The organism is Citrobacter sp. Cb004 (assembly GCF_030337065.1).
Classification (GTDB): domain Bacteria; phylum Pseudomonadota; class Gammaproteobacteria; order Enterobacterales; family Enterobacteriaceae; genus Citrobacter; species Citrobacter braakii.
In genome coordinates this window covers 288,357-346,027 of the sequence record NZ_JAOWCH010000066.1, presented here as the reverse complement: position 1 = coordinate 346,027, position 57,671 = coordinate 288,357, and the positions used below count along the sequence as shown (strand labels likewise).

Genomic DNA, 57,671 nt, shown 5'->3' with positions numbered 1-57,671 from the left:
TTTGCGGCGCGTCACCGAGGGAAATACTAACGAAGCCCTGGCGCGTCTGGTGATCCGCACCTCTTCACAATGCCGCGACTGGATGCGCCAACACGGCGTTAATTTTCAACCTCCTCTCTCCGGTGCTTTACACGTAGCGCGAACCAACGCCTTTTTTATGGGGGGCGGGAAAGCCCTCGTGAATGCCTATTATCGCAGCGCAGAAAAGTTAGGCGTGCAAATCCGCTATAACACACCAGTGCAGGCGCTTGAACTGCATAATGGTGAGTTTGTGGCAGCGCTGGCAGGCGAAGAGCGCATAACCGCTAAGTCCTGCGTGCTTGCCGCTGGCGGATTTGAGTCAAACCGCGAATGGCTGCGCGAAGCCTGGGGAGAGAACGCCCGCGGCGAGTGGCCTGCGGATAACTTCCTGATTCGCGGCACGCGCTTTAATCAGGGCGTACTGCTTAAATTTATGATGGATGCCGGGGCGGACATCATCGGCGAACCCTCCCAGTCACACTGCGTAGCCATTGATGCCAGAGCGCCATTATATGACGGCGGGATTTGCACCCGCGTGGACTGCGTTTCACTCGGCATAGTAGTCAACCGTGACGCAGAACGTTTTTATGATGAAGGCGAAGATTTCTGGCCCAAACGCTACGCCATCTGGGGACGCCTGGTCGCCCAACAGCCAGGGCAGATTGGCTATTCCATTATCGACAGTAAAGCCATCGGCCACTTTATGCCACCGGTATTCCCCGGCGCACAGGCGAATACGCTGGCGGAGTTGGCGCATCAGTTGGGGCTGGATACCGAACGCTTTACCCACACCGTGACGGCGTACAACAACGCCTGCCAGCCAGGTCAGTTCGACCATACCATCCTGGACAACTGCGCGACGAAGAAGTTAACCCCCGCGAAAACACACTGGGCGCGACCGCTGGACCAGCCACCTTACTACGGCTATGCCCTGCGGCCAGGAATCACCTTCACCTATCTTGGGTTAAAAGTGAACGACCGCGCTGCCGTACACTTTGCCGGGCAGCCAAGCCGCAACCTGTTCGTCGCCGGAGAGATGATGGCGGGCAACGTGTTGGGCAAGGGTTACACCGCTGGCGTGGGCATGTCGATCGGGACAACCTTTGGCCGCATTGCCGGAAAAGAAGCCGCGCTGGCAGCACGTAAGGAGGCACGTCATGAAGCAGCTTGAGAAACTGATCATCGAAGCACAAATTATCACCGAGCCGGAAGCGGAAGTTGAACGAGTGATGCAGGTCTGTAACGCCTGCCGCTATTGTGAAGGTTTTTGCGCCGTGTTCCCGGCAATGACTCAGCGCCTGGAATTCGGTAAAGCGGATATCAATTATCTGGCTAACTTGTGCCATAACTGCGGCGCCTGCCTGCACGCGTGTCAGTATGCCCCACCTCATGAATTTGCCATTAACGTACCGAAGGCGATGGCGGAAGTGCGGCTCGAAACCTATCAGCACTACGCGCAACCCGCCGCCTTTGGCGCGCTTTATCGTCGCGCAGGCATCACTGTGACGCTGGCGCTGGTTTTCGGTCTGATCCTGTTTTTACTCCTCGCCATGAGTTTAAAGGGCTCGTTATTCCATCCTCCGCTGGCCGGGGATTTTTATCAGATTTTCCCGCATAACCTGCTCGCATGGATGTTTGGTTCGGTATTTATTCTGGCGATAGGTCTGCTGATGGCGGGTGTTCTCCGCTTCTGGCGCGAAATCTCTCCGGGTGTACCGCGTTCCGCTGAAATTGCTGAAGCCTCGCACAATGCGCTGACGCTGAAGTATCTCGATGGTGGGCATGGCAAAGGTTGTAACGAAGCAGATGATGCCTTCACCCTGATGCGCCGCCGTTTCCATCACTTCACCTTCTACGGTTTTATGCTCTGCTTTGCCGCCACCGTGGTGGCAACGGGCTATCACTACTTTGCAGGTATAGAAGCGCCCTATCCGTTCTTCAGCGTTCCGGTAATGTTGGGCACGTTGGGCGGCATTGGCCTGACTGTCGGCCCGGCTGGCTTGCTATGGCTCAATTTTAAGCGCTCACCGCTGCATGGCGACGCTCGGCAAAAACCGATGGATCGCGGTTTTATTTTGCTGCTGCTCCTGACCAGTCTGACCGGTTTAGCGCTGCTGGCGGGAAGAGACACCTCCTGGATGGCTATTTTGCTCGCCATTCACCTCGGCGTGGTCATGGCGCTCTTTCTGACCATTCCTTATGGAAAATTTGCCCACGGATTTTACCGCTGCGCAGCCTTACTCAAGTGGGCGATTGAGAAACGGCGCGGCAAACAGGCGGGGGTCGCAGGCGACTAACCCGCAAACTCTTACCTCTATGAATATTATGATAAGACAGTGGAGCAAACCCAATGACACAACAACCATCGCGCGCCGGAACTTTCGGCGCAATACTGCGGGTAACCAGCGGTAATTTCCTCGAACAGTTTGACTTTTTTCTGTTCGGTTTTTACGCCACCTATATCGCAAAGACCTTCTTTCCTGCAGAGAGTGAATTTGCCGGGCTAATGTTAACTTTCGCCGTGTTTGGTTCAGGTTTCTTAATGCGGCCTGTTGGCGCAATTGTGCTGGGTGCTTACATCGACAGAATTGGTCGCCGTAAAGGACTGATGGTGACGCTGGCGATTATGGGCTGCGGTACCCTGCTGATTGCCCTGGTACCTGGTTATCACAGTATTGGTCTGCTGGCCCCTGTCCTGGTATTACTCGGCCGATTATTACAGGGCTTTTCTGCAGGGGTGGAGCTGGGCGGCGTCTCGGTTTATCTTTCTGAAATCGCCACCCCTGGCAATAAAGGCTTCTACACCAGTTGGCAGTCCGCCAGTCAACAGGTCGCCATTGTGGTGGCAGCTCTGATTGGTTACGGCCTGAACGCCACCCTGGGACACGATGAGATTTCTGAATGGGGCTGGCGTATTCCATTCTTTATTGGTTGCATGATTATTCCTTTGATCTTCGTGCTCCGCCGCTCGCTTCAGGAAACAGACGCCTTTTTACAACGTACGCACCGTCCCGACACCAGGGAAATTTTTACTACCATCATCAAAAACTGGCGTCTCATCGCTGCGGGTACGCTGCTGGTGGCGATGACCACAACGACGTTCTACTTTATTACCGTCTACACACCGACCTACGGTAGGGCTGTACTTCACCTGAGCGCTCGCGACAGCCTGATCGTCACCATGCTGGTCGGTATTTCTAATTTTATCTGGCTGCCGATTGGCGGGGCGATTTCTGACCGAATTGGTCGTCGTCCGGTGTTGATGGGGATTACCATCCTTGCACTGATCACCACCTGGCCGGTTATGCACTGGCTCACCGCCGCGCCAGATTTCACGCGCATGACGATGGTCCTGCTTTGGTTCTCGTTCTTTTTTGGTATGTACAACGGGGCAATGGTCGCCGCACTCACCGAGGTGATGCCTGTCTATGTGCGTACGGTGGGCTTTTCACTGGCATTCAGTCTTGCCACGGCGATTTTTGGCGGCCTTACGCCAGTCATCTCCACAGCGCTGGTCCAGCTAACCGGGGATAAAAGCTCACCAGGGTGGTGGCTGATGTGTGCGGCACTTTGCGGGCTCGCCGCCACGGCAATGCTGTTTGTCCGGCTGAGTCGTAATTATCAACCGGTGGAATATAAACCCTGAAATGCAAACGGGCGGAAAACTCTCCGCCCGTTGTCTGTTTCATTTTTCGATTTACTGCGCAGTATTCTTGCTACGAATTTCCTGCCAGACCTTGTCGCAATCAGCATTAACGGACTGACCATTACCCGTGCGCGTGGCCTGGATGCATTGCTGATAATCCAGTACGCGTACGCTTTCTTCATTGGCAAACTGCTGATGCTGCTTTTCTTTCTTCAGCACATTCAACACGCTTTGGCAGGCTTCGATTTTCTCCGGCGATCCTTGCGCGGTAGTAATACAGGCGCTGTAGGCTTCTTTCAGACGACTGTCTTCTTTTGGTGCCGGGGATTGCGCGCAAGCCACCAGCCCGGATGCCATAACAGCGATGAGTATCAGTTTTTTCATAGCACTTTCCTCAACGATGCGGCAGGCGCCCGGCCTGCCGCTGTTGGCATTAGAAGATGGTGAACGGAGCAATAACGATGAATTTCACGTCGCGCTCATCCTGGAAGATGTTGCCGTAACCACCGCCCCAGCTCGGAATGTCTGAATGGTTGTCGTACTGGGTGAAGTGCAGTTTAAACATGGTGCCCTTCGCACGCCCCTCTTGCAGGGTATAGACCGCATCCAGGCTGTAAGAAGATTCTTCGATAGTCCGGTTTTTATCGTAATACGCATCAGGATTGATCTGCCAGGTTGATGGCTTGGCATCCCATGCGTAAACGTAGGACGCGCCCACTGCCCAGCCCGGCAAATTCCAGTTCTTCAGGTCATACATTGCGCCGAAGAAGACAGCCTTTTCGCCGTTGGCGTTGAAGTCGGAACGGTTATCCCACCAGATATCCAGGCGACCGTTTGATGAGGCGTAGGTCGGGGTCATACGCTGCAGGAAGTACCCCTGCTGCCCGTCCGCTTTAACCCAGGTCCCTTCCAGACGCAGGTCAACCACTTCCGCCACTTTGTAGCCAAAGGTCAGCGCCTGCAGCCAGGCCGTACCGTCATAAATATCGTTCACGGTGCGATCATCAACTTTGTCGCGCGCGCCGTAGAACTGGTAGCTGGTGGTAAACGGGTTACCGCCTAAATCGAATTTATAGCTGGCTTTTGCGAAGTACTGATCGACGTAGCCTTCAGACTGACCAAATGCGGCTTCCAGCAACAGGTTATTTTTGAAGTCATATTTCGCGCCGATTGAGTGCAGATAATCTACGCTGGTCTTTTTATCAGCCTGATAGAATTTATCGACTTCAGTGTGCCATGGTGCTTTATATTCGTTGGCCCACATATAGGAGAAGCTCAGTGCACCAGCATCACCATAGTCGAAGTTGGCTCCGGCTTCAGCACCCTGATAGGTACCTGGCATAAAGCTCCAGTGCGGAGCCAACAGAGTCTGTCCGGTTGGTTGAATGTAACCAGCGCGCGCCCAGGTTGGGCCGAATTTAAATTTGGCTGCTGCTTTATAAAGGCTAATTCCGCTCTTATCGCCGGAGTAATCTTCATCATAGCCTTTGTTTTTTGACGAGAATGCAATTTCGTTTGGATGACCGCTTTCGCTACTTTCGTTCATTTCAATAGCGGTAAATGCTGCGATATCAATCCCAAACATATCAGCCGCATAACCGGACTGGAAGTCGAGGTTAGCGTTCCAGGTGGAGTGAGAAAGGTTGGTTTTGTATTTGTCGTGATCGGTCACATCTTTACGGTCACGCTCACGCTGCCAGTAATAGATGCCGCCGGTTAAGGTTGAGTCATCAATAAACCCTTCGGCGTGTACCTGGGGAGCGACAACGAAACCCGACATTGCTGTGATACCGGCGATAGCCAGCGCCAGCGTACTACGTTTGCCACTAAACGTACGCATATGTTAATCCTCTTTGACGTATAACCCTTCGTTTTTCAAGCTGCATCGGTGTTGGCTTTACTCGGCCTTTGGCCTCGCCCCTTCGGGGACAGCGCACGCGCTGCGTCTCCGCCTTGATGCAACTCGAAATCCATTGGGTATAAAATGCTGCCGACAAAAGCGGACAGCGAAAAAACAAAAATTAAAAAAGTAGCGCTGAGAAAACCTCAGTGACTACAATGAATAGACTATTTTTCGCGACGCGAATTATCAATCTCTTTCTGTAACGAGTATGTAATAGTATGAGCAACCGCACATATTTTCTTGTTTTCTGTTACATTTTGCTTTGGGAGTAAAAAAAGTCACAAAAACAAGAAAAAACACTTTATATACATATAGATATCTTCAATTTTATTATTATATATATAATTCAACCCTTAATAATTGTCTTTGCATTCGCAAAACAAATTAATTCTCGAACGTCATTAATTCGCTCTGCAAACAGAACGTTCGAGCTCCTGAATTCACTCTCCGTCGTTGATGTGACCGTCCTCGGATTTTCCACACAAATACACTCACTTTATAAGGTTTTTATTGACAGCTACCGAGTGTCCCATTATTCAAAGATGCAGGTTATACGTATAAGTTGATAAATAAATGACAAAACGCATCACACAGAAAGACGTCGCGGCCCTGGCTGGCGTTTCACAGGCGGTGGTATCCGTGGTACTCACCAAAGGAAATCACACCTACCCACAGGAGACAGTGATCCGGGTTGAGCAAGCGGCTAATCAGCTGGGATATATACCGAACCGTTTTGCACAAGCGCTGAAAACCAATAAAACCATGTCGATCGCCTGCATCGTGCCGGATATCGCCAACCCTTTTTATGCCTCGCTCGTCCGTGGCGTTCAGTCGGTTACGGATAGGTATCACTACGATGCGATCGTGGCCAGCACCGATGGATTACGGGAAAGAGAGCTGCATTTTTTGCGCTGGTCAGCGCAGGGGCGGGTCGACGCCGTGGTGGGGATATTTTTTAACGTCGGGATGAAAGATTTTGCCCCGTATCTTCAGGCAGGGATCCCGATTGCACGTATTGAAGCCAGAATGAAAAAAAACGGCCCGCTACCGCTGCATAATGTTTATATCGACAACACCGCTGCCGCGCGCAGTGCCGTCGAATATCTGCTGGCACAGGGGCACCGAAATATCACGATGATCGCCAGCGCTGGCGGTCCTGAGCCTGCCAGAGTGGAAGGATATCGCCAGGCGATGACCCAGGCTGGCCGCCTTCCGCGCATCAAAATTCTGCCAGGTTTTAACGAACAGAGCGGCTATCAGATCGCGATGCAGCTGATTAATGACGGCACGCTCCCGGATGCGATTTTCGCCGCCAACGATTTAATGGCTATCGGCGTGATGCGTGCCGCAAGGGAGAAAGGCATCACTATCCCGGAGCAGCTTGCGGTGATGGGTTTCGATGATATTCCCGCCGCCGGGCTGGTGACCCCTTCCCTGACCACTATCGCCCAGTACCCGGAGCAGCTTGGGCAAAAAGCGGCCGCCCTCCTCCTGGCGCAAACTGATATCACCGCACCGCTCCAGGGCAGCACCACAGAAATGCCCTGGGGCCTGGTTAAAAGAGAATCCGCCTGAACGGCTGATAAAACACCACACAAGGATCAAACAGATGGATTTGCCTTCAGATTATGAGTCGCGCGTTTATGCAGGGGTGTTAGGGAAATTAATCGGCGTCTACCTTGGCCGCCCTTTCGAAGGGTGGACCTACGAAAAAATTATGCAGGAGCTGGGGCCGATCCAGTATTACGTCCACGAAAAATTTAACCGTCCGCTGGTTGTCACCGACGATGATGTCGCCGGAACCTTCACCTTTATCCGCGCACTGGAAGATTATGCCCTGCCGCCGGATCTGAGCGCGGAACAGATGGGTCACTGCTGGCTTAATTACATCATTGATAAGCGCACCATTCTCTGGTGGGGCGGCAACGGTAATTCGACGGAACACACCGCCTGGCTGAATCTCAAAAAAGGCATTCCGGCTCCGCTAAGCGGAGCCATTGCGACCAACGGGAAAACGATTGCCGAACAGATTGGCGCACAAATCTTTATTGATAGCTGGGCGCTTGTCGCACCGGGACAACCCCGTCTGGCGGCACAACTTGCCAAAAATGCCGCCAGCGTGAGCCATGACGGTGAAGCGGTGTATGCCGCCATGCTCTGGGCGGCGATGGAGTCACAGGCCTTTATTTGCCAGGAGATCGAACAGCTTATTGACGTTGGACTATCCGTGATCCCGGCAGAGTCGCAAATAGCCCAGCTGGTTGGCGATATCCGTCGCTGGCGACGGGAAGATAACGACTGGCAGACGACCCGCCAGCGAATCGACGACAACTATGGCTATCACAAATATCCCAGCAATTGTCACATCATCCCTAATCATGCGCTGATGATTATGGCGATCCTTTACGCGCCGGACGACTTCCAGCAGGCCCAGTGCATTGTCAATACGTCAGGATGGGACACTGACTGCAATGCGGGGAATGTCGGCTGTCTGTCCGGCATTATGCTGGGACTCCAGGGTATTGACGCAGGCCCGGACTGGCGCGGGCCGCTGGCGGACAGAATGCTGATCTCCTCAGCCGACGGGGGGTTCTCCATAAACAACGCCGTGCGGATCACCGATTACCTGGTCAGGCTGGGACACCAGATTGCCGGTCTGCCGCGCCCTGAAGCCAAAAAATCCGGCGCGCAGTACCATTTCTCACTACCGGGCAGCGTGCAGGGTTTCCGCTGGCTTAATGAAGAAAATGCGGCCGCGGTTGAGGTTAAGAATGAGGCGCACCTGGGGCGGCAGATGTTGAGTCTGCACTATCGCCATCTTGCGCCCGGACTTCATGCCAGCGTGACCACGCAAACCTTTACCCCGCCTGAAATCGTGGAAATGCGCAGCTACGATTTAATGGCTACCCCACTTATCTACCCAGGCCAGCGTCTTCAGGCCACCCTGATTGCGCCACCAGATAACACATCCGCGTTAAACGTGCGGCTCTGCTACCGGGTTTATGATGACAACAATCAGCTGACGCCCCAGTACGGCGACGCGCAGAGCATAGCCCCGGGTGAATCGCTAACGCTGGCGTTGGATCTCCCGGACTGCCAGGGCCAACCGATCGGCGAGATTGGCGTAACAATCAGCACCGATGCCCGCGTTGCCCGCGGTCGCCTGCTCATCGACAGTATGCGCTGGGACGGCGCACCTGAGCTGACCTTGCGTAAACCCACAGGGGAAAATAATTTCTGGTGGCGGGCCTGGGTAAACGGCGTGGATCTCTTTTCACGCCACTATCCCACCAGCTTTCGCATCTCCAAAGAGTACGACGAGGGATTGATTATTCACGGAACGCGGCAGTGGGATAACTACCGCGTTCAGAGTGACATTACGCTGCATTCAGGGGAGTACGGCGGTCTGGCTTTTCGGGTGCAGGGGATGAGGCGCTATTACGCCGCACGCATCCTGCGCGACGGAAAATTACAGATCGTCCGCGTGCGCGACACCAGCACCAAAGTTCTGGCAGAAGCGGCTTTGTCCGACGTGTACGAGCGCCCTGTGTCGTTCGATATCAGCGTCAACGGGCAGATTATTTCCGCGACCGTTGACGGTAAAACGCTGCGCGTGGAGGACGCTGAACGCGAAGCCTTGATGGATGGCGGGATCGGTTTACTGATTTGTGCGGGTGCGCTGTCGACGGACGCTATCCATATCAGCGCCAGTTGCTAATCAACGGAAATGGACGACAACAAAGGATTAAAAATGAACATACCAAAAACAATGCTGGCGCTGGTAACAGCCGTTTTGCTTTCAGGCTGTGAGGATAAACCGCAGCAGGTGACCATCGAATTTATGCACTCCGCCGTTGAGCAGGAGCGCCAGACCGTCATTGCCGGGATCATCAACCGCTTTCAGCAAGAGAATCCGGATATTATTGTGAAGCAGGTTCCCGTCGAAGAGGATGCCTATAATACCAAAATCATTACCCTTGCCCGCTCAGGATCACTGCCGGAGGTCGTCGAGGTCAGCCATGACTATGCCAAAGTCATGGATAAAGAGCAGCTTATCGACCACAAAGCGGTGAAAACGCTGATCGACAAGCAAGGTGAAAGCGCCTTCTACGGCGGCGTGCTGCGCATTGTTCGAACCGAAGACGGAACAGCCTATACCGGCGTGCCGATCAGCGCCTGGCTACAGGGAGTCTGGTATCGGAAATCGGTACTGGCTAAAGCGGGAATCGACGAACCCAAAAACTGGACACAGCTGCTGGAGGCGGCGCGCAGGCTGACCGACAGCGCCGGTAAAAAATATGGCATCGCGCTGCCGACGGCTGAAAGCGTCATGAGCGAACAAACCTTCTCCCAGTTCGCACTTTCAAACGGTGCCAATGTGTTCAACGCAAACGGCGACATCACGGTTAACTCAGCGGAAATGCAGGCCTCGCTGAACTATTATCGCGAACTGGCCCGCTACACCATGCCCGGCTCGAACAACGTAACAGAGATCAAAGACGCCTTTATGAACGGCACCGCGCCGATGGCGGTCTATTCGACCTACATCCTGCCAGCGATTTATCAGGATGGTTCACTGGCGGATTTAGGCTTTGTCGTGCCGAGCGAAAAATCACCTGCCGTATTTGGCGTTATCACATCATTAACGCTCACAGCCGGTCAGACTGAGGCAGAAACGAAAGCCGCCGAAAAATTTGTCAGCTTTATGGGACAGGCGCAGAACGCGGCTGACTGGGTATTGATGTCGCCGGGGGCGATGCTGCCGGTGACGAAGGCCGCCGCGCAAAACGTCAGTTGGAAGGACAACCCTGCCGTCAAAGTCTTTGGAACTCTCCCTGAACAGCTGATTGCCCAGTACCCGAATATGCAGGTCTTTGGATCGGTCGGCGAGAAGAACTTTACGCGGATGGGGGATATTACCGGCTCCATGATCCTCAGTGAAATGGTCAATCAGGCGACGGTGGGTAAGCAGGAGACATCAGTGGTGCTGGAACGCAGCCAGCAGCGGGTTCAGGCGTTAATGCAGCATAAGTAAAACAGAAAAATCCGCCTCAAACGTCGCGTTGGCGGCGTTTGAGGCAGTGTGGCAGGAATTACTCGCCGACTTTAGCCCACGTATCACGCAGACCTACAGTGCGGTTAAATACCAGCTTGTCAGCCGTTGCATAGCGGCTGTCCAGGCAGAAGTAGCCTTCACGCTCAAACTGGAACGCTTTACCTGCAATCGCAGCCTGCAGTGACGGCTCACCGTAGCCCTGCTTAATGACCAGCGATTCCGGGTTGATAACGGACAGGAAGTCTTCCGCCGCTCCTGGGTTTGGCACGCTAAACAGACGATCGTACAAACGGATTTCAATCGGCAGCGCATGGGACGCGCTCACCCAGTGAATAACACCTTTTACTTTACGACCATCAGCCGGATCTTTGCTCAGGGTGTCGGCATCGTAGGTGCAGAAAATGGTGGTGATATTCCCTTCTGCATCTTTCTCTACACGTTCAGCCTTGATCACGTAAGCATTACGCAGACGTACTTCTTTGCCCATCACCAGACGCTTGTACTGCTTGTTCGCTTCTTCGCGGAAGTCTGCGCGATCGATCCAAATTTCACCGCTAAACGGCACTTCACGGCTGCCCATTTCCGGTTTGTTCGGATGGTTAGGCATGGTAACCAGCTCGCTTTCGCCCTGCGGATAGTTTTCGATAACCAGTTTCACCGGATCGATAACTGCCATCGCGCGCGGGGCGTTTTCGTTCAGATCTTCGCGAATGCAGGACTCCAGAGAAGCGATCTCAATGGTGTTATCCTGCTTGGTCACGCCAATGCGTTTGCAGAACTCACGAATAGCGGCAGCGGTATAACCACGACGACGCAGGCCAGAAATCGTCGGCATACGCGGATCGTCCCAGCCTTCAACGTGCTTGTCGGTCACCAGCAGGTTCAGCTTGCGTTTGGACATCACGGTGTATTCCAGATTCAGGCGCGAGAATTCGTACTGGCGCGGGTGAACCGGAATGGTGATGTTGTCCAGCACCCAGTCGTACAAACGACGGTTATCCTGGAACTCCAGCGTACACAGTGAATGCGTAATGCCTTCCAGCGCATCGCTGATGCAGTGGGTAAAATCGTACATCGGGTAGATGCACCACTTGTTGCCGGTCTGGTGGTGTTCGGCGAACTTAATACGGTACAGCACCGGATCGCGCATCACGATAAACGGCGAAGCCATATCGATTTTCGCGCGCAGGCAGGCTTTACCTTCTTCAAAACCACCGGTACGCATTTTTTCGAACAGTGCCAGGTTCTCTTCGACGCTACGATCGCGGAACGGGCTGTTTTTACCTGGCTGCGTCAGAGTGCCGCGGTATTCGCGGATCTCCTCCGCTGACAGTTCATCAACGTACGCCAGGCCTTTATTAATAAGCTCTACCGCATAGGCGTGAAGCTGATCGAAGTAATCCGAAGAGTAGCGAATATCGCCAGTCCAGTGGAAACCTAACCATTCAACGTCGTTTTTAATCGACTCAACGTACTCGATATCTTCTTTAACCGGGTTCGTATCATCAAAACGCAGGTTGCACTGGCCCTGGTAATCTTGCGCAATGCCAAAGTTCAGACAAATGGATTTCGCGTGGCCAATGTGCAGATAGCCATTTGGCTCCGGCGGAAAACGTGTATGGATAGTGGTGTGCTTACCACTGGCCAGATCTTCATCGATGATCTGACGAATAAAGTTACTCGGGCGGGCTTCAGCCTCACTCATCGTGGATTCCTCAAAGCGTAAACAACGTATAACGGAACATGATCTTATAAGCGACGTCAGGAGACAACTATTTGTTGCACAAAAAAGGTGTTTCAACAGGATATATGTGGATATTTGCTGCAAAAAAAAGCGGCGGAGGAATATCCCCCGCCGCTTAAGGCACTTAACTCACTTTACTCAGGAGCAGTTATTTACCTTTAATCTCATACAGTGGTGTTTGACCAGCAACCACATGACCTTCGGCTTTAATGACCAGAGCACCGAAATCATCGCTGTTGCTGCACACAACCGGGCTAATCATGGAACGTGCGTTGGCGTTCAGGAACTCCAGATCCATTTCCAGAATCGGTTGACCTGCAGTCACTTCCGCACCTTCTTCAACCAGACGCTTAAAGCCTTTACCTTCCAGCGCTACTGTATTGATACCCATGTGGACCACGATTTCCGCGCCTTTAACGGTTTCCAGACAGAACGCATGGTTAGTGTTGAAGATTTTCACGATGGTACCGGCAGCCGGAGCAACCACGATTTTATCCGTTGGCTTCACCGCCACACCGTCGCCTACAGCTTTGCTGGCGAAGGCTTCATCAGGTACCTGCTCCAGCGCAACCACGTCACCGGTAATCGGAGAAACTAAAGTTTCAACGGTTACAGCGTTCGCTACAGCTTGCGGTTTAGCAACCGGAGCCGCTGCTGCTGGCGCACTTTCACCAGACGCTGCAGCCACCGGGCCACGCGCAACAACTTTCTTCATTTCGTCGCCGATAGATTCGGCCTTCGCACCCACGATGACCTGGATAGTTTGCTTGTTCAGCTTAACCACTCCAGATGCGCCTAAACGTTTACACATCGCATCATTTACGCGACCGGAGTCGGCAACGGTCAGACGCAGACGAGTGATACAGGCATCAATCGCTTTCAGGTTATCGGTACCGCCAACTGCTGCAATGTAGTTGGTTGCCAGTTGAGCCAGACCTTCTTCAGTGTTGCTGTTCGCTTCTTCAGTAACGATATCGTCTTCTTTATCTTCACGGCCCGGCGTTTTCAGGTTAAACATACGAATAACCGCGCTGAACAACACAAAGTAAATGACGAAGAACACCAGGCCCATCACGACCAGCATCCAGACGTTCTGACTTGCCGCCGGCAGGTTGTACATCAACACGTAGTCGATAGCCCCCGCGGAGAAGGAGAAGCCCGCGTGGATCCCCAGCAGTGTTGCAACGAACAGGCTGATACCCGTTAACAGTGCGTGCAGGAGGTACAGCAATGGCGCCAGGAACATGAACAGGAATTCCAGCGGCTCGGTAACACCGGTCAGGAACGCGGTGATCGCAACGGACAGCAGCATACCGCCAACCATCGGACGACGTGCTTTCGGAGCGGCGAAGTACATTGCCAGCGCCGCACCCGGCAGACCAAACATCATGATCGGGAAGAAGCCAGACATGAACATACCCGCAGTGCCGTCACCCGCGTAGAAGCGGTTGATGTCACCATGGAATACGGTACCTGCAGCGTTAGTGAATTCACCAATCTGGAACCAGGCGATGGTGTTCAGCACCTGATGCAGACCGGTTGGGATCAGCAGACGGTTGATGAAACCAAAGATACCGGAACCCAGCGCGCCAGCGCCTACGATCCACTCACCTCCCGCATGGATGGCGTTCTGCACCGGCGGCCACACGTAGCCGAAGATAGCAGCCAGCACCAGACAGAAGAAGCCAGTGGCGATCGGCACGAAGCGTTTGCCGCCAAAGAAGCTCAGGAAGTCAGGTAGTTTGATACCAGACCAACGGTTATATACCGCACCGCCGACCAGACCAGTGATGATACCTGCCAGCACACCCATGTTGATGGCCGGGTTAATGGTAACCATTGCTTTGGTCAATATGAAATAACCAACCGCACCCGCCAGCGCTGCAGCACCCGCGCTGTCTTTTGACCAGCTGGAAGCCACACCGATAGCGAAAATTAACGCCAGGTTATCAAAGATGGCCCCACCCGCTTGCGCGATGAAGGGTACGTTAAGTAAATCTGGTTGGCCGAATCGCAGCAGCAGTGCCGCGACTGGCAGCACAGCGATGGGGAGCTGTAACGCCCTACCCAGCCGCTGGAAAAAACCTAAAATATTCATTTTATTCCCCCTACGAGACCCCGATTAGGCTTCTTTGAAGCCATATTTTTATTGTGCGACCATTCCTGACAGCAAGATTCTGGAACAACAATATTAACCATTCATCTACATTCAGAGTGTGTGAAAATTTAATTCGCATCGCAAATTAAATGCGTGTTTTTTGTGATTCCAGTCACCAAATATCGTTATTAACCCTCCCTTCCACTGGCTAACTACGAAAACTTATTTTATCATTCAAAAAATCGAAACGGATTGATCCTTACCGATGCAAAACCAGGTTACGCTTAATACTGCACAGAGACTCAATCCGCCAATTGCTTACATTTACTTTTGAGGTGAAGAATGAGACTGATCCCCCTGAATACCGCTGAACAAGTCGGCAAATGGGCTGCTCGCCATATCGTTAACCGTATTAACGCGTTCAAACCAACGGCTGATCGTCCGTTCGTTTTGGGCCTGCCGACTGGCGGTACTCCGCTGACAGCCTACAAAGCATTGGTTGAAATGCACAAAGCGGGCCAGGTAAGCTTCAAGCATGTTGTAACGTTCAATATGGACGAATATGTTGGCCTGCCGAAAGAGCATCCGGAAAGCTACCATAGCTTCATGCATCGCAACTTCTTTGATCACGTTGATATTCCAGCAGAAAACATCAACCTCCTCAATGGTAACGCACCGGATATTGATGCAGAATGCCGTCAGTATGAAGAGAAAATCCGTTCTTACGGTAAAATCCACCTGTTTATGGGCGGCGTAGGCAACGATGGTCACATCGCGTTCAACGAACCAGCCTCTTCTTTGGCTTCCCGTACCCGCATCAAAACGCTGACTCACGACACGCGTGTTGCGAACTCACGCTTCTTTGACGGCGACGTAAGCCAGGTGCCTAAATATGCGCTGACCGTTGGCGTGGGCACCCTGCTGGATGCTGAAGAAGTGATGATCCTGGTACTGGGCCACCAGAAAGCGCAGGCGCTGCAAGCCGCCGTTGAAGGCAACGTTAACCATATGTGGACCATCAGCTGTCTGCAGCTGCATCCGAAAGCCGTTGTGGTCTGCGATGAGCCTTCCACCATGGAACTGAAAGTGAAGACGCTGAAATACTTTAACGAGTTAGAAGCGGAAAATATTAAAGGTCTGTAATTGATGTCTCCGCCCTGTCGATAAGTTGCAGGGCGGCATTTTTTGAAATCGGGGGTCGGAATGTATGCTTTAACCCAGGGCCGGATTTTTACCGGTCACGAAATTCTTGATGACCATGCGATTGTTGTCGCCAATGGCCTGATTGACAGCGTTTGCCCACTGGCTGAGTTACCGTCAGGAATTGAACAGCGCTCACTGAATGGGGCCATTGTTTCCCCCGGTTTTATCGATGTACAGCTAAACGGCTGCGGCGGCGTACAATTTAACGATACGGCAGAAGCCGTGACCGTTGAAACGCTGGAAATCATGCAGAAAGCCAATGAAAAATCTGGCTGCACCAGCTACCTGCCAACGCTTATCACCACCAGCGATGACCTGATGAAACAAGGCGTTCGCGTCATGCGTGAATACCTGGCGAAACACCCGAATCAGGCACTAGGGCTTCATCTGGAAGGCCCGTGGCTGAATTTGGTGAAAAAAGGCACCCATAATCCGGGATTTGTCCGTCAACCGGACGCTGCGCTGGTTGATTTCCTGTGCAATAATGCCGATGTGATCACCAAAGTAACGCTGGCGCCAGAAATGGTCCCGGTAGAGGTCATTACCAAACTGGTGAATGCGGGTATTGTGGTTTCTGCGGGTCACTCAAATGCAACGGTAAAAGAAGCAAAAATCGGGTTCCGCGCAGGCATCACCTTTGCGACGCATCTGTTCAACGCGATGCCGTACATTACCGGTCGCGAACCTGGTCTGGCGGGCGCTATTCTTGATGAAGCCGATATCTACTGCGGTATCATCGCTGATGGCCTCCACGTTGATTACGTTAACATTCGTAATGCCAAACGCCTGAAAGGCGACAAGCTGTGCCTGGTCACCGACGCAACCGCACCAGCAGGTGCAAACATTGAACAGTTCATTTTCGCTGGTAAAACAATATACTACCGTAATGGATTGTGCGTTGATGAGAACGGTACACTGAGCGGCTCATCATTAACCATGATTGAAGGCGTACGCAATCTGGTCGAACATGCGAATATCGCTCTCGACGAAGTCTTACGTATGGCAACGCTCTACCCTGCTCGCGCCATTGGCGTCGACAAACAACTCGGCAGCATCGCGCCAGGCAAAGTAGCCAACCTGACTGCGTTCACGCACGACTTTAAAATTATCAAGACCATCGTTAATGGCAACGAGGTCGTTACTGAGTAAGAGAAAGAATGACACCAGGCGGACAAGCTCAAATAGGTAATGTTGATCTCGTAAAACAGCTTAACAGCGCGGCGGTTTATCGCCTGATTGACCAGCATGGGCCAATCTCGCGAATTCAAATTGCCGAGCAAAGCCAGCTTGCCCCCGCCAGCGTAACGAAAATTACGCGTCAATTGATCGAACGCGGGCTGATCAAAGAAGTCGACCAGCAGGCCTCCACCGGGGGCCGCCGCGCTATCTCTATCGTCACTGAAACCCGCAATTTCCACGCGATTGGCGTTCGCTTAGGCCGCCACGATACTACGCTCACGCTCTATGATATGAGCAGTAAAGTGGTCGCTGAAGAGCATTATCCCCTCCCGGAGCGCACCCAGGAAACGCTCGAGTATGCGCTGCTCAACACCATTGCCACCTTTATTGAGAACTGCCAGCGGAAAATCCGCGAGCTGGTTGCGATTTCCGTCATTCTGCCAGGCCTGGTTGATCCTGAAAGCGGCGTCATCCGCTATATGCCGCACATTCAGGTCGAAAACTGGGGGCTGGTCGAAGCACTCGAAAAACGCTTTAAGGTCACCTGCTTTGTCGGTCACGATATTCGCAGTCTGGCGCTGGCCGAGCACTATTTCGGGGCAAGCCAGGATTGCGAAGACTCCATTTTGGTGCGTGTTCACCGCGGAACCGGGGCGGGAATCATCTCCAATGGCCGAATTTTTATTGGTCGCAATGGCAACGTGGGTGAGATTGGCCATATTCAGGTAGAGCCGCTGGGGGAGCGCTGTCACTGCGGTAATTTCGGCTGTCTGGAAACAATTGCCGCCAATGCCTCTATTGAACACCGCGTGCAGAACTTATTGAAACAGGGTTATCCAAGCCGACTCACGCTGGATGATTGCGGCATTAAAGCCATCTGTAAGGCGGCTAATAAAGGCGATAACCTGGCATCAGAAGTCATTGAGCACGTTGGTCGTCACCTGGGTAAAACCATCGCCATCGCCATCAACCTGTTTAACCCACAAAAAATCGTCATTGCGGGCGAAATTACCGAGGCTGATAAAGTGCTGCTGCCTGCTATAGAAAGCTGTATCAACACGCAGGCGTTGAAAGCGTTTCGCCACAATTTACCGGTGGTTCGTTCCACGCTGGATCACCGTTCAGCCATTGGCGCCTTTGCGCTGGTGAAGCGTGCGATGCTCAACGGTACATTGCTGCAACGTTTGCTGGAAAGCTAATACCAAGCTGCCTCTGCGTTAGCTGCACCTGCTCACCCCAGTCACTTACTTCAGTAAGCTTCCGGGGTTCTCAGACTTGCCGCCTTGATGCAACTCGAATGATTTAGTGTATTTTGTGTATAGTAATGCCTTCTTTTTTTGATGTCGGATTGTCCATGGCCATTAAGAATGTAATTTGTGATATCGACGGCGTGCTGATGCACGACAATGTTGCCGTACCGGGTGCGGCAGAATTTCTGACTGGGATCCTGGAAAAAGGCCTGCCGTTAGTTTTGCTGACTAACTATCCTTCACAGACCGGGCAGGATTTGGCAAACCGCTTCGCCACCGCGGGTGTGAATGTCCCTGATAGCGTCTTTTATACTTCCGCCATGGCTACCGCTGATTTTCTTCGCCGCCAGGAAGGGAAAAAGGCCTACGTGGTAGGTGAAGGTGCGTTAATTCACGAGCTGTATAAAGCCGGGTTTACTATTACTGACGTGAACCCCGATTTTGTGATTGTTGGCGAGACGCGATCCTATAACTGGGACATGATGCATAAAGCGGCATATTTTGTGGCCAACGGCGCGCGTTTCATCGCCACAAACCCGGATACTCACGGACGCGGTTTTTATCCCGCCTGCGGTGCGCTGTGCGCCGGTATCGAAAAAATCTCTGGCCGCAAGCCGTTTTATGTGGGCAAACCCAGCCCGTGGATTATTCGCGCGGCGCTCAACAAAATGCAGGCGCATTCGGAAGAGACCGTTATCGTTGGCGACAACCTGCGTACCGATATTCTGGCGGGCTTCCAGGCAGGTCTCGAAACCATCCTGGTATTGTCTGGCGTTTCGACGCTCGACGACATTGACAGCATGCCGTTCAGACCAAGCTGGATTTACCCGTCCATTGCAGAAATTGATGTGATTTGATGCGTAAGCCGGATAAGACGCCCCCGCGTCATATCCGGCCAGAAGAAATCCTTCCATTTAATAAAACAGCCATAAAATTATCGATTCATTAATAAACCCGTCTATTCTGTAATCTTTTTTCACCAATCCACAATGACCATTGCGTTTTTTATTTTCTGACCCGTAATTCACTTGCGCCCTCTCCAGCTTTGCGGCATTTTCTTTATCAAGCAAACATAAAAAGCATCACGCAACAGGTTAACGGAGAAGGTTATGTGTTCTATTTTTGGCGTATTCGATATTAAAACTGACGCAGTTGAACTGCGTAAAAAAGCCCTGGAATTGTCTCGTCTGATGCGCCATCGCGGCCCGGACTGGTCGGGTATTTACGCCAGTGATAACGCCATTCTGGCGCACGAACGTCTGTCCATCGTCGACGTCAACGCCGGTGCTCAGCCGCTGTACAACGTGAAGAAAACGCATATCCTGGCGGTTAACGGTGAAATTTATAACCATCAGGCGCTGCGCGCTGAATACGGCGATCGCTATCAGTTCCAGACCGGTTCCGACTGCGAAGTTATCCTTGCGCTGTATCAGGAAAAAGGCCCAGAGTTTCTGGATGACCTGCAAGGCATGTTTGCTTTTGCTCTGTACGACAGCGAGCAGGACGCTTATCTGATCGGTCGCGATCATATCGGGATCATCCCGCTGTATATGGGTTACGACGAGCACGGTAACTTCTACGTTGCGTCTGAAATGAAAGCCCTGGTTCCCGTGTGTCGCACGATCAAAGAATTCCCGGCCGGTAGCTATTTATGGAGTAAAGACGGCGAAATTCGTCAGTACTACCAGCGCGACTGGTTTGAATACGATGCGGTAAAAGACAACGTTACCGATAAAAACGAGTTGCGTCAGGCACTGGAAGATGCCGTGAAAAGCCACCTGATGTCAGATGTTCCTTATGGTGTATTGCTGTCCGGCGGTCTGGATTCATCCGTCATTTCCGCAATCACCAAAAAATACGCCGCGCGTCGTGTTGAAGATCAGGAGCGTAGCGAAGCCTGGTGGCCGCAGTTGCACTCCTTCGCAGTAGGCCTGGAAGGCGCACCGGACCTGAAAGCCGCGCAAGAGGTGGCGAACCATCTGGGTACTGTACACCATGAGATCCACTTCACCGTGCAGGAAGGTTTGGATGCTATCCGCGACGTGATTTATCACATCGAAACTTACGATGTTACGACGATTCGCGCCTCGACCCCGATGTACTTAATGTCGCGTAAAATTAAAGCGATGGGCATTAAAATGGTGCTGTCGGGCGAAGGTTCTGACGAAGTATTTGGCGGCTATCTCTATTTCCACAAAGCACCAGATGCAAAAGAGCTGCACGAAGAGACCGTGCGTAAGCTGCAGGCGCTGCATATGTTCGACTGTGCCCGTGCCAACAAAGCTATGTCGGCCTGGGGAGTGGAAGCTCGCGTGCCCTTCCTGGATAAGAAATTCCTTGATGTGGCGATGCGCATCAACCCGCAGGACAAAATGTGCGGCAACGGCAAAATGGAAAAACATGTTCTGCGTGAATGTTTTGAATCCTACCTGCCAGCAAGCGTTGCATGGCGCCAGAAAGAGCAGTTCTCCGATGGCGTCGGTTACAGCTGGATTGATACGCTGAAAGAGGTGGCCGCTGAGCAAGTTTCTGACCAACAACTGGAAACCGCCAGCTTCCGTTTCCCTTACAACACGCCATCATCTAAAGAAGCGTATTTGTACCGTGAGATTTTCGAAGAGCTGTTCCCGGTTGCGAGCGCTGCGGAATGTGTACCTGGCGGGCCGTCTGTTGCCTGTTCTTCTGCCAAAGCAATTGAATGGGATGAGGCGTTTAAAACCATGAACGATCCTTCTGGTCGTGCGGTTGGCGTACATCAGTCCGCTTATAAATAAGTTAATCCTTAGAAAAGGGCCCTGCGGGGCTCTTTTTTATGTCTATTTTCTGTGCAAAAAAACAATTAATAACTAATAATTGCCGAATATTGCGCCATGCTGTTCGCAACCTAACCAAACAGTCACATTCCAGCTATTTTCAATGAAAAAGGGGTTGACGCTTCAAGGCTCAATACGCATAATGCGCCCCGCAACGCCGATAAGGTTACGCGAAAAAAAGATGGCTACGTAGCTCAGCTGGTTAGAGCACATCACTCATAATGATGGGGTCACAGGTTCGAATCCCGTCGTAGCCACCATCTTTTTTGCGGGAGTGGCGAAATTGGTAGACGCACCAGATTTAGGTTCTGGCGCCGCAAGGTGTGCGAGTTCAAGTCTCGCCTCCCGCACCATTCACCCGTAAGCGTTGCACGGATGGGGTATCGCCAAGCGGTAAGGCACCGGTTTTTGATACCGGCATTCCCTGGTTCGAATCCAGGTACCCCAGCCATTTTTTCTTCGATGTAGCGGTTCACCGCAACGGTCATTGGGGTATCGCCAAGCGGTAAGGCACCGGTTTTTGATACCGGCATTCCCTGGTTCGAATCCAGGTACCCCAGCCATCGAAGAATATGATAATATCTGGCTACGTAGCTCAGCTGGTTAGAGCACATCACTCATAATGATGGGGTCACAGGTTCGAATCCCGTCGTAGCCACCATATTAAGGACGTATCGACTCGTTCGGTAAATCCAAAAAATTGTTGGGGTATCGCCAAGCGGTAAGGCTCTGGTTTCTGATACCAGCATTCCGAGGTTCGAATCCTCGTACCCCAGCCAATTTCAAAAAGCCGTCCATTCTGTGGATGCACCCGTTGGGGTATCGCCAAGCGGTAAGGCTCTGGTTTCTGATACCAGCATTCCGAGGTTCGAATCCTCGTACCCCAGCCATATTAAAAAAGCTCGCTTCGGCGAGCTTTTTGCTTTTCTGCATTTATTACCTGATGACGCTATGCTTACCAGGCCTACAACGTTCTCTGTAGGCCTGTCTGAATTACAATCCTAACGCGTACTTGAGTGCCTGGCGTTTCAGCACGCCGGCGCGCTCTGCGGCCATTAGCCCAAGATTACGCATGATACGCAGCGGCTGCAGGTTGTTGCTAAATCCTGCGTAGAACAGATCCATGCCGCTTTGCATGATGAAATTGTCAGTCATGCGACGGTTCTGATAGCGCTTCAGCACCGGCTGGCTTGCCCAGGACTCACCGTAGCTGCGCGCATTCACCAGCACGTCAATCAGCGCATCCACATCACGGAACCCCAAATTAACGCCCTGCCCCGCCAGCGGATGAATGGTATGCGCGGCGTCACCCACCAGCGCCAGTCCTGGCTGCACATATTGCAGCGCGTGACGGCGCGTTAGCGGGAATGCCCCCGCTGCCACAGGCGTAACGTTACCGAGTCGCGATGGGAAATGTTTGGCGATCTCCACCTGCAGTTGCGACATATTCAAACCTTGCAACTGGCGGATACGCGCCGGTGAGTCGTACCACACCAGCGAGGCCCAGTTATCAAACAGCGGTAAAAATGCGCGCGGACCGTCAGGGGTGAATTGCTGCCAGGTGCTGTCTCCCGGCGAATTCTCGCACTGCACGGTTATCAACATACAGGACTGCGCATACTGCCAGGCATGGATACCAATCCCGGCCATTTTCCGCACCTGAGAATTTGCGCCATCGGCGCCGATGACCAGCTTCGCGCTGATTTTTTCGCCACCAGCCAGCTCAAGCTCATGCCGATCGTTATGTTGATGCAGAGAGATCAGCGACGCAGGCACGCGCAGCGTGACTTTGGGGTGAACGTCCAGAGCCTGCCAGAGCGCCTGTTGCAGGACCGTGTTTTCCACCATATAGCCCAGTAAGGGCAGCTTAAGCTCGGCGGCATCAAACATCACATGGGCATTTCCCCATTCCCACGTTTCCAGACGACGGTAAGGATGGCTGCGCATCCCCTGAACCGTATCCCAGACGCCCAGCCCTTTTAGCAACGACACGGAGGCGGAGCTGATGGCCGAAATTCTGACATCTGGCTGTCCGTCAGCCACAAACGGCGCGGGAACGGCATGTTCAATGACCGTTACCGTAAATCCATGCTGCGCCAGTCCTAGCGCCAGCGCGCCGCCGACCATCCCCCCGCCGACAATGGCAATTTCCGTTGGTTGATTTGTCATGGTCAATTATCCTGTTACATGTATTGTGTAAGTTTACAGGATTTTTTACCCCTTGAGGCTGACATCCGTCATACTGGTCACAACCGCGCCAAAGCAGTACACTATGCGCCCTGCATTTCAGCCACAATTTCGCAAGAGCAAGTCGATGACCAAAAAACTCCATATTAAAACCTGGGGCTGTCAGATGAACGAATACGATTCATCGAAGATGGCCGATCTGCTGGATGCCACCCATGGGTATCAACTGACCGACGTGGCCGAAGAAGCGGATGTGCTGCTGCTGAATACCTGCTCTATCCGTGAGAAGGCTCAGGAAAAAGTCTTCCATCAGTTGGGCCGCTGGAAGCTGTTAAAAGAGAAAAACCCCAAGCTGATCATCGGTGTCGGTGGCTGTGTTGCGTCTCAGGAAGGCGACCATATTCGCCAACGCGCGCACTATGTCGATATTATTTTTGGGCCGCAAACCCTGCATCGTCTGCCGGAAATGATTAACAAAGTGCGTGGAAGTACCACCCGTAGCCCGGTGGTTGATATCAGTTTCCCGGAGATCGAAAAATTCGACCGCCTACCGGAACCGCGTGCTGAAGGTCCAAGCGCTTTCGTGTCAATCATGGAAGGTTGTAATAAATATTGTACTTACTGCGTGGTGCCATACACCCGCGGTGAGGAAGTAAGCCGTCCGGCGGACGATATCCTGTTTGAAATCGCCCAGCTTGCGGCGCAAGGCGTGCGTGAAGTGAACCTGCTGGGACAAAACGTGAACGCCTGGCGCGGTGAGAACTACGACGGCACGATCGGATCTTTTGCCGATCTGCTGCGGCTGGTCGCGGCGATCGATGGCATTGACCGTATCCGCTTCACCACCAGCCATCCGATCGAATTCACCGATGATATCATTGAAGTGTATCGTGACACGCCAGAACTGGTGAGCTTCCTGCACCTGCCGGTACAGAGCGGTTCAGATCGCGTACTGAACCTGATGGGACGCACCCATACCGCGCTGGAATATAAAGCGATCATCCGCAAACTGCGCGCAGCGCGTCCGGATATCCAGATTAGCTCCGACTTCATCGTTGGCTTCCCAGGCGAAACCACGCAGGATTTCGAGCAGACCATGAAGTTGATTGCAGACGTCAATTTTGACATGAGCTACAGCTTTATCTTCTCTGCGCGTCCAGGCACCCCTGCCGCCGATATGGTTGACGACGTGCCGGAAGAAGAGAAAAAACAGCGCCTGTATATTCTGCAAGAGCGTATTAACCAGCAAGCTATGGCCTGGAGCCGTCGCATGGTCGGCACGACCCAGCGCATTCTGGTTGAAGGCACATCGCGTAAAAGCATCATGGAACTGTCTGGCCGTACCGAAAATAACCGAGTGGTGAACTTTGAAGGCAACCCGGAGATGGTCGGTAAGTTCGTGGATGTAGAAATTACCGATGTCTGGACGAACTCCCTGCGCGGTAAAGTGGTGCGCACCGAAGACGAAATGGGTCTGCGCATCGCTGAATCCCCTGAGTCGGTTATTGCGCGTACCCGCAAAGAAAACGATCTGGGCGTCGGTATTTATCAGCCTTAATCTTCAATGCCCGATGGCGCTACGCTTATCGGGCTTACTCTTCTGGGCTCGCTGCCCCGGCGGGCCTTGTAATCTACCTCATCATCCCCATATTTATCGCAATGCTTGCGCCTTTCCCCCATGGCGTGAATAATTTCCTTAGATGCCGGTAAATGTTCAGCGTCCGGCAAGACATGCAAAAGAGGAACAGTTTGAACATAGACACTCGTGAAATCACCCTTGAACCCGCAGACAATGCCCGCCTGTTGAGCCTTTGCGGCCCATTTGATGACAACATCAAGCAGCTGGAACGTCGCCTCGGCATCGAAATTAACCGCCGTGATAACCACTTTAAGCTGACCGGTCGCCCAATTTGCGTCACCGCGGCGGCAGATATTTTACGTAGCCTGTACGTCGATACTGCCCCAATGCGCGGTCAGACGCAGGACATTGAGCCTGAACAAATTCATCTGGCAATTAAAGAAGCGCGAGTGCTTGAGCAAAGCGCAGACAGCGTGCCGGAATTTGGCAAAGCGGTGAACATCAAAACCAAGCGCGGGGTAATTAAGCCGCGTACGCCGAACCAGGCACAATATATTGCGAATATCCTCGACCACGACATCACCTTTGGCGTTGGCCCTGCGGGTACGGGTAAAACGTATCTTGCGGTTGCCGCTGCGGTTGATGCGCTTGAGCGTCAGGAGATCCGTCGAATTCTGCTGACCCGCCCGGCAGTGGAAGCGGGCGAAAAACTCGGCTTCCTGCCGGGTGACCTCAGCCAGAAAGTCGATCCCTACTTACGACCGCTGTATGACGCACTGTTCGAAATGCTCGGGTTTGAGAAGGTCGAAAAGCTGATTGAGCGTAACGTCATTGAAGTTGCGCCGCTGGCCTACATGCGTGGTCGTACATTAAACGATGCGTTCATCATTCTTGATGAGAGCCAGAACACCACCATCGAACAGATGAAAATGTTCCTGACCCGTATCGGCTTTAACTCCAAAGCGGTTATCACCGGCGACATCACCCAGATTGACCTGCCGCGAAGCACCAAATCCGGTCTGCGTCATGCCATTGAAGTACTGGCTGAAGTCGACGAAATTAGTTTTAATTTCTTCCATAGCGAAGACGTGGTTCGCCACCCGGTGGTCGCCCGTATCGTCACGGCGTATGAAGCCTGGGAAGAAGCAGAACAGAAACGCAAAGCCGAGCTGGCTGCAGAACGCAAGCGCGAAGCTCAGGAGCAGGAACAAAAATGAGTCAGGTTATTCTCGATTTACAGCTGGCATGTGAAGACGAATCCGGTTTACCAACAGAAAGTCAGTTTCAGGGTTGGCTGGATGCGGTGATCCCCCAGTTTCAGGAAGAGTCTGAAGTTACCATTCGTCTGGTCGATGACGCGGAAAGCCACGAGCTGAACCTGACCTATCGCGGGAAAGATAAATCAACCAACGTACTCTCTTTCCCGTTTGAAGCCCCGCCGGGCATTGAAATGCCGCTGCTGGGCGATTTGATCATCTGCCGTCAGGTAGTCGAGAAAGAAGCGCAGGAACAAGGCAAACCGCTTGAGGCCCACTGGGCGCACATGGTGGTGCACGGTAGCCTGCATTTACTCGGTTACGACCATATCGAAGACGATGAAGCGGAAGAGATGGAATCCCTCGAAACAGAGATTATGCTTGCTCTGGGCTATGAGGATCCGTACATTGCCGAGAAAGAATAAGCATTTCGAAATCTTGTAAGCCTGATAAGGCGCAGCCGCCATCAGGTATTGCGCCTTATCCGGCTTACCTGGTTTGAAGTACGATGAAGAGACATGCCGTCAACAGCTGAATATACGCATGACGAGCTTTGTATTAACTAACATGAGAACCCATACGACGCCATGAGCGACGACAATTCACACAGTAGTGACACCTTAAACAGCAAAAAGGGATTTTTCTCCCTGTTACTGAGCCAACTTTTCCACGGTGAACCAAAAAACCGCGACGAACTGTTGGAGCTGATCCGTGATTCCGGGCAAAACGACCTTATCGATGAAGATACGCGCGATATGCTCGAAGGGGTGATGGATATTGCGGACCAACGCGTGCGCGACATCATGATCCCTCGCTCTCAGATGATTACCCTGAAACGCAACCAGACCCTGGACGAATGTCTCGATGTCATTATCGAGTCTGCCCACTCGCGTTTCCCGGTGATCAGCGAAGACAAAGATCACATTGAAGGGATTCTGATGGCCAAAGATCTGCTGCCGTTTATGCGCAGCGATGCCGAAGCCTTCAGCATGGAGAAAGTGTTACGCCAGGCGGTTGTCGTACCTGAAAGCAAGCGAGTTGACCGCATGCTGAAAGAGTTCCGCTCCCAGCGTTATCATATGGCTATCGTCATCGACGAATTCGGCGGTGTCTCAGGTCTGGTGACCATTGAGGACATCCTTGAACTGATCGTGGGTGAAATTGAAGATGAGTACGACGAAGAAGACGATATCGATTTCCGTCAGCTCAGTCGCCACACCTGGACCATTCGCGCTCTGGCGCCGATCGAAGACTTCAACGACGCTTTCGGTACCCATTTTAGCGACGAAGAAGTAGATACCATCGGCGGGCTGGTCATGCAGGCCTTTGGTCATCTGCCCGCGCGCGGGGAGACTATCGACATTGATGGTTACCAGTTCAAAGTGGCAATGGCCGACAGCCGTCGTATTATTCAGGTTCATGTCAGAATTCCGGACGACTCACCCCAGCCCAAACTGGACGAATAAACCCGAAACTGGATCTAAGACTACATGGCATTTGCCCCATTAATTGAACGCCAGCGCATTCGCCTGCTGCTGGCGTTATTATTCGGTGCCTGCGGGACGCTGGCTTTCTCTCCGTATGACATCTGGCCCGCTGCGATCGTTTCGCTGATGGGCCTGCAGGCTCTTACCTTCAATCGCCGCCCGCTCCAGTCTGCCGCAATCGGCTACTTCTGGGGATTGGGGCTGTTTGGCTCCGGCATCAACTGGGTTTACGTCAGCATCGCGCAGTTTGGCGGTATGCCGGGTCCCATTAATGTGTTCCTCGTGGTTCTGCTTGCCGCATACCTTTCCCTCTACACCGGCCTGTTTGCCGGCGTGTTGGCGCGTCTGTGGCCGAAAACCACCTGGATACGCGTGGCGATTGCCGCGCCGGTCGTCTGGCAAATAACCGAATTCCTGCGCGGCTGGGTACTGACCGGCTTTCCGTGGCTACAGTTCGGCTACAGTCAGATCGACGGTCCGTTAAAAGGGCTGGCTCCGGTAATGGGCGTTGAGGCGATTAACTTCCTGCTGATGGTGGTTAGCGGCCTGCTGGCGCTGGCGCTGGTGACGCGTAACTGGAAGCCGCTGATTGCCGCGCTAGTGCTCTTTGCTCTGCCCTTTCCGCTGCGCTATATCCAGTGGTACACGCTTGAGCCGGAAAAAACCACTCAGGTCTCGATGGTGCAGGGTGACATTCCGCAGTCGCTCAAATGGGATGAAGGTCAGTTACTCAACACCCTGAAGATTTATCTCGACGCCACCCAGCCTGAGATGGGCAAATCACAGCTGATCATCTGGCCAGAATCCGCTATCCCGGACCTGGAAATTAATCAGCAGCGTTTCCTGGGCATGATGGATGACCTGCTGAGATCGAAAAACAGCACGCTGATTACCGGTATCGTTGACGCGCGTCTGAACAAGCAGAATCGTTACGACACCTACAACACCATCATCACGCTGGGTAAAGACAGCCCGTACAGTTACGACTCCAGCAACCGCTACAACAAAAACCATCTGGTACCGTTTGGCGAGTTCGTCCCGCTGGAATCGATCCTGCGCCCGTTAGCGCCGTTCTTTGACCTGCCAATGTCGTCTTTCAGCCGTGGGCCTTATGTGCAGCCACAGCTGCATGCGCACGGCTTTAAGCTGACGGCTGCCATCTGCTATGAAATCATTCTTGGCGAACAGGTACGGGATAATTTCCGCCCGGATACGGACTACCTGCTGACGATTTCCAACGATGCCTGGTTTGGTAAATCCATCGGCCCGTGGCAGCACTTCCAGATGGCGCGTATGCGTTCCCTCGAGCTGGCGCGCCCTCTGCTGCGTAGCACCAACAACGGTATTACGGCGGTGATTGGTCCACAGGGTGAGATTCAGGCGATGATCCCGCAGTTTACCCGCCAGGTCCTGACCACCAGCGTGACGCCAACAACGGGCTTAACCCCTTATGCCCGTACCGGTAACTGGTCGCTCTGGCTGCTGACCGCGCTGTTTGGCTTTGGTGCAGTGGTAATGAACCTGCGCCAACGTCGTAAGTAACCTTCCTTTCCTGGCCGGATAACGTTTCGCTTATCCGGCCCACAAAACATTTCCCGCTCCCCATTCTGGCACGTCTATTGCTTTGTTCTACAAGACAAATGCAGTTTTGGCTGAATGTGCAACCTGGTCGCACCAACGTTGAGCGCCGGTAGCACCTGAAAAGTGCAACAAGATATTTTTGCCCCCAAATGGTGCGGCGCACTTCGCAAAAATAAACAATAAAACAGCAAATTCTTTACATTCATCCAAACTAAATGTTAACAAACATATACAAGACTGCACGTTTCAGTAGCAAACAATAACAACATCACAATGGGTATCAATGCGTCCCTGGCGCAGACGATAAAGGAGTTGGATATGCAATTACGTAAGCTCGCCACAGCCATGCTGGTCATGGGAATGTCCGCCGGTCTGGCGCACGCAGAAGACGCAGCACCAGCGGCAGGCAGCACGCTGGACAAGATCGCCAAAAACGGCGTGATTGTGGTCGGCCACCGTGAATCATCGGTACCGTTTTCTTACTACGATAATCAACAAAAAGTGGTCGGTTATTCACAGGATTACTCCAACGCGATCGTTGAAGCCGTGAAGAAAAAGCTGAACAAGCCTGACCTGCAGGTGAAACTGATCCCGATTACTTCACAAAACCGTATCCCGCTGCTGCAAAACGGCACCTTCGACTTTGAATGTGGCTCCACCACCAACAACGTCGAGCGCCAAAAACAAGCGGCTTTCTCTGACACCATTTTCGTTGTTGGTACTCGTCTGCTGGCGAAAAAAGGCGGCGACGTCAAAGATTTCGCCGATCTGAAAGGTAAAGCCGTAGTCGTGACTTCGGGTACCACCTCAGAGGTGCTGCTGCACAAGCTGAATGAAGAGCAAAAAATGGATATGCGCATCATCAGCGCGAAAGACCACGGTGACTCTTTCCGTACTCTGGAAAGCGGCCGCGCCGTTGCCTTTATGATGGATGACGCCCTGCTGGCTGGCGAGCGCGCGAAGGCGAAGAAACCAGACAACTGGGAGATCGTCGGCAAGCCGCAGTCTCAGGAAGCTTACGGCTGCATGCTGCGTAAAGATGACCCTCAGTTCAAAAAGCTGATGGATGACACTATCGCCAAGGCGCAGACCTCAGGCGAAGCTGAGAAATGGTTTGATAAGTGGTTTAAAAATCCAATTCCACCGAAGAACCTGAACATGAATTTCGAACTGTCAGACGAGATGAAAGCCCTGTTCAAAGAACCGAATGATAAAGCGCTTAACTAATTAATTAGAAGAGTACACAAAACCTTTCAAGTTATATCGAGGCGGCAACTGAGCGAATTCCCGGGCGCTTACATGAGTAAGTAACCGGGATGAATAAAGGCAGCCAACAACGAGATATCTTGAAGGATGAAGTGTAATCAGGGAGGCTTCCCCTCCCTCTCGATTGCTACTCAGCACGGACAGACTATAAGCCTGATGGTCGTTCCCCATCAGGCCTGAAAACCGCAAAACGCTGAATAACAATCTTCGGGGGTAGCGCTGCTACCCTTTTTTTCTGGAGTAGATTTATGTCTATAGACTGGAACTGGGGTATTTTTTTACAACAAGCCCCGTTCGGCAACACCACCTATCTCGGCTGGCTCTGGAGTGGTTTCCAGGTCACTGTCGCGTTATCTATCACCGCCTGGGTTATCGCTTTCCTCATCGGCTCTTTATTCGGCATCTTACGTACCGTACCAAATCGTTTCCTTTCCGGGATCGGCACGCTGTACGTCGAGCTGTTTCGTAACGTTCCGCTCATCGTCCAGTTTTTTACCTGGTATCTGGTCATTCCTGAACTGCTGCCGGAAAACATTGGGATGTGGTTTAAGTCAGAACTGGATCCCAACATTCAGTTCTTCCTCTCATCCATGCTTTGTCTGGGGCTGTTTACCGCTGCGCGCGTCTGCGAACAGGTTCGTGCCGCTATTCAGTCTCTGCCTCGCGGGCAGAAAAATGCCGCGCTGGCGATGGGGCTGACGTTGCCGCAGGCCTACCGCTATGTTCTGCTGCCAAACGCTTACCGCGTGATTGTTCCGCCAATGACCTCAGAGATGATGAACCTGGTAAAGAACTCCGCGATCGCCTCCACTATCGGCCTGGTCGATATGGCTGCGCAAGCGGGAAAACTACTGGATTACTCCGCCCACGCATGGGAATCGTTTACGGCCATCACTCTGGCCTACGTACTGATTAACGCCGTCATCATGCTGGTGATGAATCTCGTCGAACGCAAAATCCGCCTGCCTGGCAATTTGGGAGGCAAATAATGTACGAATTTGACTGGAGTTCTATCGTCCCTTCCCTGCCGTATCTGCTGGATGGGCTGATCATCACGCTGAAAATCACCGTCACGGCAGTCGTCATTGGTATCGTCTGGGGGACCATCCTTGCGGTAATGCGTCTGTCCAGCTTCGCGCCGATTGCCTGGTTTGCGAAGGGCTACGTCAACGTATTCCGCTCCATTCCGCTGGTGATGGTGCTGCTGTGGTTCTACCTGATTGTGCCCGGCTTCCTGCAAAACGTGCTGGGTCTGTCGCCAAAAACCGATATTCGCCTGATCTCAGCGATGGTCGCATTTTCGATGTTTGAAGCCGCGTACTATTCCGAGATTATCCGCGCCGGTATCCAGAGTATTTCTCGCGGGCAGTCTAGTGCCGCACTGGCGCTCGGGATGACCCATTGGCAGTCAATGAAGCTCATCATTCTGCCGCAGGCATTTCGCGCGATGGTGCCGCTGCTGCTTACCCAGGGCATCGTACTCTTCCAGGATACCTCGCTGGTCTATGTATTGAGTCTGGCAGACTTCTTCCGTACCGCCTCCACCATTGGCGAGCGTGACGGCACGCAGGTTGAAATGATCCTGTTTGCTGGCGCCGTTTATTTTGTATTCAGTCTGAGCGCATCGTTGTTGGTCAGCTATTTGAAGAAAAGGACAGTTTAATGATTACCCTGAAAAATGTTTCTAAATGGTATGGTCACTTTCAGGTGCTGACCGACTGCTCCACGGAAGTGAAAAAAGGTGAAGTGGTGGTGGTCTGCGGCCCGTCAGGTTCAGGTAAATCAACGCTTATCAAAACGGTGAACGGGCTGGAGCCGGTACAACAGGGCGTCATCACCGTTGATGGTACCGTGGTGAATGATAAAAAGACCGATTTGGCCAAACTGCGCTCCCGCGTTGGCATGGTGTTCCAGCACTTTGAACTGTTCCCGCATCTGTCGATTATTGAGAACCTGACTCTGGCGCAGGTAAAAGTGCTTAAACGCGATAAAAAGCCGGCCCGCGACAAAGCGCAAAAGTTACTGGAACGCGTTGGTCTGTCAGCGCATGCCGAGAAGTTTCCAGCTCAGCTCTCCGGGGGCCAGCAACAGCGTGTCGCCATCGCCCGGGCGCTGTGCATGGATCCTATCGCCATGCTGTTTGACGAACCGACGTCAGCACTCGACCCAGAAATGATCAACGAAGTACTGGACGTCATGGTTGAACTGGCCAATGAAGGGATGACCATGATGGTGGTTACCCACGAAATGGGCTTTGCGCGTAAAGTGGCTAACCGGGTGATCTTCATGGATGAAGGGAAGATTGTTGAAGACTCACCGAAAGAAGAGTTCTTCGCTAATCCAAAATCAGACCGTGCCAAAGACTTCCTCGCGAAAATCCTGCACTAATTTTGCTGGCGCGCACCTCCATGTGCGCGCCACCTCACGATTTATCTCTTCACTTCTCGAAACAGGCACAGCCCAGCGTTAACCTTGTCACAAAGTCCCACTTACAAGGAGCAACAATGGCACTTCCTATCCTGTTTGATTGCGATCCAGGTCATGACGACGCTATCGCAATTGTTCTCGCCCTCGCTTCACCTGAACTGGATGTGAAAGCGATAACCTCCTCTGCCGGTAACCAGACCCCCGACAAAACGCTGCGTAACGTATTTCGTATGTTAACGTTGCTCAACCGTACGGATATCCCAGTGGCCGGTGGCGCAGTCAAACCGCTGATGCGCGACCTGATAATTGCCGATAACGTCCACGGTGAGAGCGGGCTTGATGGCCCGGCGCTGCCTGAACCCGCTTTTGCTCCACAGGACTGCACCGCCGTGGAATTGATGGCGAAAACCCTGCGTAACAGTCAGGAACCGGTGACGATTGTCTCCACCGGGCCGCAAACTAACGTGGCATTGCTACTGAATAGCCATCCTGAACTGCACACCAAAATTACCCGTATCGTGATCATGGGTGGTGCAATGGGCCTCGGAAACTGGACGCCCGCCGCCGAGTTCAACATCTTCGTGGATCCAGAAGCCGCTGAGATCGTGTTCCAGTCGGGCATTCCGGTGGTGATGGCTGGACTGGATGTCACGCATAAAGCGCAAATACATCGTGAAGATACCGAACGGTTCCGCGCTATCGGCAATCCCATTTCGACAATCGTTGCTGAACTACTCGACTTCTTCTTTGAATATCACAAAGATGAAAAATGGGGATTCATTGGCGCGCCGCTGCACGATCCATGCACCATTGCCTGGCTGCTGAAACCTGAACTGTTTACCACCGTTGAACGCTGGGTTGGTGTGGAAACTCAGGGCAAATACACCCAGGGAATGACCGTGGTTGACTACTACTTCCTGAGCGGCAATAAGCCAAACGCCACCGTAATGGTGGACGTGGATCGCGAAGGTTTTGTCGATCTGCTAGCGGAGCGTTTGAAATTTTACGCCTGAAATTTATCATTGAGTAAGATCGCTATGTTGAATCATAGCGATCTTACTGTTAGCTAATAGCGAACGTGAATACTGCGTTACTTCATTAATTTGTCAGGTAATACTGAATAAATCCCCCAGCAGATTAATGTATCATGCAACATCCGGCATAACAAATCAGAGGAACATTGAATGAATGCTTCAGATTAGCTCAGGGTAAGGTTTCAGAATGACAGGCAGTTATCCATATATATTGAGAATGGATTCACAAATACGATGTACACGGTTTACTGTAGCCTCAGCTATGGCGGAAGCTATTGCACAGTCAAAAGCCGTTGCGCGAAAACTGGCTGGTAAAATGCCAGTTGGCGTTTATCTTCTGCAGGTCTATGAGTTTCAGCAAAAAGCAGCTATGGCAGCCTGGGCACTGAAAGCAATAGATCCAAGTTATTATTGGATTATTTACCAAGCAAAGCTGGAGATGCTCTATTACTTCGTTGAGCCAGCTCTTTCAGAAATAATTCAGAAAGTTCATGCTGGTATCTATTCTAACCTCGATCAGCTTGCCGACGAAATCATGGAAAGATTCGATGTTTAAGAGTCTAATATCAGTTGTACTCTATAATCTTGTACTCCCAGCAATCTTGATTTTTTTTGCCGTACTCTGGTTATATTTATTTCCTGAATACTGGTGGGAGCTAATGCTAATCAGTATTATTGCTATTTTTTGGTATTATCCGTTCATTACAGAAAAATTCGAAAAATTCAAATAAGCCAATATTATATATTTATTAAGCCAATACATAAAAGGAATTTATAATGTCTAATCCAGCTTATCTTTGGTTAGTTGATGCTAATGGTTCCCCGCTTGTAGGTTCGTCTATGGTCTCTGATCGAGTAGGTGCTATAGAAATAAAATCCCTTACCCATAATGTAAATATTCCAACAGATGGTAATACAGGGCGGCTAACAGGTACGCGCATTCATGCTCCAATCCAATTTCAGAAAGAATTTGATCGTGTAACTCCCCTGCTATATAAGGCTCAAAGCGAAGGAGCGACACTTAAATGCGCAACGATAAAAATGTACACGCTCACCGAAGCTGGAATGGAAAAGGAGTATTTTAATATCATTCTAAACAATGTAAAAATCACATCCATTACCGCAGATCTTTATCCTGGAGCTTCAACCGGGACACATCTTGAAACCATTCTGCTACGCTATGAAAGCATCACATGGAAGCATTGCGATGGAAATATCATCTATATGGATGCCTGGAATCAACGCGTTGTGGCGTAACACATTCGCAATCCCTCACAGAGCCGCGTTAGCGGCTCTCAGGTGAAAATCACGGCTCAAACGGTCGACGCTGGAACTGATCGTGTCCGCATTTCGGGCATAGCGGCAGCACATCAGGAGTGTACACCGCTAAATGGAAGTGGCACTTCTCGCACACCAGATTGCCCAACCCGACCACCTCGCCGCTGTGATAAACCCCGTGATGGCTGAGGTCCTGGAACACTTCGCGCCATTCGAGCTGCGTTTTATCGGTAATATCGGCCAGTTCCTGCCAGATACTCTCTTTGATAACCCGCATAAAGACGCTGTCGGTCTCCTCATCGAGGCTTTCTTCATAGCTCAGAGCAAACTCTTCCAGGTCGCGTCTGACGGCCCGGGTGAGCTCTTCCACCTCGGTGCGCGTTAACTCCCCGGTCTGCATAACGCGCTGACGCGCCTGTTCCACCAACGCATCAATATCGCGTTCGCCATTACGCAGGCGTTCACTCAGTGAAGCCACCAGTTCACGGTAATATTGAGCAACCTTGTTCATCGCTTCGCCTCCTGGGTCGTTAACTGTCTATAATAATAGACGTTATTTACGCTACGCTTTGCAAGACTGTCCACAGAGTGTGTAAATTCGTGCAAGAATTATCCTTACGGGAATTCAACGTTGAATGCGCGAAAGGCTGTTTTGGCGCGGGCGTTTGGGCTATGCTATGCGGATCTAAAACACCACATCTAGAGCTACGTTTGTAGCTGTATTGAAAACAGGACCACTGGCTGCCATGCAAGAGCAATACCGCCCGGAAGAGATAGAATCCAAAGTACAGCTTCACTGGGATGAGAAGCGCACATTTGAAGTTACCGAAGACGAGAGCAAAGAGAAGTATTACTGCCTGTCTATGCTTCCCTATCCTTCTGGTCGACTACACATGGGCCACGTACGTAACTACACCATCGGTGACGTGATCGCTCGCTATCAGCGTATGCTGGGCAAAAACGTACTTCAACCAATTGGCTGGGATGCGTTCGGCCTGCCTGCCGAAGGCGCTGCGGTTAAAAACAACACCGCCCCGGCACCGTGGACGTATGACAACATTGCATACATGAAAAACCAGCTCAAAATGCTGGGTTTCGGTTACGACTGGAGCCGTGAGCTGGCAACCTGCACCCCGGAATACTACCGCTGGGAACAGAAGTTCTTCACCGAGCTGTACAAAAAAGGGCTGGTGTACAAGAAAACGTCTGCCGTTAACTGGTGCCCGAACGACCAGACCGTACTGGCGAACGAACAGGTTATCGACGGCTGCTGCTGGCGTTGCGATACCAAAGTTGAGCGTAAAGAGATCCCGCAGTGGTTCATCAAAATCACCGCTTACGCTGACGAACTGCTGCGCGACCTGGATAATCTGGATCACTGGCCTGACACCGTGAAAACGATGCAGCGCAACTGGATTGGCCGCTCTGAAGGCGTGGAAATCACCTTCGATGTGAACGATTACGACAACACGCTGACCGTCTACACCACACGCCCAGACACCTTTATGGGTGCGACCTACCTGGCGGTTGCTGCAGGTCATCCGCTGGCGCAGAAAGCCGCTGAAAATAACCCAGAACTGGCTGCCTTCATTGACGAATGCCGCAACACCAAGGTTGCTGAAGCCGAAATGGCGACCATGGAGAAGAAAGGCGTCGACACTGGTTTCAAAGCCGTTCACCCGCTGACTGGCGAAGAGATCCCGGTTTGGGCGGCAAACTTCGTGCTGATGGAATACGGTACAGGCGCAGTTATGGCCGTTCCGGGTCACGATCAGCGCGATTACGAATTTGCGACCAAATATGGCCTGACCATCAAGCCGGTAATTCTGACCGCTGAAGGCGCAGAGCCGGACCTGTCTGAACAAGCGCTGACCGAAAAAGGCGTGCTGTTTAACTCCGGTGAGTTTGACGGCCTCGACTTCGAAGCGGCCTTCAACGCTATTGCTGACAAGCTGGTAGCTAAAGGCGTGGGTGAGCGTAAAGTTAACTATCGTCTGCGTGACTGGGGTGTTTCCCGTCAGCGTTACTGGGGCGCGCCGATTCCGATGGTGACGCTGGAAGATGGTACCGTCCTGCCGACGCCAGAAGACCAACTGCCGGTTATTCTGCCGGAAGACGTAGTTATGGACGGCATTACCAGCCCAATCAAAGCCGATCCGGAGTGGGCGAAAACCACCGTTAACGGTATGCCTGCGCTGCGTGAAACTGACACCTTCGATACCTTTATGGAGTCGTCATGGTACTACGCGCGCTACACCTGCCCGCAGTATCAGGAAGGTATGCTGGATTCCGACGCGGCGAACTACTGGCTGCCGGTTGATATCTACATTGGCGGTATTGAACACGCCATCATGCACCTGCTCTACTTCCGCTTCTTCCACAAACTGATGCGCGACGCAGGCATGGTCAACTCTGATGAACCAGCTAAACAGCTGCTGTGTCAGGGGATGGTTCTGGCCGATGCGTTCTACTACGTTGGCGCCAACGGCGAACGTAACTGGGTTTCTCCGGTTGATGCCATCGTTGAGCGTGACGAAAAAGGTCGTATCGTTAAGGCTAAGGACGCAGAAGGCCATGAACTGGTGTATACCGGCATGAGCAAGATGTCCAAGTCGAAAAATAACGGTATCGACCCGCAGGTCATGGTTGAACGCTACGGCGCCGACACCGTACGTCTGTTCATGATGTTCGCTTCTCCGGCTGATATGACGCTGGAATGGCAGGAATCCGGCGTTGAAGGGGCGAACCGCTTCCTGAAACGTGTCTGGAAACTGGTTTACGAACATACGTCCCAGGGAGATGTTGCTGCCCTGAACGTTGATGTGTTGAGCGAAGATCAAAAAGCGCTGCGTCGCGACGTGCATAAAACCATTGCTAAAGTCACCGATGATATCGGTCGTCGTCAGACCTTTAACACCGCGATTGCGGCGATTATGGAGCTGATGAACAAGCTGGCGAAAGCACCGCAGGCAGACGAGCAGGACAGAGCCCTGATGCAGGAAGCATTGCTGGCTGTTGTACGCATGCTCAACCCGTTCACCCCACACGTTTGCTTCACCCTGTGGCAGGCGCTGAAAGGCGAAGGCGATATCGACAACGCGCCGTGGCCGGTGGCGGACGAAGCAGCAATGGTTGAAGACTCAACGCTGGTTGTGGTTCAGGTAAACGGCAAAGTACGTGGCAAAATCACCGTTCCGGTAAACGCCACTGAAGAGCAGGTTCGTGAACGTGCTGGCCAGGAGCATCTGGTGGCAAAATATCTTGATGGCGTTACCGTACGTAAAGTGATTTATGTACCGGGTAAACTCCTCAATCTGGTCGTTGGCTAAGCGCGGGAGGAAGCGTGCGACTTCTGACAACATTGTTGTTATCGCTGGCGGTGCTTGTCACCGCCGGGTGTGGCTGGCATCTGCGTAGTACTACGCAGGTTCCACCCTCAATGAAAACCATGATCCTGAACTCTGGCGATCCGAACGGCCCGTTAAGCCGCGCGGTGCGTAATCAGCTGCGTCTGAACGGCGTTACGCTGCTTGAAGACGGTACCATGCGTAAAGATGTGACGTCCTTACGTCTGGGTGCGGTCAGCCTTTCGCAGGATACGGCATCGGTATTCCAGAACGGTCAAACGGCTGAATACCAGATGGTGATGTCCGTAAGTGCTACTGTGCTGATTCCAGGTCATGATATTTACCCAATCAGCGCCAAAGTTTATCGTTCGTTCTTTGACAACCCACAGGCTGCACTGGCGAAGGATAACGAGCAGGACATGATCATAAAAGAGATGTATGACAAAGCGGCTGAACAGTTGATTCGTAAGCTGCCAAGCGTACATCTGGCCGATACTCAGTCATCCAATGCTGATGCTGAGCCTGCGGTGAATAAAACCGCAGCGCCTGCGTCATCTCCGGCGCGTGTCTCCACCACGCTGGGTAACTGATGCTCAAGTTGTACCCTGAACAACTCCGCGCACAGCTCAATGAAGGGCTGCGCGCGGCGTATTTACTCTTGGGCAACGATCCCCTCTTATTGCAGGAAAGCCAGGATGCCATCCGTCAGGCTGCCGCAACACAAGGATTCGAAGAACACCACGCCTTCACTCTGGACAACAGCACCGACTGGGGAGAGATTTTTTCACTCTGCCAGGCGATGAGCCTGTTTGCCAGCCGTCAAACCCTGCTTCTGCAATTGCCTGAAAATGGCCCTAATGCCGCCATTAATGAACAGCTCGCGTCACTCGTCACTCTGTTACATGACGATCTGCTGCTGATAGTTCGCGGCAACAAACTCACCAGGGCACAGGAAAACGCCGCATGGTATACGGGGCTTGCGAATAACGCGGTTCAGGTAAGCTGCCAGACGCCGGAACAAGCACAGCTTCCTCGCTGGGTTGCCGCCAGGGCGAAACTTAATAACCTGCAACTGGATGACGCGGCCAATCAGCTTTTGTGCTATTGCTATGAAGGTAATTTGTTAGCACTGGCGCAAGCGCTGGAACGATTAGCGTTGCTTTGGCCTGACGGCAAGCTAACGCTGCCTCGCGTGGAGAAAGCGGTTAACGATGCCGCGCACTTTACCCCATTCCACTGGGTAGACGCGCTGCTAATGGGCAAAAGCAAACGCGCGCTGCACATTCTGCAGCAGCTACGCCTGGAAGGTAGCGAGCCGGTTATTTTGCTGCGTACGATCCAGCGTGAGTTGCTGTTGCTGGTTAACTTAAAACGGCAGTCGGCCCATACGCCTTTGCGCACGTTGTTTGATAAACACCGGGTGTGGCAAAATCGCCGGGGCATGATGGGAGATGCGCTAAACCGGCTGAACCCGGCGCAACTGCGTCAGGCTGTTACGCTTTTAACGCGTACGGAAATTACGCTTAAACAAGACTATGGTCAGTCAGTGTGGGCGGAACTTGAGGGGCTTTCCCTTTTGCTCTGTCATAAATCGCTGGCCGATGTTTTTATTGATGGTTGATATGAAATCATTGCAGGCTCTGTTCGGTGGCACCTTTGATCCGGTGCATTACGGTCATCTTAAACCGGTTGAAATTCTGGCGAATCTGATTGGCCTTTCCCGGGTCATCATCATGCCCAATAACGTGCCGCCACATCGTGCGCAGCCCGAAGCGTCCGGTGAGCAACGTAAGCGTATGGTTGAACTGGCCATTGCTGATAAACCGCTGTTTTCCCTGGATGAACGCGAGCTGAAACGCGATACCGCCTCCTACACCGCGCAAACGCTAAAAGAGTGGCGCGAGGAGCAAGGGCCAAACGTGCCGTTAGCGTTTATCATTGGTCAGGATTCGCTGCTTACCTTCCCTTCCTGGCATGACTACCACACGATTCTGGGTAATACCCACCTCATCGTGTGCCGACGTCCGGGCTATCCACTCGAAATGGCACAGGAAAAACACCAGCAATGGCTGGAGGATCATCTGACCCATTCAGCAGATGACCTGCACAACCTGCCTTGCGGGAAGATTTACCTGGCCGAAACGCCGTGGTTTAACATCTCTGCCACGCTCATCCGTGAGCGCCTGGAAAAGGGCGAGCCGTGCGACGACCTGATGCCAGACGCGGTGCTTGACTATATCAATCAACAGGGACTGTACCGCTAAGCGCCTTGCGTAAGGCCGTCAGCAGGCGGTTATTCTCTTCCTGGCTGCGAACGGCTACCCGATAATAGCGCGCATCCAGCCCCGGATAATTGGCGCAACTGCGAATCAAGACATGCTGTTTCAGCAACGCAAGTTGCAGATCAATATCCGCACGATCGCAGCGTAATAAACGATAATTTGCCCGGCCGGGATACGCCGTCAGGCCGGGCAGATCTTGCAGTTGTTGATCAAACCGCTCCCCCTCTTGTTCCAGCCATTTCCACGTCGCCCGCTGATATGCGCTATCGCGTAAGATAATCTCGCCTGCCAGGGCAGCAAACGCATTAATTGACCACGGCATTTGTTGGCTGCGCATCTGTGCAACGGCCTGTTCGTTACTGTTGACCAGATACCCCAGACGCAGTCCTGGGATCGCATAGAACTTGGTGAGCGAACGCAGCACCCAAATATGCGGGTTCTCGTGCAGTAACGGGATAAATCCCGACTCCCCGGCAATAAAATCGATAAACGCTTCATCAAGGATCAGGGCGATCCCCAGCGACTCGCAACGCGTGGCAATTTCACGCAGCAGGCGGGTTTCAGGCAACAACCCGGTGGGATTATTGGGCGTACAGAGAAACAGGCAGTCCAGCTCAGGCGTTAACGCATCGAGGATCGCATCGGTAAGCTGCCAGCCATCGTCTTCGCACAGCGCAAACTCATGGATCGTACAGTCTCCCCATTGCAGCGCCCGACGATATTCCGCAAACCCGGGCGTCACAATCATCGCGTGGCGTGGCTTCAGGCCATGCACCAGGGTAAAAATGGATTCGGTTTCACCGTTCCCGGCCAGGATCCACGAGGACGGAATTTGATGATGCTCCGCCAGCGCGGCATGCAGTTGCGCGTAATCGACATCCGGGTAACGCTCCGTGCAGTCCAGATTGTCGATAATCGCCCGTTTTAAACTTACTGGCATACCCAGCGGGTTAATATTCGCGCTAAAATCCAGCAACTGTTCAGGCAAGATGCCCAACAATTCGGCGGCTTCTCGGGTGTTACCGCCATGTGCGCTCTTCAATAAAGACATCGTGCCGCTCCACGTAAAAAAGGGTATTTTAGTGAAAAATCACTGCGCAATCAGGGCAAACATCATATTTTGTGCGAATAGCCTCACGAGGAAAACATGAGACTCTGGTTAGTACGTCATGGCGAAACCGAAGCCAATGTCGCTGGTTTATATAGCGGCCACGCCCCCACACCGCTAACGGAACGGGGGATCGCTCAGGCGCAAACGCTGGGTACGCTGTTACGCAATGTCCCTGTCGACAACGTTCTGTGCAGCGAACTGGAACGCGCCCGCCATACAACGCAGTTGATTCTGGCGGAACGTGAAGTTCCTGTGCGCAACATGCCTGAGCTTAATGAGATGTTTTTTGGTGACTGGGAAATGCGTCACCATCGCGATCTGGCGCGCGAAGACACCGAAAATTACGCCGTGTGGTGTAACGACTGGCAGAATGCGACGCCCACCAATGGCGAAGGTTTTCAGGCGTTTTCCCAGCGAGTGGAACGTTTCATTGCCCAGCTTGCTGATTATAAAGCGTGCCAAAATCTGCTGGTGGTGAGTCATCAAGGCGTGCTGAGCGTGTTGATCGCCCGTCTGCTGTCCATGCCCGCTGCGGCAATGTGGCATTTCCGCGTCGAACAAGGCTGCTGGAGCGCAATTGATTTTTGTGACGATTTTGCGGTTCTGAAAGTGCTTAACAGCCGGGCCGTATGGCGCGACGGGGAGTGAAAGCGCTGTTTTTTATGCCGAAGGGCCTCTCTCCCATTGACACCCCATGACAGGCTGTTATTCTCCGCAGCCTGACTTTTCCCGCCCTTCAGAGCTTTGCAGAAATTGTTTTACAAAAATGGCGATGCATTCTGTGGCGTGGGGTGGGATGATAGCGCACTTCACAAGCGCATTCGGAGACATTTGTCCCGATATCGCCTCTGGTTCAGGTATACTAACAGACGTTTTTAACTCTTTTCACCCAGGGGGAACACTTGCAGGGTAAAGCACTCCAGGATTTTGTAATCGACAAAATTGATGACCTGAAAGGTCAAGACATCATCGCCTTAGACGTTCAGGGCAAATCCAGCATCACTGATTGCATGATTATCTGCACCGGTACATCCAGCCGTCACGTTATGTCTATTGCAGACCACGTGGTTCAGGAGTCCCGCACTGCTGGCCTGCTGCCGCTCGGCGTGGAAGGCGAGAATGTCGCTGACTGGATCGTCGTTGACCTCGGCGATGTGATTGTCCATGTGATGCAGGAAGAGAGTCGTCGCCTGTATGAACTGGAAAAACTCTGGAGTTAATGCGTGAAGCTGCAACTTGTCGCTGTGGGTACGAAAATGCCTGACTGGGTACAAACCGGATTTACCGAGTATCTCCGTCGGTTTCCGAAAGATATGCCCTTTGAGCTGATCGAAATCCCGGCAGGAAAGCGCGGCAAGAACGCGGACATCAAACGCATTCTCGACAAAGAGGGTGAGCAGATGCTGGCTGCCGCAGGCAAAAACCGCATCGTCACCCTTGATATCCCGGGTAAACCCTGGGACACGCCGCAGCTGGCGACCGAACTGGAGCGCTGGAAACTGGACGGTCGTGACGTCAGCCTGTTAATTGGCGGGCCGGAAGGTCTCTCTCCTGCCTGTAAAGCCGCAGCGGAACAAAGCTGGTCACTCTCTGCATTAACCCTTCCACACCCTCTTGTTCGGGTTCTGGTTGCGGAGAGTCTGTACAGGGCGTGGAGCATTACCACCAACCATCCTTATCACCGTGAGTGATCATTGATTCTTGAGTAGATTAAGCAGCGGATGAAACTACAGAATTCTTTTCGCGACTATTCGGCTGAGTCCGCGCTGTTTGTGCGCCGGGCGCTGGTCGCTTTTTTGGGGATTTTGCTGCTAACCGGCGTGCTGATCGCCAACCTTTATAATCTGCAAATCGTTCGCTTCACTGATTATCAGACCCGTTCGAACGAAAACCGCATCAAACTGGTGCCTATCGCGCCGAGTCGCGGCATCATTTATGACCGCAACGGAATTCCTCTCGCCCTTAACCGCACCATTTATCAGATAGAAATGATGCCGGAAAAGGTAGACAACATTCAGGATACCCTCGACGCGCTGCGTAACGTCGTAGACCTGACGGACGACGATATTGCTGCCTTTAAAAAAGAGCGCGCCCGTTCACACCGTTTCACCTCTATTCCGGTAAAAACCAACCTGACTGAAGTTCAGGTCGCACGCTTTGCCGTGAATCAATATCGCTTTCCTGGGGTCGAAGTTAAAGGCTATAAACGCCGCTATTACCCATACGGCTCTGCGCTGACCCACGTAATTGGCTACGTATCGAAGATCAACGATAAAGACGTAGACCGCCTGGACAAAGACGGCAAGCTGGCTAACTACGCGGCAACGCATGACATCGGCAAGCTGGGTATTGAACGCTATTATGAGGACGTGCTTCACGGCCAAACCGGGTATGAAGAAGTTGAAGTGAACAACCGCGGCCGCGTCATTCGCCAGCTGAAAGAAGTGGCGCCGCAGGCCGGGCACGATATCTATCTCACCCTTGATTTGAAACTCCAGCAGTATATTGAAACGCTGCTGGCGGGCAGTCGTGCCGCCGTGGTGGTTACCGACCCGCGTACCGGTGGCGTTCTGGCGCTGGTATCTATGCCGAGCTATGACCCGAATCTGTTCGTGGATGGTATCTCCAGTAAAGATTATTCCGGGTTGCTCAATGACCCGAACACCCCCTTGGTTAACCGCGCCACACAGGGTGTTTACCCCCCTGCTTCGACGGTTAAACCTTACGTTGCGGTTTCTGCGTTAAGCGCAGGCGTCATCACCCGCAATACCGGCCTGTTCGATCCGGGCTGGTGGCAGCTACCGGGCTCTGAAAAACGTTACCGCGACTGGAAAAAGTGGGGGCACGGCCATCTGAATATCACCCGCTCTCTGGAAGAGTCCGCGGATACGTTTTTCTATCAAATCGCCTATGATATGGGGATTGACCGGCTTTCCGAGTGGATGAGCAAATTTGGCTACGGCAAATATACGGGCATCGATCTTGCCGAAGAGCGCTCCGGCAATATGCCAACCCGCGAGTGGAAGCAAAAACGGTTTAAAAAGCCATGGTATCAGGGTGATACCATTCCCGTCGGCATCGGCCAGGGTTACTGGACAGCAACCCCAATCCAGATGAGTAAAGCGCTGATGATCCTTATCAACGACGGTTTGATAAAAGTCCCGCATCTGTTGATGAGCACGGCAGAAAACGGCAAGCAGGTGCCGTGGGTACAGCCGCACGAACCGCCCGTTGGCGATATTCATTCTGGTTACTGGGAAATCGCGAAAGACGGTATGTACGGTGTTGCGAACCGCCCTAACGGAACTGCGCATAAGTATTTTGCTGGCGCGCCTTACAAAATTGCGGCGAAATCCGGTACCGCGCAGGTCTTTGGCCTGAAAGCTAATGAAACCTATAACGCACATAAGATCGCCGAGCGTTTACGTGACCACAAGCTGATGACGGCCTTCGCCCCCTATGATAAACCCCAGGTCGCTGTCGCCATGATCCTTGAAAACGGCGGTGCGGGTCCGGCGGTGGGTACCATTATGCGCCAGATCCTTGACCATATTATGTTGGGCGACAACAACACCAATCTGCCTGCGGAAAACCCAGCGGTTGCAGCAGCGGAGGACCAATAATCGTGACGGATAATCCGAACAAAAAAACATTCTGGGACAAAATCCACATCGATCCCACAATGTTGCTTATTTTGCTGGCTCTGCTGGTTTACAGCTCACTGGTCATCTGGAGCGCCAGCGGCCAGGATATTGGCATGATGGAGCGCAAAGTCGGCCAGATCGCAATGGGCCTGGTCATCATGGTAGTGATGGCGCAAATTCCCCCCCGGGTGTATGAGGGCTGGGCGCCCTATCTCTATATCTTTTGCATCATTCTGTTGGTAGCGGTAGACGCCTTCGGCGCCATTTCCAAAGGTGCGCAGCGCTGGCTGGATTTGGGTATCGTGCGTTTTCAGCCATCTGAAATTGCCAAAATCGCCGTGCCGCTGATGGTTGCGCGCTTTATTAACCGTGACGTTTGCCCACCATCGCTAAAAAATACCGCCATTGCGCTGGTGCTGATTTTTATGCCCACGCTGCTGGTCGCCGCCCAACCAGACCTCGGCACTTCAATTCTGGTCGCCCTTTCCGGTCTGTTTGTCTTGTTCCTTTCTGGTTTGAGCTGGCGCTTAATCGGCGTTGCGGTGGTTCTGGTCGCAGCGTTTATCCCGATACTGTGGTTCTTCCTGATGCATGATTACCAGCGTCAGCGCGTCATGATGCTGCTCGACCCGGAAACCGATCCGCTGGGCGCGGGTTATCACATAATTCAGTCTAAAATTGCTATTGGCTCCGGCGGGTTACGCGGCAAAGGCTGGCTGCATGGTACACAATCGCAGCTTGAGTTTTTACCCGAACGCCACACCGACTTTATCTTTGCTGTCTTAGCGGAAGAGCTGGGTCTGGTGGGGATCTTGATTCTGTTGACGCTCTACATTTTGCTGATTATGCGCGGATTATGGATCGCTGCCCGCGCGCAAACCACCTTTGGTCGCGTCATGGCGGGTGGCTTAATGTTGATATTATTCGTTTATGTCTTCGTAAATATTGGTATGGTGAGCGGTATTCTGCCCGTGGTTGGGGTTCCACTCCCACTGGTCAGTTACGGAGGCTCGGCACTTATCGTGCTGATGGCCGGGTTCGGGATTGTTATGTCGATCCACACCCATAGAAAAATGTTGTCGAAAAGCGTGTAAGGGGTACGCAATGCGTAAGCAGTGGCTTGGTATCTGCATCGCAGCAGGAATGCTCGCGGCGTGTTCGAGTGATGATGGTCAGCAACAGGTTGCTGTCGCGCCGCAGCCTGCGGTGTGTAATGGTCCGATTGTTGAAATCAGCGGGGCCGATCCGCGCTTTGAACCCCTGAACCCAACGGCGAATCAGGACTACCAGCGTGATGGTAAAAGCTACAAAATCGTGCAGGATCCCTCCCGCTTTAGCCAGGCCGGACTTGCCGCTATCTATGATGCGGAACCAGGAAGCAACTTAACCGCGTCTGGCGAAGCGTTCGACCCGATGCAGCTGACCGCTGCGCATCCGACGCTGCCTGTCCCCAGCTATGCCAGAATTACCAATCTGGCGAACGGCAGGATGATCGTCGTGCGCATTAACGATCGCGGGCCTTATGGCAACGATCGCGTGATTTCACTTTCGCGCGCCGCAGCCGATCGTCTGAACACCTCCAACAACACTAAAGTGCGTATCGACCCAATCATCGTCGCCCAGGATGGTTCATTGTCCGGACCGGGTATGGCTTGTACCACGGTCGCGAAACAAACTTATGCCTTGCCTGCGCGTCCTGATTTAAGCGGTGGCGGCAATATGGGAAGCATGCCTTCGCCATCGGATGCAGGTCAGCCGCAAGGCGATATTCGTCCGATCAGCAATTCCACGCTGAAAAGCGATGATCCAACCGGTGCGCCAGTAAACAGCAGTGGATTCCTCGGTGCGCCAACCACGCTCGCATCAGGCGTGCTGGAAAGCAGCGAGCCGACTCCGGTGCCGCAATCGACAACCACCGCACCGGTCACGTCAACCGCGCCGGCAACAACACCAGCAGCCGTCACAGCCCCTGCGCCTGCGGCAACTGCGCCTGCGGCAACTGCCAACGGACGCTATGTGGTTCAGGTTGGCGCAGTCAGCGAGCAGTCGCGCGCGCAGCAGTATCAAAAGCGTTTAAGCCAGCAGTTTGGCGTTCCTGGCCGGGTGGTACAAAACGGCGCAGTCTGGCGTATCCAGATGGGGCCGTTTGCCAGCAAAGCTGAAGCCTCCACATTGCAGCAGCGTCTTCAATCCGAGGCGCAATTACAGTCCTTCATCACCGGCGTGTAATAACGTAAATCAGGTATCTGAACTGTCAGTTTCTGTAAATGACATTAACAAAGTCACGCGGAAAGTCAGATGCCTGCCAGTTATGCATTTGCTATAGTAGGGCACTTTTTTTAATTTCATCACGGACGTCGTAGTTCAGACCATGAAGACCACTTTTTCCGCTCGTTTCGTGCAGCGTATGGCGCTCACCGCGGCTCTCTGCGCAGCCTCTCTCTCTGCTGCTCATGCCGATGACCTGAATATTAAAACCATGATCCCGGGTGTTCCGCAGATCGATGCGGAGTCGTATATCCTGATTGATTACAATTCAGGTAAAGTTCTGGCAGAACAGAACGCAGACACTCGCCGCGACCCCGCCAGTCTGACCAAAATGATGACCAGCTACGTCATCGGCCAGGCGATGAAAGCCGGGAAATTCAAAGAAACCGATCTGGTCACCGTCGGCAATGACGCATGGGCTACGGGCAACCCGGTCTTCAAAGGTTCATCGCTGATGTTCCTCAAGCCAGGCATGCAGGTTCCTGTTTCTCAGCTGATCCGTGGTATTAACCTGCAATCCGGAAACGACGCGTGCGTGGCGATGGCAGACTTCGCAGCCGGTAGCCAGGATGCTTTCGTCGGCCTGATGAACAGCTATGTGAATGCGCTGGGCCTGAAAAACACCCACTTCCAGACCGTTCATGGTCTCGATGCTGACGGTCAGTACAGCTCGGCTCGCGACATGGCGATGATTGGTCAGGCTCTGATTCGCGACGTGCCTAACGAATACTCTATCTATAAAGAAAAAGAGTTCACTTTTAACGGCATTCGTCAGTTAAACCGCAACGGCCTGCTGTGGGATAACAGCCTGAATGTCGACGGTATCAAAACCGGTCACACCGATAAGGCTGGCTATAACCTCGTTGCATCCGCAACCGAAGGCCAGATGCGTCTGATCTCCGCCGTTATGGGTGGTCGCACCTATAAAGGCCGAGAAACCGAAAGTAAAAAACTGCTGACCTGGGGCTTCCGTTTCTTTGAAACCGTGAACCCGTTGAAAGTGGGTAAAGAATTTGCCTCAGAACCCGCCTGGTTTGGTAACACCGATCGTGCGTCGTTAGGCGTTGATAAAGATGTCTACCTGACCATTCCGCGCGGCCGCATGAAAGACCTGAAAGCCAGCTATGTGTTGAACACCACTGAACTGCACGCCCCGCTGCAGAAAAACCAGGTTGTCGGCACTATCAACTTCCAGTTGGATGGCAAAACCATTGAACAGCGCCCGCTGGTGGTGCTGCAGGAAATCCCTGAAGGCAACTTCTTTGGGAAAATCATTGATTACATTAAATTAATGTTCCATCACTGGTTTGGCTAAAAATCGAACACTTGAAAGTGTGATTTACGTCCCCATATACTAGGTATCCAGATAACTCCCACGCGCAGTGGGAGTTATTATTTTTTGATGTAACGCCGGAGCTGACATGAAAACCAAACTTAACGAACTGCTTGAATTCCCTACTCCATTTACTTACAAAGTAATGGGGCAGGCGTTGCCTGAGCTGGTTGATCAGGTGGTTGAAGTGGTACAGCGCCATGCGCCAGGTGATTACTCTCCGACGGTAAAACCGAGCAGCAAAGGCAACTACCACTCGGTCTCAATCACCATCACTGCTACACACATTGAGCAGGTTGAAACGTTGTACGAAGAATTAGGCAATATCGATATCGTACGCATGGTGCTGTAAAAACCTGTCGGTTACCCGCTGCATCCCCGCTCGGGTAACCCCTCCCCCCTGTGATATACTTTTCCCCTCTTTAACATTCTCTACGGAGATGCCGTTTTGTATCAGGATAAAATTCTGGTCCGCCAGCTCGGTCTTCAACCTTACGAGCCAGTCTCTCTGGCCATGCATGAATTTACCGATACCCGTGATGAAAACAGTCATGATGAAATCTGGCTGGTAGAGCATTATCCTGTCTTCACCCAGGGTCAGGCAGGTAAAGCTGAGCACGTATTGATGCCGGGAGATATTCCGGTGATCCAGAGCGATCGTGGCGGTCAGGTGACCTACCACGGGCCAGGCCAACAGGTTATGTATGTGCTGTTGAACCTGAAGCGTCGTAAACTTGGCGTTCGCGAACTGGTTACGTTGCTGGAGCAAACCGTCGTGAATACCCTTGCCGAAATCGGCATTGACGCCCACCCGCGAGCCGATGCGCCTGGCGTATATGTGGGTGAGAAGAAAATCTGTTCTTTGGGATTACGTATCCGTAAAGGATGTTCATTTCACGGCTTAGCGCTCAACGTGGATATGGACTTGTCACCTTTCCTGCGAATCAATCCTTGCGGTTATGCCGGAATGGAGATGGCGAAAGTATCGCAGTGGGATAGCACAGCCACGACCGAGAGCATTCGCCCCCGCCTGCTGGCCAACATCTTCGCACTGTTGGGTAACCCACCGTACGAGTACATCGCGGACTGAAAATACGGTCATACTTTGCCACGGCATATGTTGTGGCAAATGGCACAAAACAACAACTATTTTACATTTTGCCAGCCTGTCAGGCTGCTTTCTGGCCCGTTTCAATGATATACTGCGTATCACTAATTCAAAAATAGTTGATAAATGCAACATTCCCTTGAATTGAAACGCTTTCCTTCGTAATTCGCAACTGGAACACGCAAGCTATGAGTAAACCCATTGTGATGGAACGCGGTGTTAAATACCGCGATGCCGATAAGATGGCTCTTATCCCGGTAAAAAATGTGGCAACAGAGCGTGAAGCTCTGCTGCGTAAACCGGAATGGATGAAAATAAAACTGCCAGCGGACTCCACTCGCATCCAGGGCATCAAAGCGGCAATGCGCAAAAATGGCCTGCACTCTGTCTGCGAAGAAGCTTCCTGCCCTAACCTGGCTGAATGTTTCAATCACGGAACAGCAACCTTTATGATCCTCGGCGCAATCTGTACTCGCCGTTGCCCATTCTGTGACGTTGCCCATGGCCGTCCGGTTGCTCCTGACGCCAACGAGCCGTTAAAACTGGCTCAGACGATTGCAGACATGGCGCTGCGCTATGTCGTGATTACCTCCGTTGACCGCGACGATCTGCGTGACGGCGGCGCTCAGCACTTTGCTGACTGCATCACCGCGATTCGTGAGAAAAGTCCGTCGATTAAAATCGAAACGCTGGTGCCTGACTTCCGTGGTCGTATGGATCGCGCGCTGGATATCCTCACAGCCACACCGCCGGACGTGTTTAACCACAACCTCGAAAACGTACCGCGTATTTATCGTAATGTACGCCCTGGGGCTGACTACAACTGGTCGCTGAAGCTTCTGGAACGCTTTAAGGAAGCGCACCCGGAGATTCCGACCAAATCGGGTCTGATGGTGGGTCTGGGTGAAACTAATGCTGAAATCATTGAGGTCATGCGCGACCTGCGCAGCCATGGCGTGACCATGCTGACGCTGGGGCAGTATTTACAGCCAAGCCGCCATCACCTCCCGGTTCAACGCTATGTAAGCCCGGATGAGTTCGATGAGATGAAAGCAGAAGCCATGGCTATGGGCTTTACCCACGCTGCTTGCGGTCCATTCGTGCGCTCTTCATACCATGCTGACATGCAGGCCAAAGGGCTGGAAGTGAAGTAATCGTGTAATACTCACTTACATATCAGCAATAAAAAACCGGCAAATCGCCGGTTTTTTTTCATGCAGAGTTTGCAGAATTACTCTTTATGAGAAAGCTTCTCAGCCTGAACGCTACCATCAGCCTCTTTCTTGGCATCGGCATTATCGTCGTTCATTGCTTTCTTGAAGCCCTTGATTGCCGTCCCCAGGTCTCCACCCAGAGTACGTAACTTCTTGGTACCAAACAGCAGAACAACCAGTGCGGCAACCACCAGCAGTTTGGTAATACTAATCTCACCCATAGATACCTTCTTGACTTAAACCAGGCTACATAAAGCGCCATATTAACCTGAGAATATTAACGGCCTTTCGACGCGCGCACACAATAGCAATCTGTAACAAGGTGAATCAAGCCTTGTTTAAAAAAACGTCATAATAATTGCGGTGGCGCAAAGCGTCGGTTACTTAACACCGGAAGTTGTGCCCTGACCTGCCTGACCCGCTCGGCGGAAACCTCGGCCATAATGAGCGCGGGCGTTTCAGCCGCCGCCGCAATAGTCACGCCAAAGGGATCGATGACCCGGCTTTGGCCGATATTCTTGTTGCCGCATTCTCCGGCCGCAACCAGATAACACGTGGCATCCAGCGCTCTTGCCGCCAAAAGCGTGGCCCAATGATGCTCTTTTAACGATCCCCGCACCCAAGCCGCAGGTAAAACGAGAATCTCAGCCCCCTGCAACGCATGCGCCAGCGCCAGCTCAGGGAAGCGCAGGTCATAGCAGGTCATTAGCCCTACTTTTAATCCGCCTACGTCCAGCAGCGGCGCTATGGCGTCCCCTGCATCGACATTACATGACTCCTGAATCGAAAAGGCGTCATAGAGATGTAATTTAGCGTAATGGGCCACTACCCGACCAGCCCGTAGCGCCACCAGCATGTTAAATGCCCGGCCTGGCACAGAGGGAACATGAATCGTCAGGATTGTCGTCATCTCATTTTGTGCGCTTTCTCGCAACAAACGCGTCAGAAACCCACCTTCCAAAAGCTGAGCTGATTTCACTGACAGGTCAGGGTCTAAATCGTCACGCGCCAGCAATGCCTCCGGTAATACCAGTAGCGACGCCCCCTCTCCTGCAGCCTGAGACATCAGTAAGGCGCAGGTTTCTGCATTTTTTTCCCATGAAGGTCCCACGGCAAATTGCCCTGCTGCAACGAACATATTCCCTCCAGAAAACTTTGTTAAGCTCGCCAACAACAATTATTCAGCGTTACACTCACCCTCTATACAATCAAATAGCAGGATTACGCAGTGTTACAACTCCTTTTAGCAGTTTTTATCGGTGGTGGTACAGGTAGCGTAGCAAGATGGATGTTGAGTATGCGGTTTAACCCGCTGCATCAGGCCATTCCATTCGGTACGCTGGCTGCAAACTTACTTGGCGCATTTATCATTGGTATGGGTCTGGCATGGTTTAATCGCATGACAAATATTGACCCAATGTGGAAGGTGCTGATTACTACTGGCTTTTGCGGGGGACTGACAACGTTTTCCACTTTCTCTGCTGAGGTAGTGTTTTTACTGCAGGAAGGACGCTTTGGTTGGGCTATGGTGAATGTACTGGTTAATCTGTTGGGATCATTCGCGATGACCGCTCTGGCATTCTGGTTGGTATCTGCCTCTCCCGCACATTGAAGCGAAAAAAACCCGCAATTAAGCGGGTTTTGAATGCTTGCTGTCGTATGCTTACAGAGCGATTACGTTTGCAGCAGAAGGGCCTTTGGCACCGTTAGTGATTTCGAACTCTACACGCTGACCTTCAGCCAGAGTTTTAAAACCATTGGTCTGGATTGCAGAGAAGTGTACGAACACATCTTTGCTGCCATCTTCCGGAGTAATGAAACCGAATCCTTTGGACTCATTAAACCACTTAACGTTACCTTTAATCTTAGACATCAAAATTACCTTTACATGAAAAATAGACACAAATGCTGTGTCGGGTATCAGTACAACAATTGTGGTGCACTTTGTCCAGTCGAACTTTATCAAAAAGTGATAAATGTCGCGTTATTTTTCAGTTAAACTTCCTATCACTATGTTTTTAAAAGACTTTACAATAAACCACCTGACAATACAGGTAGTCCATCAAAACTGGAACCGCATCCACGCAAAGTAGACGTTGCCGTTGTTATACGTTCCAGGAATGTAGGTCATCTGAAACGTTGCCGGACCATAACCAATTGATGCCAGCGGTAACAGCACCGGTACCGGAATGTAGTTCCAGTTATCACGCGCGGTGAAACCGGCGGTAAAGCCGAGACCTGTATGGAAGTTTTCATCAGCCAGCGGTCGCCAGGTTTTTTCCCAGCCATAGCCGCCAATGGGTTCCCATTTATTGTAGGAATCCTTAAACGCCATGATATAAAGTCCGTGCCAGTTACCTTTATCATCCCAACGGGATTGACCAAATCCTGCACCCCACGGCCGTTCATTGTAGCGATCCGTTTTTTCTTTATCGTAGGCAAAACGCGCATGCCAGGTAATAGCAGGTACATACAGATCATAATGTTCCGGCTGCTGCCAGGTTTCACTGACATTATCTTTAAAAGTAGCAAACCAGCCTTTATCTTCAGCAGCAGCCTGGGAAGTGAAAGCTAACTGAATAAAAATAAATGAAAAAATGAGAAAATATCGTTTAGCGAAAATCACAACTTAATTACCATCCTGGGATTTATTATTAATTTTAGCAAACCCAACCTTAATGTCAGCTTAACAAAAATGCGCAAATAAAAAATCAGAATATTCCTCAGCCTATAAGTTATCCCTTTATTTACTGAGCCATTTCATAGGAACTATTTTCTCTTTATTGCCAATAAATTGTGCTTTCCTGCGGCGAGAGTTAAATAACATCACAATAAATTAACAATAAGTCATCAATATCACCACTAAACACACACACCAACGCTGCGCTTCACAGTTTTTTATTGTGATATTGTTTTTTTAATCGCGATGATGAAAAAACGGCTTAGCCATCGCTTGAATCCGTATTTTTATTGATTTCAATCAGCAAGAGTTATCGGTTTATTAGGCACATTCTGTCACCACTTTTTACTTTTTTTAGTTTTTTAACTTTCTGGGCAGCAATGCGACAGGGGAAACAATGTTGACATTTATTGAACTCCTTATTGGGGTTGTGGTTATTGTGGGTGTAGCGCGCTACATCATTAAAGGTTATTCCGCGACAGGCGTACTGTTTGTCGGCGGTCTGGTTTTGCTGATTATCAGTGCGTTGATGGGCCATAAAGTTTTGCCGTCTAGCGCAGCAACGACGGGCTATACGGCAACAGACATTGTTGAATATATTAAAATTTTGCTGATGAGCCGTGGCGGCGATCTCGGCATGATGATTATGATGCTGTGTGGTTTTGCCGCCTACATGACGCATATTGGCGCGAATGATATGGTGGTTAAGCTGGCCTCTAAGCCGCTGCAGTATATCAATTCACCTTATCTGCTTATGATTGCCGCCTATTTTGTCGCCTGCCTGATGTCCCTGGCGGTCTCTTCAGCAACCGGTCTGGGCGTATTGCTGATGGCGACATTGTTCCCGATCATGGTTAACGTTGGGATTAGCCGTGGCGCCGCAGCGGCCATTTGCGCCTCCCCAGCCGCTATTATTCTTTCGCCAACATCCGGTGATGTAGTGCTGGCTGCAAAAGCCGCGGAAATGCCGCTGATCGATTTCGCGTTTAAAACCACGTTGCCAATTTCCATTGCCGCCATCATTGCTATGGCGATTGCCCACTTTTTCTGGCAGCGTTATCTGGATAAAAAAGAGAACATTTCTCATGAAATGTTAGATGTGGCTGAAATTACCACTACCGCCCCGTCGTTTTACGCCATCTTGCCATTTACCCCGATCGTTGGCGTCCTGATTTTCGATGGGAAATGGGGCCCACAGCTGCATATCATTACGATTCTGGTGCTGTGCATGCTCATCGCTGCTGTGCTGGAGTTCGTACGAGGATTCAACACCCAGAAGGTTTTCTCGGGTCTGGAAGTCGCCTACCGTGGTATGGCGGATGCCTTTGCTAATGTGGTGATGCTGTTAGTCGCGGCGGGCGTTTTTGCCCAGGGTCTGAGCACAATCGGCTTTATTCAGAGTCTGATTTCTATCGCCACCTCGTTTGGCTCCGCGAGCATTATTCTGATGCTGGTACTGGTGATCCTGACTATGCTGGCGGCAATGACCACGGGGTCCGGTAACGCACCTTTCTATGCTTTCGTTGAGATGATCCCGAAACTGGCGCACTCTTCTGGTATTAACCCGGCTTACCTTGCTATCCCGATGCTGCAGGCATCAAACCTTGGACGCACAATCTCTCCGGTCTCCGGTGTGGTTGTTGCTGTCGCAGGGATGGCAAAGATCTCTCCGTTCGAAGTAGTGAAACGTACCTCGGTTCCGGTTCTGGTTGGACTGCTGGTTGTGATTATCGCAACTGAAGTGATGGTGCCGGCGACGTCCGCCCTGATTGGCGGTTAACGATAACTGTCAGTATCTGACCTTGATACGCAAAATCATTTAAGCTGCATCAAGACGGCAAGTGAAGACATCCCCAGTACCATAGATAATTATGTGCCTGGGGTTTCTTCACGCAGCCCACAAAGAGGCAGCTTCAAGGATGACGTGAATTAGCCGCCGTGATAAATACGCTGCGGCCTCCCCACCTTACCGTGAATAATCTCCGCAATAATCAAATGACGGCTGGCACAGTACTCCAGGTAGCGCCTGGAGGTGGTACGGCTGATAGTGAGCGCCTGGGCGATCGTTTCCGCAGTATGATGTACCGTCGGATCGGCAAATAATTTCAACACCGCATTCAGCGTTAACGCATCAATTCCGGTCGGCAAATCGCCTTTCGGTTCGCCGCGCGCATAAGCATTAAACATTTCATCAATCTGCTTTTGACTGGCGCTGTCATTACCGGCCAACATGCGTCTGCGCTGTTGATAACGCGTCAGCGTCTGTCCCAGGCGCTCGTAGGCAATGGGTTTAACCAGATAATCAAACGCGCCGCTGCGCACGGCCTCGGAGACCGTTTCCATGTCGCTGGCCGCCGTGGTAAACACCACGCCGCCCGGATAACGCGTCTGGGTTAGTTCATGCAACAACGTAATTCCCTTGCCGTCCGGCAAGTAGTTATCGAGCAGAATCAAACCGGGCTTAAAACGCTCAATCATCATCCTCGCTTGCGCAAGATTACCCGCCAGCCAAATCTGGCTGAAGCCGGGTATATGGCGGATATATTCAGCATGCATTTCCGCCAGTAGCGTTTCATCCTCAACGATCAATAGCGTTAATGGTTCCGTCATTATTTTTTTTCACTTTCGGAAGAAATAAAGAAAATAAGGTGCCGCAGGGGGAGTTATCTTCGAGTGTAATCACCCCGTTACAGCGCCTCACATAACTTGCAATCAGATACAAACCGATGCCATGTTCACCTGGTTCATCGGTACGGGTGCTCACACCCTGTTCAAATATTTTTTCACGCAATGCTTCCGGTACACCGCATCCCTGATCGGCAACTTCGATGATCACGTCATCCCCTTCATCGCTCAAATAGAGTTCGACGATCTTGTTGCCTTGCTGGGTGCGCAAGCTCGCTTCAAATGCATTATCAAGCAGATTGCCAACAATTGCTGCAAACTCTGTGCTATCCAGCCCCTCAGGGAGTTGATGCAGTTGACTGCCAGGAACGATAGTCATAGTGAGGCCCAGTTCACGTGCACGCTGCACCTTGCCAAACAACAGACCGGCTACCTGACGATCGGCAAACGCGCCACGCAGGCTGTCAATCAGTTGCTGTTGCGCCTGCGACTCCCCCTGCACCATTGCCAGCACCCGGTCATACTCTTTCATTTGCAGCAGGCCATTAATGGTCGACATCCAGTTAAGGTGTTCATGACGCAGCGTTCTCAGGCTCTCTACATACTGTTTGATCTGCGTTAATTGCGCATTAAGAGTAGCAATTTCATCTTTACTACGAAAACTGATGATTGCCCCAAGCAGTTCATCGCCGGAGCGAATCGCCTCACGGTTAGCGATAACGCTCAGGCCATTAAAGTTCACCATCGCGTCCTGTCGTTTTTCCGCAATCTGCTGGGTGAAAAAGTCAGTCGGCTGAACCACCTCACTAACCGGTTTTCCAAGCCACTTTCGTCCAGGCGAAGACAGTCCCAGCATTTTCCTCGCGCTGCGGTTTATTGCGGTGATATACCCATCAGGGTCCACGGCGATCAAACCTTCATATACCGAGCTGAATAGCGCTTCCTGCTGACGCACTACCCGCGCAATTTGCTTAGGCTCCATCCCCAACATCTGCCGGCGAATATGGGCGGCAAATAACCAGGAGAGCAGCATAAGTACCAGCAACAGCAG

Annotated in this window: 52 protein-coding genes and 7 tRNA genes (2 of these 59 cut by a window edge); 46 read left to right on the top strand and 13 right to left on the bottom strand. The window is 52.1% G+C overall.

Annotated elements, in window-relative coordinates:
• The 3 genes in view from tcuA to OGV65_RS18855 are tightly spaced (at most 53 nt apart) and all read left to right on the top strand, a layout consistent with a single transcriptional unit that may run on beyond the window.
• Nucleotides 1-1,192 carry the 3' portion of an FAD-dependent tricarballylate dehydrogenase TcuA gene (tcuA, locus tag OGV65_RS18865; RefSeq protein ID WP_235116612.1) on the top strand. The gene continues 212 nt to the left of window position 1, outside the view, so only the last 1,192 of its 1,404 coding nucleotides appear in the window; its start codon lies beyond the left edge, outside the window; it ends in the stop codon at nt 1,190-1,192.
• Complete coding sequence (gene tcuB, locus OGV65_RS18860) at nt 1,179-2,318, top strand: tricarballylate utilization 4Fe-4S protein TcuB (RefSeq protein WP_101699818.1); 1,140 nt, start codon at nt 1,179-1,181, stop codon at nt 2,316-2,318. Before tcuA ends, tcuB begins: the two co-directional genes overlap by 14 nt.
• Before the next feature lie 53 nt (nt 2,319-2,371).
• Nucleotides 2,372-3,667, top strand: a complete 1,296-nt coding sequence (locus tag OGV65_RS18855) for an MFS transporter (protein ID WP_181632776.1) — start codon at nt 2,372-2,374, stop codon at nt 3,665-3,667.
• Between the two features lie 51 nt (nt 3,668-3,718).
• Here OGV65_RS18855 and OGV65_RS18850 read toward each other — a convergent pair whose 3' ends face one another.
• Both OGV65_RS18850 and chiP read right to left on the bottom strand, forming a co-directional pair.
• A complete protein-coding gene (locus OGV65_RS18850; RefSeq protein WP_016155980.1) occupies nt 3,719-4,051 on the bottom strand; it encodes a ChiQ/YbfN family lipoprotein in 333 nt (110 codons plus the stop codon).
• 49 nt (nt 4,052-4,100) lie between these two features.
• Nucleotides 4,101-5,507 (bottom strand): chitoporin ChiP, encoded by a 1,407-nt coding sequence (chiP, locus tag OGV65_RS18845; protein WP_016152254.1) that lies wholly within the window; start codon nt 5,505-5,507, stop codon nt 4,101-4,103.
• A 636-nt stretch (nt 5,508-6,143) separates the two neighbouring features.
• On the opposite strand from chiP, the gene OGV65_RS18840 reads away from it, so the two are divergent.
• From OGV65_RS18840 to OGV65_RS18830, 3 genes are read left to right on the top strand one after another with little or no spacing between them, the layout of a single operon-like run.
• Entirely contained in the window at nt 6,144-7,145 is a 1,002-nt protein-coding gene (locus OGV65_RS18840) for a LacI family DNA-binding transcriptional regulator (RefSeq protein WP_286455323.1), read from the top strand.
• A 34-nt stretch (nt 7,146-7,179) separates the two neighbouring features.
• Nucleotides 7,180-9,288 (top strand): ADP-ribosylglycohydrolase family protein, encoded by a 2,109-nt coding sequence (locus tag OGV65_RS18835; protein WP_286455322.1) that lies wholly within the window; start codon nt 7,180-7,182, stop codon nt 9,286-9,288.
• 33 nt (nt 9,289-9,321) lie between these two features.
• Nucleotides 9,322-10,605: an ABC transporter substrate-binding protein gene (locus tag OGV65_RS18830; RefSeq protein ID WP_286455321.1), complete on the top strand. Its 1,284-nt coding sequence runs from the start codon at nt 9,322-9,324 to the stop codon at nt 10,603-10,605.
• A gap of 58 nt (nt 10,606-10,663) precedes the next feature.
• Here OGV65_RS18830 and glnS read toward each other — a convergent pair whose 3' ends face one another.
• The gene (gene glnS, locus OGV65_RS18825; protein WP_016152250.1) at nt 10,664-12,331 is read right to left on the bottom strand and encodes a glutamine--tRNA ligase; all 1,668 of its coding nucleotides are present in this window, start codon (nt 12,329-12,331) and stop codon (nt 10,664-10,666) included.
• Nucleotides 12,332-12,518: 187 nt separating this feature from the next.
• A complete protein-coding gene (nagE, locus tag OGV65_RS18820) occupies nt 12,519-14,468 on the bottom strand; it encodes a PTS N-acetyl glucosamine transporter subunit IIABC (RefSeq protein WP_286455320.1) in 1,950 nt (649 codons plus the stop codon).
• 342 nt (nt 14,469-14,810) lie between these two features.
• On the opposite strand from nagE, the gene nagB reads away from it, so the two are divergent.
• From nagB to OGV65_RS18760, 12 genes are all read left to right on the top strand, one after another.
• A complete protein-coding gene (gene nagB, locus OGV65_RS18815) occupies nt 14,811-15,611 on the top strand; it encodes a glucosamine-6-phosphate deaminase (protein WP_003022803.1) in 801 nt (266 codons plus the stop codon).
• 60 nt (nt 15,612-15,671) lie between these two features.
• Nucleotides 15,672-16,820: an N-acetylglucosamine-6-phosphate deacetylase gene (nagA, locus tag OGV65_RS18810; protein ID WP_032931096.1), complete on the top strand. Its 1,149-nt coding sequence runs from the start codon at nt 15,672-15,674 to the stop codon at nt 16,818-16,820.
• A gap of 8 nt (nt 16,821-16,828) precedes the next feature.
• The gene (gene nagC / locus OGV65_RS18805; protein WP_016152247.1) at nt 16,829-18,049 is read left to right on the top strand and encodes a DNA-binding transcriptional regulator NagC; all 1,221 of its coding nucleotides are present in this window, start codon (nt 16,829-16,831) and stop codon (nt 18,047-18,049) included.
• A 155-nt stretch (nt 18,050-18,204) separates the two neighbouring features.
• A complete protein-coding gene (gene nagD / locus OGV65_RS18800) occupies nt 18,205-18,957 on the top strand; it encodes a ribonucleotide monophosphatase NagD (RefSeq protein WP_286455319.1) in 753 nt (250 codons plus the stop codon).
• Nucleotides 18,958-19,209: 252 nt separating this feature from the next.
• Nucleotides 19,210-20,874, top strand: a complete 1,665-nt coding sequence (gene asnB / locus OGV65_RS18795) for an asparagine synthase B (RefSeq protein WP_003835552.1) — start codon at nt 19,210-19,212, stop codon at nt 20,872-20,874.
• Between the two features lie 222 nt (nt 20,875-21,096).
• A tRNA-Met gene (locus OGV65_RS18790) sits at nt 21,097-21,173 on the top strand.
• Nucleotides 21,174-21,181: 8 nt separating this feature from the next.
• Nucleotides 21,182-21,266: transfer RNA gene (locus tag OGV65_RS18785), tRNA-Leu, on the top strand.
• A gap of 23 nt (nt 21,267-21,289) precedes the next feature.
• Nucleotides 21,290-21,364, top strand: a tRNA-Gln gene (locus tag OGV65_RS18780).
• 37 nt (nt 21,365-21,401) lie between these two features.
• Nucleotides 21,402-21,476, top strand: a tRNA-Gln gene (locus OGV65_RS18775).
• A gap of 21 nt (nt 21,477-21,497) precedes the next feature.
• Nucleotides 21,498-21,574: transfer RNA gene (locus OGV65_RS18770), tRNA-Met, on the top strand.
• Nucleotides 21,575-21,617: 43 nt separating this feature from the next.
• A tRNA-Gln gene (locus OGV65_RS18765) sits at nt 21,618-21,692 on the top strand.
• A gap of 36 nt (nt 21,693-21,728) precedes the next feature.
• A tRNA-Gln gene (locus tag OGV65_RS18760) sits at nt 21,729-21,803 on the top strand.
• A gap of 103 nt (nt 21,804-21,906) precedes the next feature.
• On the opposite strand, the gene ubiF is transcribed toward OGV65_RS18760, so the two are convergent.
• Nucleotides 21,907-23,082, bottom strand: a complete 1,176-nt coding sequence (gene ubiF, locus OGV65_RS18755; RefSeq protein WP_286455318.1) for a 3-demethoxyubiquinol 3-hydroxylase — start codon at nt 23,080-23,082, stop codon at nt 21,907-21,909.
• Between the two features lie 145 nt (nt 23,083-23,227).
• Here ubiF and miaB point away from each other — a divergent pair, with 145 nt between their 5' ends.
• The 12 genes from miaB (at nt 23,228) to OGV65_RS18695 (ending at nt 34,987) form a co-directional block, all read left to right on the top strand.
• On the top strand, nt 23,228-24,658 hold the full coding sequence (gene miaB, locus OGV65_RS18750) for a tRNA (N6-isopentenyl adenosine(37)-C2)-methylthiotransferase MiaB (protein ID WP_016152245.1): 1,431 nt from the start codon (nt 23,228-23,230) through the stop codon (nt 24,656-24,658).
• A 191-nt stretch (nt 24,659-24,849) separates the two neighbouring features.
• Nucleotides 24,850-25,896 (top strand): PhoH family protein, encoded by a 1,047-nt coding sequence (locus OGV65_RS18745; protein WP_019076268.1) that lies wholly within the window; start codon nt 24,850-24,852, stop codon nt 25,894-25,896.
• The gene (gene ybeY, locus OGV65_RS18740) at nt 25,893-26,360 is read left to right on the top strand and encodes an rRNA maturation RNase YbeY (protein WP_003835559.1); all 468 of its coding nucleotides are present in this window, start codon (nt 25,893-25,895) and stop codon (nt 26,358-26,360) included. The genes OGV65_RS18745 and ybeY overlap by 4 nt, the downstream gene beginning before the upstream one ends.
• A 162-nt stretch (nt 26,361-26,522) precedes the next feature.
• Nucleotides 26,523-27,401, top strand: coding sequence for a CNNM family magnesium/cobalt transport protein CorC (gene corC, locus OGV65_RS18735; protein WP_005121418.1), 879 nt, complete (start codon nt 26,523-26,525; stop codon nt 27,399-27,401).
• A 24-nt stretch (nt 27,402-27,425) separates the two neighbouring features.
• Entirely contained in the window at nt 27,426-28,964 is a 1,539-nt protein-coding gene (lnt, locus tag OGV65_RS18730) for an apolipoprotein N-acyltransferase (protein WP_286455317.1), read from the top strand.
• A 357-nt stretch (nt 28,965-29,321) separates the two neighbouring features.
• Entirely contained in the window at nt 29,322-30,230 is a 909-nt protein-coding gene (gene gltI / locus OGV65_RS18725; RefSeq protein ID WP_016152242.1) for a glutamate/aspartate ABC transporter substrate-binding protein GltI, read from the top strand.
• 287 nt (nt 30,231-30,517) lie between these two features.
• A complete protein-coding gene (gene gltJ / locus OGV65_RS18720) occupies nt 30,518-31,258 on the top strand; it encodes a glutamate/aspartate ABC transporter permease GltJ (protein ID WP_016152241.1) in 741 nt (246 codons plus the stop codon).
• Nucleotides 31,258-31,932 (top strand): glutamate/aspartate ABC transporter permease GltK, encoded by a 675-nt coding sequence (gene gltK / locus OGV65_RS18715; RefSeq protein ID WP_003022757.1) that lies wholly within the window; start codon nt 31,258-31,260, stop codon nt 31,930-31,932. The genes gltJ and gltK overlap by 1 nt, the downstream gene beginning before the upstream one ends.
• Nucleotides 31,932-32,657 (top strand): glutamate/aspartate ABC transporter ATP-binding protein GltL, encoded by a 726-nt coding sequence (gene gltL, locus OGV65_RS18710; protein ID WP_003022754.1) that lies wholly within the window; start codon nt 31,932-31,934, stop codon nt 32,655-32,657. The genes gltK and gltL overlap by 1 nt, the downstream gene beginning before the upstream one ends.
• A 116-nt stretch (nt 32,658-32,773) precedes the next feature.
• Nucleotides 32,774-33,709: a pyrimidine-specific ribonucleoside hydrolase RihA gene (gene rihA / locus OGV65_RS18705; RefSeq protein ID WP_286455316.1), complete on the top strand. Its 936-nt coding sequence runs from the start codon at nt 32,774-32,776 to the stop codon at nt 33,707-33,709.
• A gap of 283 nt (nt 33,710-33,992) precedes the next feature.
• Entirely contained in the window at nt 33,993-34,286 is a 294-nt protein-coding gene (locus tag OGV65_RS18700) for a hypothetical protein (RefSeq protein ID WP_286455315.1), read from the top strand.
• Nucleotides 34,287-34,507: 221 nt separating this feature from the next.
• Complete coding sequence (locus tag OGV65_RS18695) at nt 34,508-34,987, top strand: Hcp family type VI secretion system effector (RefSeq protein WP_279265167.1); 480 nt, start codon at nt 34,508-34,510, stop codon at nt 34,985-34,987.
• A 49-nt stretch (nt 34,988-35,036) separates the two neighbouring features.
• Here OGV65_RS18695 and OGV65_RS18690 read toward each other — a convergent pair whose 3' ends face one another.
• Nucleotides 35,037-35,519, bottom strand: a complete 483-nt coding sequence (locus OGV65_RS18690; RefSeq protein WP_003022748.1) for a zinc ribbon-containing protein — start codon at nt 35,517-35,519, stop codon at nt 35,037-35,039.
• 235 nt (nt 35,520-35,754) lie between these two features.
• Here OGV65_RS18690 and leuS point away from each other — a divergent pair, with 235 nt between their 5' ends.
• The 4 genes from leuS to nadD are packed head-to-tail and all read left to right on the top strand — an operon-like array spanning nt 35,755 to nt 40,619.
• Nucleotides 35,755-38,337 carry a leucine--tRNA ligase gene (gene leuS, locus OGV65_RS18685; protein ID WP_049040670.1) on the top strand — a complete coding sequence of 861 codons (2,583 nt, stop codon included), beginning with the start codon at nt 35,755-35,757 and terminating at the stop codon, nt 38,335-38,337.
• Nucleotides 38,338-38,351: 14 nt separating this feature from the next.
• The gene (lptE, locus tag OGV65_RS18680; RefSeq protein WP_016152238.1) at nt 38,352-38,945 is read left to right on the top strand and encodes an LPS assembly lipoprotein LptE; all 594 of its coding nucleotides are present in this window, start codon (nt 38,352-38,354) and stop codon (nt 38,943-38,945) included.
• Nucleotides 38,945-39,976 carry a DNA polymerase III subunit delta gene (gene holA, locus OGV65_RS18675; protein ID WP_019076260.1) on the top strand — a complete coding sequence of 344 codons (1,032 nt, stop codon included), beginning with the start codon at nt 38,945-38,947 and terminating at the stop codon, nt 39,974-39,976. Before lptE ends, holA begins: the two co-directional genes overlap by 1 nt.
• Nucleotide 39,977: 1 nt before the next feature.
• Nucleotides 39,978-40,619, top strand: coding sequence for a nicotinate-nucleotide adenylyltransferase (nadD, locus tag OGV65_RS18670; protein ID WP_087121840.1), 642 nt, complete (start codon nt 39,978-39,980; stop codon nt 40,617-40,619).
• Here the strand turns inward: nadD and cobD are convergent.
• Nucleotides 40,594-41,688: a threonine-phosphate decarboxylase CobD gene (gene cobD, locus OGV65_RS18665; protein WP_191220249.1), complete on the bottom strand. Its 1,095-nt coding sequence runs from the start codon at nt 41,686-41,688 to the stop codon at nt 40,594-40,596. The genes nadD and cobD overlap by 26 nt on opposite strands.
• Before the next feature lie 96 nt (nt 41,689-41,784).
• Between cobD and OGV65_RS18660 the strand changes: the two genes are divergently transcribed.
• From OGV65_RS18660 to lipA, 10 genes are all read left to right on the top strand, one after another.
• Nucleotides 41,785-42,396: an adenosylcobalamin/alpha-ribazole phosphatase gene (locus OGV65_RS18660; RefSeq protein ID WP_075846886.1), complete on the top strand. Its 612-nt coding sequence runs from the start codon at nt 41,785-41,787 to the stop codon at nt 42,394-42,396.
• A 254-nt stretch (nt 42,397-42,650) separates the two neighbouring features.
• On the top strand, nt 42,651-42,968 hold the full coding sequence (gene rsfS / locus OGV65_RS18655; protein ID WP_003022728.1) for a ribosome silencing factor: 318 nt from the start codon (nt 42,651-42,653) through the stop codon (nt 42,966-42,968).
• A gap of 3 nt (nt 42,969-42,971) precedes the next feature.
• Nucleotides 42,972-43,439: a 23S rRNA (pseudouridine(1915)-N(3))-methyltransferase RlmH gene (rlmH, locus tag OGV65_RS18650; RefSeq protein WP_003022725.1), complete on the top strand. Its 468-nt coding sequence runs from the start codon at nt 42,972-42,974 to the stop codon at nt 43,437-43,439.
• A gap of 30 nt (nt 43,440-43,469) precedes the next feature.
• The gene (gene mrdA, locus OGV65_RS18645; protein ID WP_016152233.1) at nt 43,470-45,371 is read left to right on the top strand and encodes a peptidoglycan DD-transpeptidase MrdA; all 1,902 of its coding nucleotides are present in this window, start codon (nt 43,470-43,472) and stop codon (nt 45,369-45,371) included.
• A gap of 2 nt (nt 45,372-45,373) precedes the next feature.
• Nucleotides 45,374-46,486: a peptidoglycan glycosyltransferase MrdB gene (gene mrdB / locus OGV65_RS18640; protein ID WP_006685529.1), complete on the top strand. Its 1,113-nt coding sequence runs from the start codon at nt 45,374-45,376 to the stop codon at nt 46,484-46,486.
• A gap of 10 nt (nt 46,487-46,496) precedes the next feature.
• Nucleotides 46,497-47,621 carry an endolytic peptidoglycan transglycosylase RlpA gene (gene rlpA / locus OGV65_RS18635; RefSeq protein ID WP_279265168.1) on the top strand — a complete coding sequence of 375 codons (1,125 nt, stop codon included), beginning with the start codon at nt 46,497-46,499 and terminating at the stop codon, nt 47,619-47,621.
• Between the two features lie 142 nt (nt 47,622-47,763).
• Entirely contained in the window at nt 47,764-48,975 is a 1,212-nt protein-coding gene (gene dacA / locus OGV65_RS18630; RefSeq protein ID WP_003022711.1) for a D-alanyl-D-alanine carboxypeptidase DacA, read from the top strand.
• Between the two features lie 106 nt (nt 48,976-49,081).
• Nucleotides 49,082-49,345 carry a DUF493 family protein YbeD gene (gene ybeD / locus OGV65_RS18625; RefSeq protein WP_003022706.1) on the top strand — a complete coding sequence of 88 codons (264 nt, stop codon included), beginning with the start codon at nt 49,082-49,084 and terminating at the stop codon, nt 49,343-49,345.
• Nucleotides 49,346-49,441: 96 nt separating this feature from the next.
• Nucleotides 49,442-50,083: a lipoyl(octanoyl) transferase LipB gene (lipB, locus tag OGV65_RS18620; protein ID WP_141874967.1), complete on the top strand. Its 642-nt coding sequence runs from the start codon at nt 49,442-49,444 to the stop codon at nt 50,081-50,083.
• 206 nt (nt 50,084-50,289) lie between these two features.
• The gene (gene lipA / locus OGV65_RS18615; RefSeq protein ID WP_003022702.1) at nt 50,290-51,255 is read left to right on the top strand and encodes a lipoyl synthase; all 966 of its coding nucleotides are present in this window, start codon (nt 50,290-50,292) and stop codon (nt 51,253-51,255) included.
• Between the two features lie 77 nt (nt 51,256-51,332).
• Here the strand turns inward: lipA and tatE are convergent, their stop codons facing one another.
• A complete protein-coding gene (tatE, locus tag OGV65_RS18610) occupies nt 51,333-51,536 on the bottom strand; it encodes a twin-arginine translocase subunit TatE (protein WP_016152230.1) in 204 nt (67 codons plus the stop codon).
• A gap of 128 nt (nt 51,537-51,664) precedes the next feature.
• Complete coding sequence (locus OGV65_RS18605; protein ID WP_141874966.1) at nt 51,665-52,453, bottom strand: deaminated glutathione amidase; 789 nt, start codon at nt 52,451-52,453, stop codon at nt 51,665-51,667.
• A gap of 90 nt (nt 52,454-52,543) precedes the next feature.
• Between OGV65_RS18605 and crcB the strand changes: the two genes are divergently transcribed.
• Nucleotides 52,544-52,927, top strand: coding sequence for a fluoride efflux transporter CrcB (crcB, locus tag OGV65_RS18600; protein ID WP_003831281.1), 384 nt, complete (start codon nt 52,544-52,546; stop codon nt 52,925-52,927).
• 51 nt (nt 52,928-52,978) lie between these two features.
• Here crcB and cspE read toward each other — a convergent pair whose 3' ends face one another.
• Both cspE and pagP read right to left on the bottom strand, forming a co-directional pair.
• Nucleotides 52,979-53,188 (bottom strand): transcription antiterminator/RNA stability regulator CspE, encoded by a 210-nt coding sequence (gene cspE, locus OGV65_RS18595; protein WP_000034825.1) that lies wholly within the window; start codon nt 53,186-53,188, stop codon nt 52,979-52,981.
• A gap of 189 nt (nt 53,189-53,377) precedes the next feature.
• A complete protein-coding gene (gene pagP, locus OGV65_RS18590) occupies nt 53,378-53,941 on the bottom strand; it encodes a lipid IV(A) palmitoyltransferase PagP (RefSeq protein WP_016155963.1) in 564 nt (187 codons plus the stop codon).
• A gap of 451 nt (nt 53,942-54,392) precedes the next feature.
• Here pagP and dcuC point away from each other — a divergent pair, with 451 nt between their 5' ends.
• The gene (gene dcuC / locus OGV65_RS18585) at nt 54,393-55,775 is read left to right on the top strand and encodes an anaerobic C4-dicarboxylate transporter DcuC (protein ID WP_047501759.1); all 1,383 of its coding nucleotides are present in this window, start codon (nt 54,393-54,395) and stop codon (nt 55,773-55,775) included.
• Between the two features lie 149 nt (nt 55,776-55,924).
• Here dcuC and dpiA read toward each other — a convergent pair whose 3' ends face one another.
• Nucleotides 55,925-56,605, bottom strand: a complete 681-nt coding sequence (gene dpiA, locus OGV65_RS18580) for a two-component response regulator DpiA (protein ID WP_016152226.1) — start codon at nt 56,603-56,605, stop codon at nt 55,925-55,927.
• On the bottom strand, nt 56,574-57,671 hold the 3' portion of the coding sequence (gene dpiB, locus OGV65_RS18575) for a sensor histidine kinase DpiB (protein ID WP_046274583.1). Its footprint extends 564 nt past the window's final position; 1,098 of the gene's 1,662 nt are visible here — the last part of the coding sequence; its start codon lies off the right edge, out of view; it ends in the stop codon at nt 56,574-56,576. Before dpiB ends, dpiA begins: the two co-directional genes overlap by 32 nt.

Coding starts and splice junctions, on each gene's coding strand:
- nagB (WP_003022803.1), top strand. CDS start 14,811: ATGAGACTGATCCCCCTGAATACCGCTGAACAAGTCGGCAAATGGGCT.
- miaB (WP_016152245.1), top strand. CDS start 23,228: ATGACCAAAAAACTCCATATTAAAACCTGGGGCTGTCAGATGAACGAA.
- lnt (WP_286455317.1), top strand. CDS start 27,426: ATGGCATTTGCCCCATTAATTGAACGCCAGCGCATTCGCCTGCTGCTG.
- OGV65_RS18835 (WP_286455322.1), top strand. CDS start 7,180: ATGGATTTGCCTTCAGATTATGAGTCGCGCGTTTATGCAGGGGTGTTA.
- corC (WP_005121418.1), top strand. CDS start 26,523: ATGAGCGACGACAATTCACACAGTAGTGACACCTTAAACAGCAAAAAG.
- nagA (WP_032931096.1), top strand. CDS start 15,672: ATGTATGCTTTAACCCAGGGCCGGATTTTTACCGGTCACGAAATTCTT.
- gltL (WP_003022754.1), top strand. CDS start 31,932: ATGATTACCCTGAAAAATGTTTCTAAATGGTATGGTCACTTTCAGGTG.
- OGV65_RS18855 (WP_181632776.1), top strand. CDS start 2,372: ATGACACAACAACCATCGCGCGCCGGAACTTTCGGCGCAATACTGCGG.
- tcuB (WP_101699818.1), top strand. CDS start 1,179: ATGAAGCAGCTTGAGAAACTGATCATCGAAGCACAAATTATCACCGAG.
- OGV65_RS18830 (WP_286455321.1), top strand. CDS start 9,322: ATGAACATACCAAAAACAATGCTGGCGCTGGTAACAGCCGTTTTGCTT.
- nagD (WP_286455319.1), top strand. CDS start 18,205: ATGGCCATTAAGAATGTAATTTGTGATATCGACGGCGTGCTGATGCAC.
- OGV65_RS18840 (WP_286455323.1), top strand. CDS start 6,144: ATGACAAAACGCATCACACAGAAAGACGTCGCGGCCCTGGCTGGCGTT.
- lipA (WP_003022702.1), top strand. CDS start 50,290: ATGAGTAAACCCATTGTGATGGAACGCGGTGTTAAATACCGCGATGCC.
- OGV65_RS18700 (WP_286455315.1), top strand. CDS start 33,993: ATGGCGGAAGCTATTGCACAGTCAAAAGCCGTTGCGCGAAAACTGGCT.
- rlpA (WP_279265168.1), top strand. CDS start 46,497: ATGCGTAAGCAGTGGCTTGGTATCTGCATCGCAGCAGGAATGCTCGCG.
- OGV65_RS18695 (WP_279265167.1), top strand. CDS start 34,508: ATGTCTAATCCAGCTTATCTTTGGTTAGTTGATGCTAATGGTTCCCCG.
- dpiA (WP_016152226.1), bottom strand. CDS start 56,605: ATGACGGAACCATTAACGCTATTGATCGTTGAGGATGAAACGCTACTG.
- OGV65_RS18660 (WP_075846886.1), top strand. CDS start 41,785: ATGAGACTCTGGTTAGTACGTCATGGCGAAACCGAAGCCAATGTCGCT.
- gltJ (WP_016152241.1), top strand. CDS start 30,518: ATGTCTATAGACTGGAACTGGGGTATTTTTTTACAACAAGCCCCGTTC.
- chiP (WP_016152254.1), bottom strand. CDS start 5,507: ATGCGTACGTTTAGTGGCAAACGTAGTACGCTGGCGCTGGCTATCGCC.
- rihA (WP_286455316.1), top strand. CDS start 32,774: ATGGCACTTCCTATCCTGTTTGATTGCGATCCAGGTCATGACGACGCT.
- nagC (WP_016152247.1), top strand. CDS start 16,829: ATGACACCAGGCGGACAAGCTCAAATAGGTAATGTTGATCTCGTAAAA.
- nagE (WP_286455320.1), bottom strand. CDS start 14,468: ATGAATATTTTAGGTTTTTTCCAGCGGCTGGGTAGGGCGTTACAGCTC.
- cspE (WP_000034825.1), bottom strand. CDS start 53,188: ATGTCTAAGATTAAAGGTAACGTTAAGTGGTTTAATGAGTCCAAAGGA.
- dacA (WP_003022711.1), top strand. CDS start 47,764: ATGAAGACCACTTTTTCCGCTCGTTTCGTGCAGCGTATGGCGCTCACC.
- glnS (WP_016152250.1), bottom strand. CDS start 12,331: ATGAGTGAGGCTGAAGCCCGCCCGAGTAACTTTATTCGTCAGATCATC.
- holA (WP_019076260.1), top strand. CDS start 38,945: ATGCTCAAGTTGTACCCTGAACAACTCCGCGCACAGCTCAATGAAGGG.
- cobD (WP_191220249.1), bottom strand. CDS start 41,688: ATGTCTTTATTGAAGAGCGCACATGGCGGTAACACCCGAGAAGCCGCC.
- ybeD (WP_003022706.1), top strand. CDS start 49,082: ATGAAAACCAAACTTAACGAACTGCTTGAATTCCCTACTCCATTTACT.
- OGV65_RS18690 (WP_003022748.1), bottom strand. CDS start 35,519: ATGAACAAGGTTGCTCAATATTACCGTGAACTGGTGGCTTCACTGAGT.
- ybeY (WP_003835559.1), top strand. CDS start 25,893: ATGAGTCAGGTTATTCTCGATTTACAGCTGGCATGTGAAGACGAATCC.
- gltI (WP_016152242.1), top strand. CDS start 29,322: ATGCAATTACGTAAGCTCGCCACAGCCATGCTGGTCATGGGAATGTCC.
- OGV65_RS18850 (WP_016155980.1), bottom strand. CDS start 4,051: ATGAAAAAACTGATACTCATCGCTGTTATGGCATCCGGGCTGGTGGCT.
- OGV65_RS18605 (WP_141874966.1), bottom strand. CDS start 52,453: ATGTTCGTTGCAGCAGGGCAATTTGCCGTGGGACCTTCATGGGAAAAA.
- dcuC (WP_047501759.1), top strand. CDS start 54,393: ATGTTGACATTTATTGAACTCCTTATTGGGGTTGTGGTTATTGTGGGT.
- ubiF (WP_286455318.1), bottom strand. CDS start 23,082: ATGACAAATCAACCAACGGAAATTGCCATTGTCGGCGGGGGGATGGTC.
- tatE (WP_016152230.1), bottom strand. CDS start 51,536: ATGGGTGAGATTAGTATTACCAAACTGCTGGTGGTTGCCGCACTGGTT.
- nadD (WP_087121840.1), top strand. CDS start 39,978: ATGAAATCATTGCAGGCTCTGTTCGGTGGCACCTTTGATCCGGTGCAT.
- leuS (WP_049040670.1), top strand. CDS start 35,755: ATGCAAGAGCAATACCGCCCGGAAGAGATAGAATCCAAAGTACAGCTT.
- mrdA (WP_016152233.1), top strand. CDS start 43,470: ATGAAACTACAGAATTCTTTTCGCGACTATTCGGCTGAGTCCGCGCTG.
- gltK (WP_003022757.1), top strand. CDS start 31,258: ATGTACGAATTTGACTGGAGTTCTATCGTCCCTTCCCTGCCGTATCTG.
- asnB (WP_003835552.1), top strand. CDS start 19,210: ATGTGTTCTATTTTTGGCGTATTCGATATTAAAACTGACGCAGTTGAA.